56 protein-coding genes and 1 pseudogene (1 of these 57 only partly in view) are annotated in these 56,109 nt (G+C 68.6%); 35 read left to right on the top strand and 22 right to left on the bottom strand.

The window, feature by feature from the left end:
* Positions 1-781, top strand: the 3' end of a protein-coding gene (locus GPX89_RS38535; protein ID WP_157392707.1) for an ATP-binding protein. Its footprint begins 2,168 nt before the window's first position; 781 of the gene's 2,949 nt are visible here — the last part of the coding sequence; its start codon lies beyond the left edge, outside the window; the stop codon is at positions 779-781.
* Positions 782-1,001: 220 nt separating this feature from the next.
* On the opposite strand, the gene GPX89_RS38530 is transcribed toward GPX89_RS38535, so the two are convergent.
* Positions 1,002-1,397 (bottom strand): peptidase inhibitor family I36 protein, encoded by a 396-nt coding sequence (locus tag GPX89_RS38530; RefSeq protein ID WP_157392706.1) that lies wholly within the window; start codon positions 1,395-1,397, stop codon positions 1,002-1,004.
* 193 nt (positions 1,398-1,590) lie between these two features.
* Between GPX89_RS38530 and GPX89_RS38525 the strand changes: the two genes are divergently transcribed.
* Complete coding sequence (locus GPX89_RS38525) at positions 1,591-1,914, top strand: DMT family transporter (RefSeq protein ID WP_157392705.1); 324 nt, start codon at positions 1,591-1,593, stop codon at positions 1,912-1,914.
* Positions 1,915-1,920: 6 nt separating this feature from the next.
* Here GPX89_RS38525 and ilvA read toward each other — a convergent pair whose 3' ends face one another.
* On the bottom strand, positions 1,921-3,135 hold the full coding sequence (gene ilvA, locus GPX89_RS38520) for a threonine ammonia-lyase (protein ID WP_407939550.1): 1,215 nt from the start codon (positions 3,133-3,135) through the stop codon (positions 1,921-1,923).
* Positions 3,136-3,246: 111 nt separating this feature from the next.
* On the opposite strand from ilvA, the gene GPX89_RS38515 reads away from it, so the two are divergent.
* The 7 genes from GPX89_RS38515 to GPX89_RS38485 all read left to right on the top strand — a co-directional run bounded on the left by GPX89_RS38515 (position 3,247) and on the right by GPX89_RS38485 (position 9,945).
* Entirely contained in the window at positions 3,247-3,762 is a 516-nt protein-coding gene (locus tag GPX89_RS38515) for a hypothetical protein (protein ID WP_157392704.1), read from the top strand.
* Between the two features lie 141 nt (positions 3,763-3,903).
* A complete protein-coding gene (locus tag GPX89_RS38510) occupies positions 3,904-5,385 on the top strand; it encodes an NCS1 family nucleobase:cation symporter-1 (protein WP_157392703.1) in 1,482 nt (493 codons plus the stop codon).
* A gap of 167 nt (positions 5,386-5,552) precedes the next feature.
* Entirely contained in the window at positions 5,553-6,014 is a 462-nt protein-coding gene (locus GPX89_RS38505) for an RrF2 family transcriptional regulator (protein WP_157392702.1), read from the top strand.
* 8 nt (positions 6,015-6,022) lie between these two features.
* Positions 6,023-7,270 (top strand): globin domain-containing protein, encoded by a 1,248-nt coding sequence (locus GPX89_RS38500; RefSeq protein WP_157392701.1) that lies wholly within the window; start codon positions 6,023-6,025, stop codon positions 7,268-7,270.
* Between the two features lie 98 nt (positions 7,271-7,368).
* Entirely contained in the window at positions 7,369-7,605 is a 237-nt protein-coding gene (locus GPX89_RS38495) for a hypothetical protein (RefSeq protein WP_157392700.1), read from the top strand.
* Positions 7,606-7,829: 224 nt separating this feature from the next.
* Positions 7,830-9,071 (top strand): PucR family transcriptional regulator, encoded by a 1,242-nt coding sequence (locus GPX89_RS38490; protein WP_157392699.1) that lies wholly within the window; start codon positions 7,830-7,832, stop codon positions 9,069-9,071.
* 76 nt (positions 9,072-9,147) lie between these two features.
* On the top strand, positions 9,148-9,945 hold the full coding sequence (locus GPX89_RS38485) for a PucR family transcriptional regulator (protein WP_157392698.1): 798 nt from the start codon (positions 9,148-9,150) through the stop codon (positions 9,943-9,945).
* Here GPX89_RS38485 and GPX89_RS38480 read toward each other — a convergent pair.
* Positions 9,917-10,927, bottom strand: a complete 1,011-nt coding sequence (locus tag GPX89_RS38480) for an FAS1-like dehydratase domain-containing protein (RefSeq protein ID WP_157392697.1) — start codon at positions 10,925-10,927, stop codon at positions 9,917-9,919. The genes GPX89_RS38485 and GPX89_RS38480 overlap by 29 nt on opposite strands.
* A gap of 341 nt (positions 10,928-11,268) precedes the next feature.
* Here GPX89_RS38480 and GPX89_RS38475 point away from each other — a divergent pair, with 341 nt between their 5' ends.
* A complete protein-coding gene (locus GPX89_RS38475; protein WP_235949078.1) occupies positions 11,269-12,435 on the top strand; it encodes an esterase/lipase family protein in 1,167 nt (388 codons plus the stop codon).
* 63 nt (positions 12,436-12,498) lie between these two features.
* Here the strand turns inward: GPX89_RS38475 and GPX89_RS38470 are convergent, their stop codons facing one another.
* Positions 12,499-13,197, bottom strand: a complete 699-nt coding sequence (locus GPX89_RS38470; protein WP_157392695.1) for a TetR/AcrR family transcriptional regulator — start codon at positions 13,195-13,197, stop codon at positions 12,499-12,501.
* 71 nt (positions 13,198-13,268) lie between these two features.
* On the opposite strand from GPX89_RS38470, the pseudogene GPX89_RS46365 reads away from it, so the two are divergent.
* Positions 13,269-13,460, top strand: a pseudogene (locus GPX89_RS46365) (hypothetical protein); the annotation flags it as partial.
* A 292-nt stretch (positions 13,461-13,752) separates the two neighbouring features.
* On the opposite strand, the gene idi reads toward GPX89_RS46365, so the two are convergent.
* The 3 genes from idi to GPX89_RS45680 all read right to left on the bottom strand — a co-directional run bounded on the left by idi (position 13,753) and on the right by GPX89_RS45680 (position 16,540).
* Positions 13,753-14,322, bottom strand: coding sequence for an isopentenyl-diphosphate Delta-isomerase (gene idi / locus GPX89_RS38465; protein ID WP_328602791.1), 570 nt, complete (start codon positions 14,320-14,322; stop codon positions 13,753-13,755).
* On the bottom strand, positions 14,319-15,191 hold the full coding sequence (locus GPX89_RS38460) for a geranyl diphosphate 2-C-methyltransferase (RefSeq protein ID WP_157392694.1): 873 nt from the start codon (positions 15,189-15,191) through the stop codon (positions 14,319-14,321). The genes idi and GPX89_RS38460 overlap by 4 nt, the downstream gene beginning before the upstream one ends.
* 65 nt (positions 15,192-15,256) lie before the next feature.
* The gene (locus GPX89_RS45680) at positions 15,257-16,540 is read right to left on the bottom strand and encodes a family 2 encapsulin nanocompartment cargo protein terpene cyclase (RefSeq protein ID WP_268893445.1); all 1,284 of its coding nucleotides are present in this window, start codon (positions 16,538-16,540) and stop codon (positions 15,257-15,259) included.
* Between the two features lie 244 nt (positions 16,541-16,784).
* On the opposite strand from GPX89_RS45680, the gene GPX89_RS44065 reads away from it, so the two are divergent.
* A complete protein-coding gene (locus tag GPX89_RS44065; RefSeq protein WP_198347804.1) occupies positions 16,785-16,928 on the top strand; it encodes a hypothetical protein in 144 nt (47 codons plus the stop codon).
* On the opposite strand, the gene GPX89_RS38450 is transcribed toward GPX89_RS44065, so the two are convergent.
* Positions 16,916-18,322, bottom strand: a complete 1,407-nt coding sequence (locus GPX89_RS38450; protein WP_157392693.1) for a family 2B encapsulin nanocompartment shell protein — start codon at positions 18,320-18,322, stop codon at positions 16,916-16,918. The genes GPX89_RS44065 and GPX89_RS38450 overlap by 13 nt on opposite strands.
* Before the next feature lie 385 nt (positions 18,323-18,707).
* Between GPX89_RS38450 and GPX89_RS38445 the strand changes: the two genes are divergently transcribed.
* Positions 18,708-21,653, top strand: a complete 2,946-nt coding sequence (locus GPX89_RS38445; protein ID WP_328602790.1) for an AMP-binding protein — start codon at positions 18,708-18,710, stop codon at positions 21,651-21,653.
* A 142-nt stretch (positions 21,654-21,795) separates the two neighbouring features.
* Here the strand turns inward: GPX89_RS38445 and GPX89_RS38440 are convergent, their stop codons facing one another.
* On the bottom strand, positions 21,796-21,972 hold the full coding sequence (locus GPX89_RS38440) for a hypothetical protein (protein ID WP_157392691.1): 177 nt from the start codon (positions 21,970-21,972) through the stop codon (positions 21,796-21,798).
* Positions 21,969-22,148, bottom strand: coding sequence for a TetR family transcriptional regulator (locus GPX89_RS45120; protein ID WP_198347793.1), 180 nt, complete (start codon positions 22,146-22,148; stop codon positions 21,969-21,971). The genes GPX89_RS38440 and GPX89_RS45120 overlap by 4 nt, the downstream gene beginning before the upstream one ends.
* A gap of 230 nt (positions 22,149-22,378) precedes the next feature.
* Between GPX89_RS45120 and GPX89_RS38430 the strand changes: the two genes are divergently transcribed.
* Entirely contained in the window at positions 22,379-23,569 is a 1,191-nt protein-coding gene (locus GPX89_RS38430) for an alanine--tRNA ligase-related protein (protein WP_157392689.1), read from the top strand.
* On the opposite strand, the gene GPX89_RS38425 is transcribed toward GPX89_RS38430, so the two are convergent.
* Positions 23,543-24,154: a hypothetical protein gene (locus tag GPX89_RS38425; RefSeq protein ID WP_157392688.1), complete on the bottom strand. Its 612-nt coding sequence runs from the start codon at positions 24,152-24,154 to the stop codon at positions 23,543-23,545. The genes GPX89_RS38430 and GPX89_RS38425 overlap by 27 nt on opposite strands.
* Before the next feature lie 92 nt (positions 24,155-24,246).
* On the opposite strand from GPX89_RS38425, the gene GPX89_RS38420 reads away from it, so the two are divergent.
* A complete protein-coding gene (locus tag GPX89_RS38420) occupies positions 24,247-24,996 on the top strand; it encodes a helix-turn-helix domain-containing protein (protein WP_235949076.1) in 750 nt (249 codons plus the stop codon).
* Positions 24,997-25,119: 123 nt separating this feature from the next.
* Complete coding sequence (locus GPX89_RS38415; protein ID WP_157392863.1) at positions 25,120-25,884, top strand: aquaporin; 765 nt, start codon at positions 25,120-25,122, stop codon at positions 25,882-25,884.
* Here GPX89_RS38415 and rffA read toward each other — a convergent pair.
* Together rffA and GPX89_RS38405 are read right to left on the bottom strand one after the other, a co-directional pair.
* Positions 25,874-27,013: a dTDP-4-amino-4,6-dideoxygalactose transaminase gene (gene rffA / locus GPX89_RS38410; protein WP_328602789.1), complete on the bottom strand. Its 1,140-nt coding sequence runs from the start codon at positions 27,011-27,013 to the stop codon at positions 25,874-25,876. The two genes, GPX89_RS38415 and rffA, sit on opposite strands and share 11 nt — an antisense overlap.
* Positions 27,003-28,031, bottom strand: a complete 1,029-nt coding sequence (locus tag GPX89_RS38405; protein WP_328602842.1) for a glycosyltransferase — start codon at positions 28,029-28,031, stop codon at positions 27,003-27,005. Before GPX89_RS38405 ends, rffA begins: the two co-directional genes overlap by 11 nt.
* Before the next feature lie 376 nt (positions 28,032-28,407).
* Between GPX89_RS38405 and GPX89_RS38400 the strand changes: the two genes are divergently transcribed.
* The 4 genes from GPX89_RS38400 (at position 28,408) to GPX89_RS38385 (ending at position 32,729) form a co-directional block, all read left to right on the top strand.
* Complete coding sequence (locus GPX89_RS38400; protein ID WP_328602841.1) at positions 28,408-30,642, top strand: hypothetical protein; 2,235 nt, start codon at positions 28,408-28,410, stop codon at positions 30,640-30,642.
* Positions 30,639-31,142, top strand: a complete 504-nt coding sequence (locus GPX89_RS38395; protein ID WP_198347792.1) for a GtrA family protein — start codon at positions 30,639-30,641, stop codon at positions 31,140-31,142. Before GPX89_RS38400 ends, GPX89_RS38395 begins: the two co-directional genes overlap by 4 nt.
* Before the next feature lie 10 nt (positions 31,143-31,152).
* Positions 31,153-31,374, top strand: coding sequence for a Trm112 family protein (locus GPX89_RS38390; protein WP_157392686.1), 222 nt, complete (start codon positions 31,153-31,155; stop codon positions 31,372-31,374).
* Positions 31,375-31,619: 245 nt separating this feature from the next.
* Positions 31,620-32,729, top strand: a complete 1,110-nt coding sequence (locus GPX89_RS38385) for a hypothetical protein (RefSeq protein ID WP_157392685.1) — start codon at positions 31,620-31,622, stop codon at positions 32,727-32,729.
* A 3-nt stretch (positions 32,730-32,732) separates the two neighbouring features.
* Here the strand turns inward: GPX89_RS38385 and GPX89_RS38380 are convergent, their stop codons facing one another.
* The 3 genes from GPX89_RS38380 to GPX89_RS38370 are packed head-to-tail and all read right to left on the bottom strand — an operon-like array spanning position 32,733 to position 34,875.
* Positions 32,733-33,344 carry a TetR/AcrR family transcriptional regulator gene (locus GPX89_RS38380; RefSeq protein WP_157392684.1) on the bottom strand — a complete coding sequence of 204 codons (612 nt, stop codon included), beginning with the start codon at positions 33,342-33,344 and terminating at the stop codon, positions 32,733-32,735.
* Positions 33,341-34,090, bottom strand: a complete 750-nt coding sequence (locus tag GPX89_RS38375) for an ABC transporter permease (protein WP_157392859.1) — start codon at positions 34,088-34,090, stop codon at positions 33,341-33,343. The genes GPX89_RS38380 and GPX89_RS38375 overlap by 4 nt, the downstream gene beginning before the upstream one ends.
* A 50-nt stretch (positions 34,091-34,140) precedes the next feature.
* A complete protein-coding gene (locus GPX89_RS38370; RefSeq protein ID WP_328602788.1) occupies positions 34,141-34,875 on the bottom strand; it encodes an ABC transporter ATP-binding protein in 735 nt (244 codons plus the stop codon).
* Positions 34,876-35,060: 185 nt separating this feature from the next.
* Between GPX89_RS38370 and GPX89_RS38365 the strand changes: the two genes are divergently transcribed.
* Positions 35,061-36,116 (top strand): NAD-dependent epimerase/dehydratase family protein, encoded by a 1,056-nt coding sequence (locus tag GPX89_RS38365; RefSeq protein ID WP_157392682.1) that lies wholly within the window; start codon positions 35,061-35,063, stop codon positions 36,114-36,116.
* A gap of 3 nt (positions 36,117-36,119) precedes the next feature.
* Here the strand turns inward: GPX89_RS38365 and GPX89_RS38360 are convergent, their stop codons facing one another.
* On the bottom strand, positions 36,120-36,731 hold the full coding sequence (locus GPX89_RS38360; RefSeq protein WP_157392681.1) for a TetR/AcrR family transcriptional regulator: 612 nt from the start codon (positions 36,729-36,731) through the stop codon (positions 36,120-36,122).
* Positions 36,732-36,791: 60 nt separating this feature from the next.
* Here GPX89_RS38360 and GPX89_RS38355 point away from each other — a divergent pair, with 60 nt between their 5' ends.
* Positions 36,792-38,300: an amidase gene (locus GPX89_RS38355; RefSeq protein ID WP_157392680.1), complete on the top strand. Its 1,509-nt coding sequence runs from the start codon at positions 36,792-36,794 to the stop codon at positions 38,298-38,300.
* Here GPX89_RS38355 and GPX89_RS38350 read toward each other — a convergent pair.
* Positions 38,276-39,661, bottom strand: coding sequence for a hypothetical protein (locus tag GPX89_RS38350; protein ID WP_235949073.1), 1,386 nt, complete (start codon positions 39,659-39,661; stop codon positions 38,276-38,278). The genes GPX89_RS38355 and GPX89_RS38350 overlap by 25 nt on opposite strands.
* Before the next feature lie 125 nt (positions 39,662-39,786).
* Between GPX89_RS38350 and GPX89_RS38345 the strand changes: the two genes are divergently transcribed.
* The 4 genes from GPX89_RS38345 to GPX89_RS38330 all read left to right on the top strand — a co-directional run bounded on the left by GPX89_RS38345 (position 39,787) and on the right by GPX89_RS38330 (position 43,203).
* Positions 39,787-40,452, top strand: a complete 666-nt coding sequence (locus GPX89_RS38345; protein WP_157392679.1) for a glycosyltransferase family 2 protein — start codon at positions 39,787-39,789, stop codon at positions 40,450-40,452.
* 23 nt (positions 40,453-40,475) lie between these two features.
* Positions 40,476-41,198: a TIGR04282 family arsenosugar biosynthesis glycosyltransferase gene (locus GPX89_RS38340; RefSeq protein ID WP_157392857.1), complete on the top strand. Its 723-nt coding sequence runs from the start codon at positions 40,476-40,478 to the stop codon at positions 41,196-41,198.
* A gap of 431 nt (positions 41,199-41,629) precedes the next feature.
* Positions 41,630-42,748: a molybdopterin-dependent oxidoreductase gene (locus GPX89_RS38335; protein WP_328602839.1), complete on the top strand. Its 1,119-nt coding sequence runs from the start codon at positions 41,630-41,632 to the stop codon at positions 42,746-42,748.
* Complete coding sequence (locus GPX89_RS38330; protein ID WP_157392677.1) at positions 42,745-43,203, top strand: hypothetical protein; 459 nt, start codon at positions 42,745-42,747, stop codon at positions 43,201-43,203. The genes GPX89_RS38335 and GPX89_RS38330 overlap by 4 nt, the downstream gene beginning before the upstream one ends.
* On the opposite strand, the gene GPX89_RS38325 is transcribed toward GPX89_RS38330, so the two are convergent.
* Positions 43,127-44,161, bottom strand: a complete 1,035-nt coding sequence (locus GPX89_RS38325; RefSeq protein ID WP_328602787.1) for a sensor histidine kinase — start codon at positions 44,159-44,161, stop codon at positions 43,127-43,129. The two genes, GPX89_RS38330 and GPX89_RS38325, sit on opposite strands and share 77 nt — an antisense overlap.
* Positions 44,151-44,849, bottom strand: a complete 699-nt coding sequence (locus GPX89_RS38320; RefSeq protein ID WP_157392676.1) for a response regulator transcription factor — start codon at positions 44,847-44,849, stop codon at positions 44,151-44,153. Before GPX89_RS38320 ends, GPX89_RS38325 begins: the two co-directional genes overlap by 11 nt.
* Before the next feature lie 271 nt (positions 44,850-45,120).
* Here GPX89_RS38320 and GPX89_RS38315 point away from each other — a divergent pair, with 271 nt between their 5' ends.
* Positions 45,121-46,335, top strand: a complete 1,215-nt coding sequence (locus tag GPX89_RS38315) for a low temperature requirement protein A (RefSeq protein ID WP_328602786.1) — start codon at positions 45,121-45,123, stop codon at positions 46,333-46,335.
* A 16-nt stretch (positions 46,336-46,351) separates the two neighbouring features.
* Here GPX89_RS38315 and GPX89_RS38310 read toward each other — a convergent pair whose 3' ends face one another.
* Positions 46,352-47,071: a DsbA family oxidoreductase gene (locus GPX89_RS38310; RefSeq protein ID WP_157392675.1), complete on the bottom strand. Its 720-nt coding sequence runs from the start codon at positions 47,069-47,071 to the stop codon at positions 46,352-46,354.
* Positions 47,072-47,246: 175 nt separating this feature from the next.
* Between GPX89_RS38310 and GPX89_RS38305 the strand changes: the two genes are divergently transcribed.
* The 5 genes from GPX89_RS38305 to GPX89_RS38285 all read left to right on the top strand — a co-directional run bounded on the left by GPX89_RS38305 (position 47,247) and on the right by GPX89_RS38285 (position 51,104).
* Positions 47,247-48,431, top strand: a complete 1,185-nt coding sequence (locus GPX89_RS38305) for an NAD(P)/FAD-dependent oxidoreductase (protein WP_157392674.1) — start codon at positions 47,247-47,249, stop codon at positions 48,429-48,431.
* Positions 48,432-48,471: 40 nt separating this feature from the next.
* Positions 48,472-49,392: an RNA polymerase sigma-70 factor gene (locus GPX89_RS38300; RefSeq protein WP_157392673.1), complete on the top strand. Its 921-nt coding sequence runs from the start codon at positions 48,472-48,474 to the stop codon at positions 49,390-49,392.
* A gap of 124 nt (positions 49,393-49,516) precedes the next feature.
* Complete coding sequence (locus GPX89_RS38295) at positions 49,517-49,786, top strand: DUF3761 domain-containing protein (RefSeq protein WP_328602785.1); 270 nt, start codon at positions 49,517-49,519, stop codon at positions 49,784-49,786.
* A gap of 56 nt (positions 49,787-49,842) precedes the next feature.
* Positions 49,843-50,466, top strand: coding sequence for a DNA-3-methyladenine glycosylase (locus GPX89_RS38290; RefSeq protein ID WP_328602784.1), 624 nt, complete (start codon positions 49,843-49,845; stop codon positions 50,464-50,466).
* A gap of 68 nt (positions 50,467-50,534) precedes the next feature.
* The gene (locus tag GPX89_RS38285) at positions 50,535-51,104 is read left to right on the top strand and encodes a Clp protease N-terminal domain-containing protein (protein ID WP_157392671.1); all 570 of its coding nucleotides are present in this window, start codon (positions 50,535-50,537) and stop codon (positions 51,102-51,104) included.
* A gap of 25 nt (positions 51,105-51,129) precedes the next feature.
* Here the strand turns inward: GPX89_RS38285 and GPX89_RS38280 are convergent, their stop codons facing one another.
* Complete coding sequence (locus tag GPX89_RS38280; protein WP_157392853.1) at positions 51,130-52,743, bottom strand: 2-isopropylmalate synthase; 1,614 nt, start codon at positions 52,741-52,743, stop codon at positions 51,130-51,132.
* A 219-nt stretch (positions 52,744-52,962) separates the two neighbouring features.
* Between GPX89_RS38280 and GPX89_RS38275 the strand changes: the two genes are divergently transcribed.
* From GPX89_RS38275 to tyrS, 3 genes are all read left to right on the top strand, one after another.
* A complete protein-coding gene (locus tag GPX89_RS38275; protein ID WP_328602783.1) occupies positions 52,963-53,634 on the top strand; it encodes a FadR/GntR family transcriptional regulator in 672 nt (223 codons plus the stop codon).
* Between the two features lie 105 nt (positions 53,635-53,739).
* Positions 53,740-54,168 carry a DoxX family protein gene (locus tag GPX89_RS38270; RefSeq protein ID WP_157392670.1) on the top strand — a complete coding sequence of 143 codons (429 nt, stop codon included), beginning with the start codon at positions 53,740-53,742 and terminating at the stop codon, positions 54,166-54,168.
* Between the two features lie 175 nt (positions 54,169-54,343).
* Positions 54,344-55,627, top strand: coding sequence for a tyrosine--tRNA ligase (tyrS, locus tag GPX89_RS38265; protein ID WP_328602782.1), 1,284 nt, complete (start codon positions 54,344-54,346; stop codon positions 55,625-55,627).
* The last annotated feature ends 482 nt before the right edge of the window (positions 55,628-56,109 follow it).

The raw sequence follows: 56,109 nt of genomic DNA, 5'->3' as shown, positions 1-56,109 counted from the left end.
CGACGCCCTCGGCCAGGCCACCGAATTCGGGCTCGGCACCGGCGATCTGCCCGGCGCGCGACGCTGGGGACGGCAGCTCGCCGAACATCCGATGCTGGCCGAGGTCGGCCACACCGCGACCAGTCGATTGCTGGTGGCGGATGCCTTGGCCGGCAATGTCGAGGAGGTCCTCGCCCACGGCGCGCGCTTCCTGGAAGCCTGGCAGCGCGAAGACCGCCCGGCCCGCGCCGAGCTGGGCGCGGCGGTGGCCGGGGTCCGCCTGATCCACGGTCTGCGCGACGATTTCGACGCCGAACGCGAATGGACCGGTGTCCTCCAGCAACTCGGCACCCCGGCCTCCGACACCGATGGCTACCAAGCGGTCTTCGACGCGCTGCTCATGCTGCACCACGGCCAGCCGATCGACGCCCTCGAACGCATCGAGCTGACCCCCGCCGACGCCCGCACCAAAGTCACCGCCGCATGGTTCCCCTGGTACGTGGCCCTACGCGCCGAGGCCGCCGCGCTCACCGGAACCTCGAACGCGGCAACCGATCTCGCCGACGCCCGCACGGCCGCCACCGGAAACCCCCTGGCCCTGGCCATCATCGACCGAGCGGATGCGCTCCTGGCCAAGGACCGCGACCGACTCCTCTCCACCGCAACCACATTCGACGCCGCTGGCTGCCGCTACCAATCGGCCCGAACCGGAATCCTGGCCGGAGGCGACGCCGCAGCCCAGGCCGCGACCACCCTCACCACCCTGGGCCTGGCCCCGATGACCGCGATGGTGCACCTCTAGCTTTCGGCAGCCGGGCTTGCCCGAGACCGTCCGGCCGATCGACGAGATCGAGGATTCGTGGATCTGGGAGCTGCCGCCCGCGGGGAAGGTGCACGACAGCGTGTTCCCGTGACGACCGGGCACCGGTCCGGCCGACCGGCGCGGGCGGTCGGTGGGTTGCCGCGGAAAACGACTGTGCGACGTGGGATTCGGCCACATCGCACAGTCGAGAACAGGTGGGTCAGGCGCAGACCTTCAGGGCGTCGGCCTTGTTCTGGGCGTAGACGGGCAGGGTGGCGCGGTGGGAGTCGGGAACGTGGGCGAGCAGCTCCCAGCGCTTGCCGTTCCAGTTGAGCACGTCGACGGTCTTGCCGGTCCGGTCCCAGTAGGACACCAGACGGTCGCCGAGTCCGGCATTGCTGATGTCGTGCAGCACGCAGTTGTCATCGACCTGCACGAACATGCTCCCGGTGCGGTCCACGCCGTCGTAGCCGCAGAACACGCCACCCGGGCAGTCGTAGCCCGCCGCCGAAGCGGGCCCGGCCGCGGCGAGCGCGCCACCCGCGACGGCACCCACGGTCAGCACGGCCGCCGCGACAGCCCCCCGAATACGTTTGGCGCGGTTGATGTGCTCCATGATGATTCCCCTCGGTTGTGGTAGCCGTCCTCCCGGCTCGCCTCACGGTGTTCGAGCCCACCACTGAGCGACCAATGACCGGCTGATCGACGAGGTGACGGTCCCGATCGAAATCGCGGGCAGCCGGTTGTCGGCGTCGGGTCGAGTCGTGCGGGCTGCCCGAAGCTGGATAGCGCACAGCTATCCTGCGGCTATGACCTTGTTGCTGCTGGGATTGGCCATTGCGTGTGAGGTGACGGCGACGGTGTCGTTGAAGATCTCCGAGGGGTTCAGCAAGTTGGTGCCGTCGGTCATTGTGGTGATCGGGTATGGGGCGGCGTTTTACTTTCTTTCGCAGGCGTTGAAGCGGGGGATGGCCATCGGGGTGGCTTATGGGATCTGGTCGGCGGTGGGGGTGGTGGCGGTGGCGACGATCGGGGCGTTGTTTCTGGATGAGCATGTGACGCCGATGCAGATCGGGGGGATCGTGCTGGTGATCGCGGGGGTGCTGGCGCTGGAGCTCGGGGGAGCGCACTAGCGGGGGTCAATCCTCGACGCGGACAACGTATCCCGCGTCGGCGAGGGCGGTGAGGACCTCGTCGCGGTGGGCGGGTCCGCGGGTTTCGAGGGTGAGCAGGACCTCGACCTCGTAGATGGCGAGCCAGGATTCGGTGCGGGAGTGGACCACGTCGACGACGCTCGCGCCGGTGCGGCCGAGCTCGGCCAACAGGCGCGAGAGGCTGCCGGGACGGTCGGAGATGGTGATGCGGGCGGCGAGGTAGCGGCCGGCGGCGGACAGGCCGTGGCCGATCACGCGGGTCAGCAGCAACGGGTCGATATTGCCGCCGGAGAGGATGGCGCAGACCGGGCCCCGCAGGTCGAGTTCGGCTGCGTCGCAGGCCATCAGCGCCGCGACCGCCGCCGCGCCCGCGGGTTCCACGATGAGCTTGGACCGTTCCATGCACAGCAGCAGCGCCTTGGACAGCGCCTCCTCGTCGACGGTGAGGATGGCCGGCGCGCTCTCGACGATGTGCTCGAACGGCACCTCACCGGGCAGCCCGACCGCGATGCCGTCGGCCATGGTCGCCATCTGCTCCAATGCCACCGGCTTCCCGGCGGCCAGCGAGGCGGGCCAGGCGGCGGCCTCGGCGGCCTGCACCCCGATTACCCGCACCTGCGGCTTCAACCGCTGCAGCGCGGCCGCCACGCCCGCGAGCAACCCGCCGCCGCCCGTCGGAACCAGCACCGTGCCGACATCCGGTAGCTGGTCGAGGATTTCGAGCCCGCAGGTCGCCTGCCCGGCCACGATGTCGATGTGGTCGAAGGGATGCACCAGCGTGGCCCCGGTGCGTTCGGCGAATTCCCGTGCGGCGAAGAGGGATTGCTCGATGGTGTCGCCGACCTGGTGCACGGTCGCCCCGTAGGCCCTGGTGGCCACCAACTTCGGCAGCGCCGCCCCGACCGGCATGAACACCGTGGACTCGATTCCCAACGAGGTCGCCGACCACGCGACGCCCTGCGCGTGATTGCCCGCGCTGGCCGCCACCACGCCGCGCTCCCGCTCGGCCGCCGACAGGTTCGCGATCCGGTTGTAGGCCCCGCGCGGCTTGAACGAGCCGGTGCGCTGCAGGTTCTCGCACTTCAACCACACCTCGTGCCCGACCCGTTCCGACAGCACCCGCGACGCCACCACGGGAGTCCGCCGGATCACCGGTGCCAGCAGGGTCGCCGCCGCTTCGATCCGCGCCATGAGCTCCATGCGCGCCATGTTGCCAGGCATTCACCGGACTGTCGTCGAACAGCGGGAATCAGACACGGCGAGCGACCGGCAATCCGGTGAAGAGACTGGTCGGAGGATTATCTTCACGCTGTGCCCCCACTGGTGAAATCGTTGGCCGCGCTGACCGTTTCCACCGTCGCCGCCTTGATTCCGCTCGCCCCGCCCGCACCCGCCGACACCATCGGCACCTGCAGCGGCGGCGACTTCCGCTGGACCGCCGTCAACGGCGCGATCACCATGACCCCGACCCTGCTCACCTTCACCTCGGTCGGCCGCCTGTGGGGCTGCACCGGCTACCCCGGGATCACCGGCGCGACCTTCACCGGCGAGCACATCGCGTGGTCGGACTGCATGCATCCGGCCGACGGCCCGTTGACCGTGTGGATCACCTGGGACAACGGCGATTCGAGTACGCTCTGGGGCCCCTGGCCCGTCGGCATCGCCCAGCCCACGGTCGGGCCGCTGCAGGTGGTGAGCGGTTTCGGCCTCGGCAGCTGGGTCCGGGTGACCGCCGACTACGAGATGATGACCCCCGCGATGGTGATGGGCTGCCTCGGACCCGGACTGACCACCGGTCCCGGGCACCTGAGCGCCAGCATGATGTGAGCTCGGCACGGCGGCGGAAAGCTGTCGCGTGAAAGATATACGGGTCACGCAATAACGGGGAAACCGAAAAGCAATCCGAGGGCAACGGCTTTTTCCTACCTTGAGCCCACCCCAAGTTCGGCTCTCGGATCGGATGCCCCAATGACCGATATCGTTTCGCCCGCGACGGATACCGTCGCGGCGAATCCCGCTCCAGATTACGACCCCAGGCTGACCAATGACGATCTTGCCCCCCTGAAGAAACAGACCTGGGGCTCGTACCACATCTTCGCCTTCTGGATGTCGGATGTGCACAGCGTCGGCGGATATGTCACGGCGGGCAGCCTTTTCGCGCTCGGCCTGGCCGGGTGGCAGGTGCTGGCCGCACTGCTCATCGGCATCACGATCGTATATTTCCTGTGCAATCTGGTCGCCGCGCCCAGCCAGCGCGCCGGAGTGCCGTATCCGGTCATGTGCCGCACCGCCTTCGGTGTGAAGGGCGCGAACATCCCGGCAATCATTCGCGGACTGATCGCGGTGGCCTGGTACGGGATCCAGACTTATCTGGCCTCGGCGGCGCTGATCGTGGTGGCGGTCAAGCTGTTCCCGAGTCTGGCGCCCTACGCGGTGGCCCACGACTACGGCTTCCTGGGCCTGTCGCTGCTGGGCTGGGCGGCCTACCTGGTGCTGTGGATCGTGCAGGCCGCGGTGTTCTGGCAGGGCATGGAATCGATCCGCAAGTTCATCGACTTCTGCGGCCCCGCGGTGTACGTCGTCATGTTCTTCCTGTGCGGATACCTGATCTACAAGGCCGGCTGGGGTTCGATCAACCTGCAGCTGGGCTCGGTGAAGTACCACGGCTGGGACGCCCTGCCGGTGGTACTGGGCGCGATCGCGCTGGTGGTCTCCTACTTCTCCGGCCCGATGCTGAACTTCGGCGACTTCTCCCGCTACAGCAAGTCCATGGCCGCGGTGAAGCGCGGCAACCTGCTCGGCCTGCCGATCAACTTCCTGGCCTTCTCGCTGCTGGTGGTGATCACCGCGTCGCTGACCATCCCGGTGTACGGCGAGCTCATCACCGACCCGGTCGAGACGGTGGCGCGCATCGACTCCACGTTCGCCATCGTGCTGGGCGCGCTGACCTTCACCATCGCCACCGTCGGCATCAATATCGTCGCCAACTTCATCTCCCCGGCCTTCGACTTCTCGCACGTGAGCCCGCAGAAGATCAGCTGGCGCATGGGCGGCATGATCGCGGCGGTGGGTTCGGTGCTGATCACGCCGTGGAACCTGTACAACAATCCCGACGTCATCCACTACACCCTCGAGGTGCTGGGCGCGTTCATCGGCCCGCTGTTCGGGGTGCTGATCGCCGACTACTACCTGGTGCGCAAGCGGGAGATCGTGGTGGATCAGCTGTTCACCATGTCGGAGACCGGAAAGTACTGGTACAGCAAGGGTTTCAACCCGGTCGCGGTGATCTCCACCGTCGTCGGAGCCGTCGCGGCGGTCTTCCCGGTGCTGGCCACCAGTGTCTACGGCATGCACACCGCGGCCCAGTACAGCTGGTTCATCGGGTGCGGTCTGGCGCTGGTCGTCTATTACGTCCTGGCCACCCGGACCCGGCTCATGGCCGCGGCGTGAGATGTTTTCCCTGGCAGCGGCTTTGGTCGATGCCAGGGAATTGCCGTCAAGTGATAAAGGTCCTTTGTGGACTGTGTTTCGGGTTACATATTCCCCAAGGCGTGAGGTATTAAAGCGCACAGCTGGAAAATATGCTTTTCGGAAACGGAATTAGTACCGTAGGTGTCATGCAGCTCTCCCGGTTCACCGATCTCGGCTTGCGAGCGCTGATGCGCCTGGCGGTCAGCAGCGGAGCCGAGGAACGAGTCACCGTCAAACTCATTGCGCGACAGGTGAATGCTTCCGAAAACTACGTTGCCAAGGCCGTTTCCCGGCTCGCCGAACTCGGCTATGTCGAGTCCCAGCGCGGGCGCACCGGCGGGATCTTCCTGACCGAAGCGGGAAGAACTACCACCATCGGCACTATTGTCCGCCAGCTCGAATGTGATAACGAAGTCATCGACTGCACCGGCGATAATCCGTGCCCGATCGCGAATGCCTGTCGTTTGCGAGGTGTACTCGCCAACGCACAGAAAGCCTTCTACGCGGAGCTCGATCGGTACCTCCTGGCCGATCTGGTGGATCAGCGCACCGTGGATCTGCTGCATGCGCCGGTTTTCTCGCCGGCAGCCGCTCTCATCGATAGGTAGGAGACCTCATGAGGCTCGCCCCGGAGTCCAGTCTGAACGTCGTCCCCGAGCTGGAACCAGAGCACGCCGAGGTGATTCGCGCGACCCTGCCCCTGGTGGCCGCGCACATCGACCAGATCACCCCGCTGTTCTACGACAAGATGTTCACCGCCCACCCGGACCTCCTCCGTGACCGCTTCAATCGTGGCAATCAGAAGCAGGGCGGTCAGCCCAAAGCGCTCGCAGCCTCGATCGCCGTGTTCGCCTCGCACCTGGTCGATCCGGACCTGCCGCATCCGCGGGAACTGCTGGCCCGCATCGGCCACAAGCATGTCTCGCTGGCCGTCACCGAGCCCGAGTATCAGATCGTGCACGAGCATCTGTTCGCCGCCATCGTCGAGGTGCTGGGCGCGGACGTGGTGAGCCCGCAGATCGCGGCCGCCTGGGACCGCGTGTACTGGTTGATGGCCAAGACCCTCATCGACTTCGAGCGCGAGCTCTATGATGCGGCAGGGGTGGAGCCCGGTGACGTCTTCCGCGAAACCCGTGTGGTGGAACGCATCGACGATCCTTCGGGAGTGGCGACCTTCGTCGTGGAGTCCGCCGATCCGACTCGGCCGCTTCCGGAATTCGTGCCCGGTCAGTACGTCTCGGTCGGTGCGAAGCTGCCCGACGGCGCCCGCCAGCTGCGGCAGTACAGTCTGGTCAACCGGACCGGCGACGGCCGCTTGGCCTTCACCGTGCGCGAGGTCGCGGCCACGGCCGACATTCCGGCCGGTGAAGTCTCGACCTGGCTGCACGAGACCGTGCACACCGGTGACTCTCTCGAAATCACCCTGCCCTTCGGTGATCTCACCATCGATACCGACGCGACGACCCCGGTGGTCCTGATCTCCGCGGGCATCGGCGTCACCCCGATGGTCGGCATCCTCGAGTACCTGGCCGCCGAAACGCCCTCGCGCCCAACGGTGATCCTGCACGCCGACCGCTCGGCCGCCACGCACCCACTGCGCGAGACGACCGAGAAACTCGAAACCACTCTGCAGGACGTGTATTCGCGCACCTGGTACGAGGATGACGGCGACGGGCTGCTGGACGTGGCCGCGGTCGCGCTTCCACCGGACGCCGACTACTACCTGTGCGGCGGCACAGGCTTCCTGCAGCATGTCCGTGCCCAGCTGACGCAGGCCGGAATCCCCTCGGATCGGGTGCATTTCGAACTGTTCGCCCCCAATGACTGGCTGCTGGACGCCGAGCAGGATCCCGTCGCCGTCTAGGCTGATTCGCCACAAGGTGTAACCCGGCGTCACTGTGAGTTCTACAGTGCTGCGTCGGGTTCGCCCTGGGCGCCGGGTGGTGGATCTACCGTCGGGTAATGAGTCACAGCCTCGAGTTCACCGCCTCCAGCGTGGTTCGGGATGCCCTGACTCATCGAGTGGTGGTGTGTTTTCCCGGCCCGGGGGAGGACCGGATGGAACTCGAATACGCGGCCACCCGCACGGAGGCATGGGAATTCGCCTCCGCGGCCACGCTGACCGGGTTGAGCGTCCGGGTGGACCTCCGCGTGCGGGCGGGACTGCGGCCGTTGCCCTGTCGCAGGCTCTGGCGCTGACCCGCCGATCCGGATCGCTCCCGCCGAAAAAGATGAGTTGATCTCACCAACACCGCGTGATGTGTGTGGACGCCGGTTCCCGGCAATCGATCGAATCCGCAGGTAATTCCGGTGATCCGCCGCTCAGCCGTCGTTGCTTCGAAACAGAGTAGAAGGTGAGTCCTCGACCACCTTAGAGTTCGAAATCCACCGATGCAGAGCGGTTGATCGGAAGGAAGTCGACGATGACAACCGACGGAACCCCGAGGGTGGGCCTGACCGTCTCCGGTCGGCCGATGTCCGCCCCACTCCAAGACGTGCGCACCGTATCCCGGCAGCTGGTAGGCCATTTCGTCGACCACGTCATCCCGTGCGCGACCTTGCCGGGCGACATCATCGCCGGTGACGTCACGACCGTCACCCGCGTCTGCCTGGAACTGGCCGTCAGCATGCTCGACGGTCGCGACATCCCGGCCAAGACGAGCCGCCTGAGCGAGGCCGCGGCCGGATGGGCCCGCGAGGGCGTGCCCATCGACACCGTCCTGCACTCGATCCACGAGGGCTTCCAGCTCGGGATGGACCGGGTCATGTCCACGGCCGACGCCGGCGACCACGAGAATCTGGTCGCGGGCGCGAAACTCGTGGTCACCATGCTCGACACGATCAGCGCGATCGTCTCGCGCGCCTACATCCGCGAGCACAAGGCCGTGGTCTCCGAACACCACACCGCCGTGCACACCCTCACCTCGGCACTGCTGGGCGGGCACCCGACCTCGACCATGGCCCGCGAATGCGGTATCGAGATCGCGGCCGCGTATTACGTGCTGGCCCTTGCCGTTCCGAAACATCCCGACGAGGCGAACCCGCAGCTGGACGGCAAGGTGGTGGCGCGCCGCAAGTTGCGCCGGCTGCAGGCCGAACTCGCGACTCGCTGCGGCGACAGCGCGCTCGCGCTGCTGAGCGTGGACGGCGGCACCGTCCTGGTGCCCACCTCGACCCGGATCGACAGCCACCTGGACCTTCTCGTCGCCCAGCTCTCGGCGGCGGCGCGAGTGCCGATCACCGCGGCCGTGCTGGTCGCCTCCCCGGAGGAGATACCGGCCGGGACCGACCGCGCGCACGAACTGCTGGACATGGTGCAGCGGCTGCAATGCGTCGCCGGGCTGTACCGCTTCACCGATCTGGCCCTGGAATACCAGCTCACCCGGCCGGGACCGGGCCGCGAAACCCTGGGCGCGCTGCTGGATCCGCTCGACGCCCATCCGGAACTGCTGCACACCTTGAAATGCCACATCAGCAACAACCTCAACCGGCAGCGCACCGCGCGCCTCATGCACATCCACACCAATACGGTGGATTACCGACTCAAACGCATCTGTCAGCTCACCGGTTTCGACCCGACCCTGACCACCGATCTGTGGCAATTGCGTTCCGCGCTCATCGCGCGCTCGTTCTCCGATCACAGCGAGGCGGATCGAAGTATGTGAAGTATCCGAAAAGCCGGTGATGCAGGCGAATACGCCCGGCCGCCTCGTAGCCTGGGGCCGAAATCAGGAGGGCGTGTTGAGCACACCACGAATCGCCGCACAGACTCTGGTGGCGGCGTTGTTGAGCGGCCACCGCCGGTCCACGCCGGCTCTGCGTGCGGGGATCGCGATCGCGTGCGGCTATCAGGTTGTCGCACTGAGCATTCCGATCGAGGAGTCGGCCGGCGAGGCGACGGCCGCGCGCCGATTGTGTCGTGTGCGGGCGGCCCTGGACACCGCGCTCGGATCGCGGGCGCTGTCGCTGCTGACCACCGCGGGCGGGACCGTGCTGGTACCGCAGGGTGACAGTGCGGGGCCCGAACCCGCGGACGCCTTCCCCATGACGCCGCGGGCACTGGCGACGCTGACCGAGGCGGCCGGGGTGGGCCTGACCGCGGTGGCGCTGACCGGTCCGACCGAGCGCATCGCGGATCTCGCGGCCCGCGCGCACGAGTTGGTGGAACTGGTCCACGACCTCGGATATCCCGCCGGTCTCTACGGCATTCGCGATCTCGCGGTCGAATACCAGCTGTCGCGGCCGGGTCCCGCGCGCGAGCACCTGGCCGGACTGCTCGCGCCGATCAGCGGCGATCCGCGGCTGCTCGACACCATGGTCACCTTCCTGGAGACCGGCCTGGACCGCATGGAGACCGCACGCCGACTCGGCATGCACCCCAACAGCATCACCCATCGGCTGCGCCGCATCCACCGGCTGTCCGGGCTGGATCTGGGCTGCCCGGAGGGCATCGCCCGGGCCCGCGCGGCGCTGCTCGTGCGGGGACTCGAGGCGCCCGCCCGCCCGGTGCTCAGCGCGCGACCGGGGCCGCGAAGCTGACCTCCGCGCTGGCATAGCCGAACAGCTTGCGGCCCTGCGATTTCGCCTCGATGGCGACCGTGGCGGTGCGGCGGCGCTGATCCCGCGCCACCACCCGGCCGCTGAACTCGATCTCGGCGTCGTCGAGCCGGGGCACCGTCAGATAGTGCACGTGATTGGCGAATTCGGCCCGGTACTTGGTCACCGCGGCGGGGTCCCGCGTCCACGAGGTGACATATCCGGCGGCCAGCGCCAGCACCAGCATGCCGGGCGCCACCAGCGGCGGCGTGTCGCCGGGTGTCCCCGGGCGAATGAGCCCGTCGGACGGATCGCACACGGTGCGTGCGTAATTCGCCAGATCGCCCGACCGCACGATGGTGGCCGCGGCGGGCAGCCGGGTGTCGACCGTGAGCCGGTCGAAGTCGATGCGGGTGCGCGGCAGGCGGGTGTGGCGTAATCCCGTCGCGATCACCGGATCGGGCTCGGCGAAGCCCGCCCGGGCGACCGGCGCCCGGCCGGAACTGTCGTCCGGCGCGCCGGTGCGGGCCAGCAGTGCGGTGGAACCGGTCTGGACCGCCACACCGTGCTGATCGGTCAGCACCGCCGTGACGGTGAGCACGTCGAAAGACCGGAAGTGCCGGAACGATTCGAAGTACACCTCGCAGGTCAGCAGGTCCCCCGCCAGCAGCGGGCGGCCGATGTCGAGGGTCTGGTCCACGTGCACGATCCGATCCAGGCGGTAGCCGGTGATCAGCTGCTCGAGGATCTCGCGCCGCGCCTGCTGCCACACCACCGCGGCGAAGGTGGGCGGGGCCACGACCGCGTCGAAACCCAGCCGCGCCGCCGCGGCCTCCTGCCAGTGGGCGGGATGGAACGCCTGGACCGCGCGGGCGAATTCGCGAATGCGCGTCCGCTCCACGGGGAAGGGTTCCGGGCATCGGTAGTGGCGGCCGACCAGGGCCAGCGCCTGTTCCGCACCGCCGCTCAGACTGCTGTGATTCACTGTCGGTCCTTTCCGGATCCTGTCAATGATTCGTGCCGTGCGGGCGGGCGCGTGAAATCCGGGAGATATCTGGAGAAATCCCCGAAATCAATGGCGGGTATTTGTGATCCGTCCTCCGGAGACACTTTTGTAGCGTCTCACGGGATTTCGCATTCGATATTGGTGAGCTGCTCCAGGCTTCGGTGACAGCCCTGCTGGGGCCTTCCGTCGCGGCTTAGCGTGATCGCGGTTTCGGTGCCGGGAAAAACGAACGGCGGCAGCGGAACTCGAATACACGCCGGGTTGCAGGAAGGCACGAAATGAGACGAAGTACCCGCCGCGGGACGGTAAGGACGGCGGTCATGGCGGGGGTGTCCCTGCTGGCCGTCGGATTCTCGGGAGCGGGAGCCGACGCCGAACCGTCGGCCCCTCCGAACGAAGGACAGGCGACCGAACAACAGTTGGCCGACTACATCGCCGCGGGCGTGAAACAGGGCGCCCCGATCGCCGATTCCGGGAGTGCGTGCACCTCCGGCAGCGGCGCGGGGTCCGGCAACGGTTCCGGCGACTGCTACGGCGGCTCCGGTTCCAGCTCCGGATCCTCGGGCGGCTACGCCTCCGACACCAAGGGCTACGGCCCGCCCATGACCTCGTGGCTGGCGGCCTTCGGCTATGGCCTGCTGAATCCGGACGCGTCGCCGCCGGGCGCGAACGACTGGAACTGCAAGCCGACCGCCGAGCATCCGCGGCCGGTGGTCATGGTTCACGGCACCTGGATGAACGCCTACAACGGTTTCGCGTTCATGGGCCAGCCCATCAAGGACGCGGGCTTCTGCACCTTCACCCTCAACTACGGCCGATCCAACCTGCTCGAGGGCGGCGGCCTCGGCTCGATACTGCCGGGCACCATGGGCACCGGATACATCCAGGACTCGGCGAAACAGCTGGCCGCCTTCGTGGATCGGGTGCTGGCCGCCACCGGCGCCTCCCAGGTCGATATCGTCGCGCACTCGCAGGGCGGGGCGATGTCGAACTGGTACACCAAGTTCGAGGGCGGGGCCGCCAAGGTGCACAACCTGATCACCTTCGGCGCGACCAATCACGGGACCTCCCTCGACGGCATCGGCGCGCTGGGCCGCGCGGTCAACAACTTCGGCATCGACGTGCTGGGGCTGGTGGAGATCTTCGTGGGCCACTCGGGAATTCAGCAGACCATCGGATCCGACTTCGTGAACAAGCTGAACGCCAACGGGGACACGGTGCCCGGCATCGACTACACCATTGTCGGCACCCGCTACGACGAGATCACCAACCCCTACGGCCTGACCTTCCTCCAGGCCGGACCGGGTGCGCGGGTCGACAACATCACGCTGCAGGACGGTTGCGAACAGGACGTGTCCGACCACCTCACGATGATGTATTCGCCACGCGCCCTGTCCATCGCGCTGCGGGCGCTGGATCCGGCGCGGCATCCGAATCTGGCCTGCACCTTCAATCCGTGGGTCCTGGGCGGCGGCGGATCCCTGTGACCCGGTAGTCGGGTGCCGGAGCGTGGCTGCCCGCCGCACCCGGGCGCCACCGCTCCCTCCACTTCAGCGCGCGGGACTCGATGCGCCGGTGGGCAATTGAAAAGTCTCGGTGAACTGCTGCCGTTTGCGGATCTCGGTGTCGATCCAGGCGCTGATCATGCGGGCGGTCATGGCGATGGCCTCCTGGCGTTCCTGACCGCCGACCTCCAGGGCGGTCGCACGCAGCACGCCCGCGAAGCCGGTGTTGATCAGCACGAAGGTCATCATGTCGTATTCGTGGTCGTCGCCGGGGCCGAGGATCTGGATCAGCAGCACCTTGACCAGCAGGCGCAGGCGGGGTTCGAATTCCGGCAGTCCGCTGCTGTAGAACTGCACGCCCGCCACCAGGGCCCGCACCAGCTTGGCATTGTCGACCAGTTCCTCGGTGAACACGTCCAGCAGTTCGGTCATGATCTGCTCACTCGACACCATCAGTTGCGGCAGCGTCTGCCGCGACAGCCCCGACACCCATTGTGTGAAGCGGCGTTCGGCGTTCTCGAGCAGCCGGCCCAGCAGTTCGTCGACGATGACACCGCGATCGGAGAAGTACCGGTACAGGGTGCCGATGCTCACCCCGGCCTCGGCGGCGATCCGGTTGGTGGAGGTGTCGGCGATGCCGCGCTCGCCGAAGAGCCGGGCCGCGGTGTCCAGAATGTGCTCGCGGGTGGCCTTGGACCGCTCCTGGGTCGGTCGGCGGCGTTGGCGCACGGCCTTCGGCGGCATGTGCAGCCTCCTTGCTGCGGTGAAACTGAGCGATGCTCATCTTAACCGGCGCAGATCGATCCCGGCCCGGTATGTTGTTGCGCTACAACGCCGAGGAGGTTGGCACGGCCGGCGGAATACCGAAGGGCCGACTGGCGCGCGGCGGCCGCCTCGGACGACTCGCCGCCGGGCAGGCCGCCCGCGGCGTAGGGACGCGGCTGTCGATGATCGGGCGACCCGAGCAGGCCCGGCGGATTCTCGCGGAACGCTCCGCCTTGCAATCTCGAAATGTTCAGCGGGCTGCTGAGATCGGTGCTGCCCAGCGCCGGGGACGCCGGGGTCCTGGACGAGATCGCCCGCAATATCGGCGGCGAACTCGACTACGTGAACGAGGCCGGGACACAGCATCGGGTCGCGGAGCGCTACCGGGATCACCCCTGTTCACCTTCGCCGCGCTCGGCCAGCTGCACGCCACGAACAACTGGCATCGGATCGCCCGCGAATGGCTCTACGGCGAAGCGCCGACTACCGAAATCGGCCGTGCCGCACAGCGTTGGCGCTCCGGCCCGTGACGGCCTAGGAGCGCGCGGCGGCCACGGTTTCGAGCACTCCGCTCAGCCACGGGGTGTAGCGCTCGGGTTCGGTCGCGACCTGCTCGGCGAGGGTGTCCGGCCGAACCCAGGAGATGTCGTCCACCTCGTCCGGATTCGGTTGCGGCACCGTCTGTTCCAGCGTCCCGATCAGCACGTGGTCGAACTCGAACTCGACCCGCCCGGTATTCGGATCGGTGGCCTGATAGGTGAAGGTGCCGACCTCGGACAGGTCGGCGGTGATCCCCAGCTCCTCGTGCAAACGCTTGGCGGCCGCCTCCACGACGGCCTGACCCGGCTCCGGATGCCCGCAGCAGGTGTTGGTCCACAGCAGCGGGAACCGCGTCTTCACCCCGGCCCGCTGCTGCAACAACACCCGCCCGTCCGCATCGAACAGCAGCACCGAGAACGCTCGATGCAGCCGCCCCGGCGCGGTGTGCGCCGCCGCCACCGACAGCGACCCCTGGGCCCGGCCCTGCTCGTCCACGAGCTCGACGAGCAGGGTCTCACGGTCGACCACCGGGGTGGTGTCGGAAGTGTCGAGAGCGCCGGTCACCTGACCACCTTATCGGCGGTGATCATCAGGTACTGGAAGCTGCCCTCCTTGTACGAGGTCAGGAAGGGTTTCTCGACCCCGGTGGCCAGATCGGACCTGGTGCGCAGCTCCCAGTAGGGGATGGTCGCCGGGGTCAGGTCGGTGACCGCGACGGGAACCAGGTTGTTCTCGGCCAGCGCCTTGAAGTACTGGCTGCGGGGATGGATATTGCAGCCGTAGTGGGCGTCGATCCAGCTCACCGACGCCGAGCGCGCGCCGAACACGTCATTGGAGCAGCCGGTGATGCAGACGTAGCGCCCGCCGGGCTCCAGCAGCCGGGAGAACTCCGCGAACAGCTCGAAAAGGTCCACGTACATGGTGGTCTCGTTGGTCCAGATGCCGCGCTTGGAGCCGGATTCGAAACCGGTGTCGAGCATGTTCTTGAAATGGAAGCGCACCTTGTCGGAGACGCCGCGCTCGCGGGCCTGCTCATTGGCGAAACCCACCTGGTATTCGGAGATGGTGACGCCGTCCACCTGGCAGCCGAACCGCTGATTGGCCATGAAACTGGTGCCGCCGCGCCCGGATCCGCCGTCCATGAGCCGATCGCCGGGGCGGATGTCGCCGAGCTGGTCGAGCAGGGCGTCGGCCTGCGCGGTCTCGAGGCGGTGCAGTTCCTTGACGATCCGCTCCTGGCGGGTCTCCTCGGGGCCCTCCAGCACCGACAGATCGGGCTCGCCGATGCCGTAGTGGTGATGGTAGAGCCCGTCGACCTCGCCCAGCTTTGTGTTCACGCGATCGTCGTTGGGGTTGTTGTTCCAGTAGGACGCGACCGACTTCTGGTATTCGGTTTTCAGCACGGCGTCCGGCTGCGGGTGGAGCGCGGTCATGACAGGTCATCCTCTCGAATGGGTGATATGACGCTGGAAGTACTGCGCGCGAAAAAGGGTGTGGCTCAAGGGCCTTCTTTGTAGCGGCGGCTGTCCGCGTGCCAGGCCCGGTTGCCGCCCATCCAGGCCCAGAGCCCGGTCAGGAAGCGGCGCAGCTCCGGGGAACCGGTGGCGGCCAGCACGCCCGCCTCGGCCTCGAAGCGGTGCATCAGTTCGTCGTGGACCTCGGCGGTGCGCTGCACGGCCTCACGGCGCGAGCAGTGCTCCTCGGCGGCCAGCACGGTCGGGAGGTTGAATTCCCGTCCGCCGGAGAGATCCTCGCGGGCCATGGAGTAGAGGTCGTTGACCATCTGGGCGGCCAGCGCGGCGGTGGTGGTGACCCGCCGCACCCGCGGATCGGTGTACTCCGCGGCCGGTATCTCGTAGCCGCCGACCGCGTCGATCGGGGCCATGCACGGCAGGAAGCTGTGCGGTTGCCGGTTGAGCAGGTACTCCCACACCGGCGGCATCCGGCCCGCCAGCCGCCAGCCGGCCTCCGCGCCCAGCGCGATGTACCAGCCCGCGATCTCGCTGCGCAGCCGGGCCACCTGGGCCGGGGTGGCGAACCGCGACAGGTGTTCGAAGGAGGTCCGGAAGGCCCGCAGGATCGGATCGTTCTCCATGGCCTTCTCCACCTCCGCCTGATACCGCAGCGGCAGGTGCACCGGATCCATGGCGGCGGCGGCCAGTTCCAGCCGCGGCCCCAGTTCCGCCTCCGCACGGGACTCGGTGCCGTCCGGCGCGATGTCGCTGGCGTCCTCCTCGCAGTAGTAGTCGTCCACCGACCACTCCGACACCGCGCACTTGGCGGCGGCGAGCAGTCGATCCGCGTCGTCGCAGTCCGGATGCGCGAGCATGATCAAGCGCCCGAAGTCGGCCTTGTGCAACTCCTCGAGCCGGCCCTCGTAGAGCCCGATCTCCTTGGCCCAGGCGATGATCCCGGCATTCACCGCCTCGGCCAGCGCCGGGTTGTCCCGCACGGGCGGCGGGCAGTACAGGGCCGGGATGGCAGCGCCCTGGCCGCGCCGAACCGCGCCGGTCCCGATCCCGCTGGGCCCGTGCGATATCCGCGGGGATCCAGCCGCAACCGCATTTTCCGGCCGAGCCGCCGCGGACGTTGGAACCGCCTGCGCCGCATCGGCAATCGCCCCGGTGGCCGGTGGCGCACCGGCCACCCCCGCCCGGCGGAATGCGGATGTCGTCCCGATCCCAGTAGGACCGCTGGCAATCCGCCGGGCGGGCCGACCGCCGGTCGGCGGTGCGGCGGCCGTGCCCGGACCTTGCGATCCAGGCGCGACCGAGGTGGGCATTTGTCCCAAGCTCAGCGAGCGTGGAATGGCCCGGAGTGGTTGGTGCACAGGTGTACTGGGCAGACCGCCCGTCGGCACCGCGCCGCCGGCAGGCGACGGCGGACGCGATGCCTGTCCCGCGAGCTCCGTGATCACCTGGGGGGTGGGTAGGTTCACACGGAGGCTCGGGGCCCCGAGGCCGGAGGGGCCGAGCAGCCTGTGGGGGGACGGGGACTCTGCTGCCGGGGGTTCAACGGGAGTTTCGGTGGTCGCGAGCAGAACCGGTGGCGCGGTGGTGTCGAGGTTGGTCAGCAGGGCGGCGACGGCCGCCGCCACCTCGGAGGTGGCAGGCGGGGCCGCGGCGCGGGAGAGCACCGACATGACGGGACACCTCGCTCAGTCGGACTGACGGGCGACCAGCACATTGTCGAGAATGCCGAGCGCGTCGGGGACCAGGACGGCGGCCGAGTAATAACAGCTGACCAGGTAGGAGATGATCGACTGATCGTCGATGCCCTTGAAGCGGACGTTCAGGCTGGGCTCGTACTCGTCCGGGATTCCGGTCTGGTGCAGGCCGATCACGCCCTGATCCTTCTCGCCGGTGCGCATGGCGAGGATCGAGGTGGTCTGGGTGTCGCTGACCGGGATCTTGCCGCACGGGAAGATCGGCACCCCGCGCCAGGCGGGCACGCGGTGGCCGTCGACCTCGACCGGGTCGGGATAGATTCCGCGCCTGGTGCATTCGCGGCCGAAGGCGGCGATCGCCTTGGGGTGGGCCAGGAACAGCTTGGTGCTGCGCCGCATGGACAGCAGCTCGTCCATATCGTCGGGGGTGGGCGCGCCGGACTCGCTGTAGATCCGCTGCTTGAGATCGCAGTTGTGGAGCAGGCCGAAGTCGGGGTTGTTGACCAGGTCGTATTCGCGCCGCTCGTAGAGGGCCTCGACGGTCAGGCGCAGCTGCTGCTCGATCTGATCCATCGGATCGTTGAACAGGTCCGCGACGCGGGTGTGCACCCGCAGCACGCTCTGCGCCAGACTGAGCTCGTATTCGCGGGGCTGCGAGTCGTAGTCGACGAAGGTGCCGTCGAGCAGGGGTTCCCCGGAATGGCCCGAGGAGATGACGATTTCGGCCTCGCCGTATTTGTTCTGCGGCAGCGCGGGCGCTTCCGCGACCGAGGACAGATGCTGTTGCAGGGCCGGGATCTGGTCGTTCAGCTGCTGCAGCGTGGAGCGGCTGAGAACCAGCATGGTGGTGGGCGTGACGGTCTTGACCGTCACCGGCCAGATGGCGTCGGGGTCGGTGAGGGTGGCGTCGCCGAAGAAGTCGCCGCCGCCGAGCATGCCGACCTTCGTGGTCTCGCCGAACTCGCCGGTGCCGATCTTGGAAAGCTTGCCGTGCACGATGAGCAGCACCTGATCCATGGGGTTGCCGAACTCGGCGACCACGGTGCCGGGCGGCAGGTCGCGCTGCTCGAAGCGTCCCGCCACGGTGGCCAGGATGTCCTCGTCGTCGAAGCCGCGCAGCTGGGGCAGCTCCTGCAGCTCGAGCGGAATGACGCGGGCGCTGGGTCCATTGATGACGAACTCCACCTCGCCGTTGCCGACGGTGTGGGTCAGGCGCCGGTTGACGCGGTAGACACCGCCCTTCACCTGGCTCCACGGCAGCGATCGGGTCAGCCAGCGGGAGCTGATGCCCTGCATCTGCGGTTCGGATTTGGTGGTGTGCGCCAACTGGTGGGCGGCGGCCGTACTGAGGGACTTGCGTTGACCGTTAGTGGTCTCGAGGGGCATTTCAATGGTCATGCTGCGGTCCTCACCTCGAAGGGACACCGCGGAGACAAGCGGGGGAGTCCACGGCGAAACAGCAGACCCGGTGGGGGCCTGCAGGAATTAGTCAAGTGAGTGAATTGACAAGCGCGACAGTGCGTTCCAGCGCTACCGATGGTAGGCCGCCGACTCGCGTGGTGTATCGAAATGCCAAAACCTGATGCCTGGAATGTTGCTGTATCCCGTAAACCCCAAACGGCCGGTTTGCTTTGCGGAGCCCGGTTCCGGAGCGGCACGGCGGATAGCCCGCATGGTGCTGGTCACAGCGCCAGCGCAGTAGGGTGGTGCTATGGCAAGCTCATCGGGACGCGTCGGGGCGGGTGACGCTGGTCAAGGCCAGGAAAAGTCTGGGAGAGAAGCCGTGAAATTCAATACGAGGTCCGTTGTCGGTCCGATCGAGCGACTCGTCGCGACCGCGCAGAACGGACTCGAGGTGATCCGGTTCGGGGGCCTGGTTCACGATATCGAATCGTCGCCGTACGAGGTCGTGGAGCGGAAGCGGATGTACCGCCTGCGGCACTACTTCCCGGACGACACCGTGCCCGATCGCCCGGTGGTGGTGCTGGTGCCGCCCATCATGGTGACCGCCGAGATCTGGGACGTGAACGCCGCCGACGGCGCGGTCGGCATCCTGCACGAGGGCGGAATCGATTGCTGGGTGGTCGATTTCGGATCGCCCGCCACCGAAGAGGGCGGCTGGGACCGGGATCTGGCCGACCACGTGCTCGCGGTCTCGAGCGCCATCGACACCGTCGCCGAAATCACCGGGCGCGGTGTGCATCTCATGGGGTACTCGCAAGGCGGCATGTTCGCCTACCAGACCGCGGCCTACCGTGACGGCAAGGGCGTCGAGTCCATCGTGACCTTCGGCAGCCCGGTCGACGCCGTCGCGGGCATGCCGTTCGGGCTGCCGCACGGGCTGGTCTCCGACGCCGCCGACTTCCTCACCGACCACGTGCTCAACCGGCTGCCGATCACCGATTCCATGGTGCGCCTGGGCTTCCAGGCGCTGGATCCGGTCAAGACCGCGCGGGCCCGCATCGACTTCCTGCGCCAGCTGCACAACCGGGAGGCGTTGCTGCCCAAGGAGCGTCAGCGCCGCTTTCTCGAGGTCGACGGCTTCATCGGCTACCCGGGGCCGGCGCTCACCGACCTGCTCCAGCAGTTCGTCAAGCACAATCGAATGATGCTGGGCGGCTTCGTGATCCGTGATCAGCTCATCTCGCTGGCGGATATCACCTGCCCGATCCTGGCCTTCGTCGGCGAGGTCGACGACATCGGCCAGCCCGCGGCCGTGCGCGGCATCGTGCGCGCCGCCCCGAACGCCGACGTGTACGAGACCAGCATCGTGGCCGGGCATTTCGGTCTGGTGTCGGGTTCCACCGCCACCCGCAACACCTGGCCCGTGGTGCGCGACTGGGTCAACTTCCTCAGCGGGCGCGGCGAACTGCCCGAGCAGGTCGTGCCCATGAGCACCGAGGTCGTCCGCAACGGGCCGCGCACCGGGCTCACCCGGGCCGTGCACGCGCTGGGCAGCCTGGCCGAGGCCGGGACCAGCCTGGGCAAGACCATCGAGGGCGTGGCGGGGCAGACCCTGCGCGGCACCGTCGAACTCACCGGCGAGGCCGCCCGCGCGCTGCCGCGCCTGACCCGGCTGGGCATGATCCAGCCGCACACGCGAATCTCGCTGGGCCGCTTGCTCGCCGAGCAGGCGCGGCGCGGGCCGCAGCGGGAGCTGTTCCTGTTCGACGATCGCGTGCACACCCAGCAGGCGGTCAATCAGCGCATCGACAATGTGGTGCGCGGGCTCATCTCGGTGGGCGTGCGCCCGGCCACCCGGGTCGGCGTGGTGATGGAGACCCGGCCCAGTGCGCTGGCCGCCGTCGCGGCGCTGTCGCGGCTGGGCGCGGTCGCCGTGCTGCTCGCGCCCGGCAGCGAACTGTCCAAGGTCGCCGAGCTGACCGGGACCAAGCTGATCATCGCCGACCCGGAGAACCTGCACAGCGCGGTCGCGACCGGCCATCGGGTGCTGGTGCTCGGCGGCGGTGACTCACGCGGGCTCGACATCCCGGCGGGCGGTGACGTGGTCGACCTGGAGCAGATCGATCCGGCGCGGGTGAGCCTGCCCGCCTGGTATCGCCCGGATCCGGGTCTGGCGCGCGAGCTGGCGTTCATCCTGGTGACCGGCACCGGCGACAAGTTCGACGTCAAGTACGTCACCAACCACCGCTGGGCGCTGTCGGCCTTCGGCACCGCCTCGGCCGCGGACCTGAGCCGCCACGACACCGTGTACTGCCTTGCGCCGCTGTATCATTCGTCCGGTCTGCTGGTGAGCCTGGGCGGCGCGGTGGCCGGTGGCAGCCGGATCGCGCTGGCCCGCTCGCTGGAGCCGGCGCGCTTCGCCGAGGAGGTGCACCGCTACGGCGTCACCGTGGTCACCTACACCTGGACCATGATGCGCGACATCCTCGACGCGGACGGATTCCCCTACGGGCACCCGCATCCCATTCGCCTGTTCATCGGCTCCGGCATGCCCGCCGGGCTGTGGCGGCGCACCCAGGAGCGGTTCGCGCCCGCCAAGGTGCTCGAGTTCTACGCCTCCATCGAGGGAGACGTGGTGCTGGCCAACGTGTCCGGTGTGAAGATCGGCTGCAAGGGGCGGCCGGTGCCCGGTACCGCCAAGGTCGAACTCATCGCCTACGACCCGATCACCGATGAAATCCAGGTGGAGGACACCGGATTCGCGCGGCGCTGCGCCGACAACGAGGTGGGGCTGCTGGTCGGCACGGTCTCCGACACCGTCGACCTCTCCGCGGGCGGCCTGCGCGGCGTCTTCACCCCCGGTGACGCCTGGATGCCCACCGAGAACCTCTTCCGCCGGGACAGCGACGGCGACTACTGGCTGATGGACCGCCGCGACACGGTGATCCCGACGCCGCGCGGGCCGGTCTACACCCAGCCGATCGTGGATCTGCTCAACGACGTCACGGCCATCGACATGGAGGTGGCCTTCGGTCTCCCGGCCGGGGACCGGATCCTCGCGGTGGCCGCCGTCAGCGTCCGCGACGGCTACAGCCTCGCGCCCAAGGACGTCACCGAGGCGGTCCGGGCCCTGGCCCCCGACCAGCGCCCCGACATCGTGTACGTCGTGGACGACATCCCCCGCAGCTCGACCTACCGGCCCTCGACCCGCGCGGTCCAGGCGGCCGGTCGTTCCGAGCCGGATGACCGCACCTGGTGGTACAACCGCACCGCCGAGGCTTACGAGGTCCTGACCCCGGACCTGGCCGCCCGCCTGTTCGGCTGATCGAAAATCGAACGCGCCCCGCCGATTCCAGCGGGGCGCGTTCGCGTCTCGGGCATCCGGTGGCGGGCTGGATATTTCTCAGAGACTCCACAGTGCTCAACGGCCCCGGCCCGGGCCGAAAGCGCCGAGTGGCCGGGAATCGTCATGCCGCCGGTGAATCCGCATACGCCGTCGGGGCCGACCAGCAACGCGCATCACCGACAGCACCGATCCGATGGATGTTGATGGTGCGCACCAGCGGCGGGCCCGCCTGCAGCGCGCCGGCGAAGTGGGCGGCCCGGCGCTGCTCGAGCAGGCCGAGACTCAGGTCCGTGATCATGCGGTCATGATCGCCTCGAGCCGACCGTCCTTGGTCCCGAAGTGATATTGCGCCGCGGAGTTGTTGCGCTGCCCGGCGACCACCCCGACCTGCCGTAATGACAATGCCGCGTAGCCGTGCTGTGCGATGAGCCGCTCCGCGGCATTGATCAACAGCAATCGGGCGTCGGCGGTCACCCCGCCACCGTAGATGCCGAAATCCGGTCGTGCTCGCGGCGGGCTCGTTGCTACGGTGCCGGGTATGGAGGTCACTTCGCGATTCGCTGCCGCGCGAGCTATCGGCTCGCCGGTCGCCCTCGCCTGACTTCTGAACCCTTGTCGGCGACCGGAAACGGTCCGCTGACAGGTGTGAGTGCTGCTCGCATGCGGTCGTTCCCGGTCGAATTCACCTCGATGGAGCCATCGCCATGTTCACCACCGAACAGACCGTTCACACCTTTCTGGAGTTCTTCCGCGAGCGCGGGCATCACGTCACACCCGGCGGATCACTGGTGTCCCCGCCGGGAGATCCGGTGTTGTTCACCACCTCCGGCATGCATCCGCTGACGCCGTACCTGATGGGACGGCCACATCCGTTGGGGTCTCGGCTGACCGGGCTGCAGCGCTGTCTGCGGACCACCGACCTGGACGAGGTGGGCGACGACACGCATCTGACCGTGTTCGAGATGCTCGGGTCGTGGTCGCTCGGCGACTACGGCGGACCGCGAAGCCTGAGTTGGGGTTTCGAGCTGCTGCGGGACGGGTTCGGCATCGATCCGGGGCTGATGCACGTCACCGTGTTCGGCGGTGACGAGCAGGTGGGCCCGGATGCCGACTCGCTGCGGACGTGGGAGGAAGCGGGGGTGCCGGTGGAGTCGACCACTGAGGAGAACTGGTGGTCCAATGGGCCGATCGGGCTCTGCGGGCCCGATTCGGAGATCTTCGTCTGGACCGGGTCCGGAACTCCGTGCGGCACACCGACGACCGACGATCGCTGGTCCGAGGTGTGGAATCACGTCATGATGCGATACGTCCGGCAATCGGACGGCAGCCTGGAACCGTTGCCCCGGCCCACTGTCGACACCGGGCTGGGGCTGGAACGGCTGATGCGGGTCCTGCAAGGGAAGAAGTCCGTGCACGAGATCGATCTCTTCCAGCCCTGGCGCGGCATCCTGCCCGAGCTCTGGGGGACCCTGGACGAGACCTCGATGCGGCTGGTATCGGACCATTTGCGTTCGGGGATAGCGATTCTCGGCGATGGGGTCACGCCGTCGCCGAACGGGCGGGGATACGTGCCGCGCCGACTGATCCGGCGGGCGCTGACCACCCTGTGGGGTGACGAGCGGGGACGCTCCTTGTCGGACCTGCCGATCGAACTGATCGAACAGACCCTCGGGCACTTTCGGCAGTCGTGTGATCCGGTCGAGGTCCGCAGCGTCCTGCTCGAGGAAGAACACAGGTTCGGGCAACTACTGGAACGCGGCCGGAAGGTGGTGTCGCACAGCCGGTTCACCGGCCCGCTGACCGAGGAGGACTATCGCTATCTGCACGACACCCACGGTCTGCCCCGGGAACTCGTGGTGTATCTGAGCTCAGAATCCGGTCGGCTGTCGCCGTGAACGGCTGCGGCGCACGATCACGACCACAATGATGACCAGGCCCAGCACGAAACCGATCGCGCCGATCGCCAGGGCGATCAGGATCGTGCTCACGATCGAGGAGCCGAGGCCGTCGCCGACGGCCGCGGTGATATCCGAGCTGCCGTCGGTTTCCAGGCGGTAGGTCCCGGCCTGGGTGGATCGGAACGAGAACTCCGCCCGGCCGTGGTGATCGCCGAAACTGTAGTTCTCGTCGGCGGTGTAGTTCTCCAGGTGCACGATCTGGCCGGAGGGATCGGTGAGGCGGGCCCGGGCCGCTTGACCGGGCCGGCTCGAGCCAGCGCCGGGGTATTCGAGATACACGGTGTAGTCGTGGGCCGCCTCGAGCCGCAGCTCGCCGGTGTTGGGGAACGTCACCCGCTGGAAGTTGTCGACCTTGTCCGACATCTGCACGAAACCGGCGACGCCGACCGCCACCGCCCCGGCGATACCCAGCACCATCACCACGACCCCGGCCACGATCCACCAGCCCGAGGGCCGCACCCGCTGCGGCTGCGGCGGGACCGCGCCCGGATAGGGCGGCGGGTAGTAGCCGGGCTGGGACATGACCGGTTCCTCCGCTCTGGTGGCCTTCGAGCACAACTTAACCGGTCACCGGCGGAGTTTCAGGGCGGCGCGAGGGATGCGAGCATGGATCGATGATCGACGCACCGCGGGCCTGGGGTCTCCAGCGGAACGGCAGTCGCTGTCTTGCCGGGGTCTGCGGCGAATTCACCTGGTACGGGGAGGAGTCCGGGCCCGCGTCGGGGTATTCGCGGAGTCCGGCGTGGGAGCTGATGCTGTCCTGGGACGGGCCGCTGACGGTGACGGATGCCGCCGGGCGGACCTGCGCCGGTGCGGGAGTGTTGTTGCCGCCGGGGATGAGTCACATGGTCGACCACCACCGGGTGGGATTCACCTGCCTCTGGATCGACCCGTACTACTGGGCGATTCCGCAGCGGCCGAGCATGCGCGGGCTCGGCAGGCGCACGGTCGACCGCCTGCTGGCCGCCGTCGACGTCGCCGACCCCGATCGGCTGCGCGGCCTGCTGCGCGGGGAGTTCGATCCGCCCGCGCCGGTGGATCCCCGGCTGCGCCTGGCACTCGAATCACTGGAGACCACCACCGATCTCGACGAGCTCGCCGATCTGACCGGTGTCTCGCCGCGCCGTCTGCGCCAGCTGTCGGCCGCCGCGCTGGGCGGACCGCTCACCCGGCTGCGCGGCTGGTATCGATTGCGCGAGGCTGGGCTGCTGCTGCCGTTCGAGCCCGCCGCCGAGGTGGCGGTGCGCACCGGATTCGCCGATCAGGCGCACATGATCCGCACCTCCGTCGCACTGTGCGGGCGGACCCCCGGTTCCTCGCCCGCCCGCCGCGCACCCGGGCGAACCCTCGTCGGGAATCGTTGAACCGGAGCGGTTCTCGCACCGTGGTGCTGAGTGTGGGACCGGCGCGGCAGTAGAGCCCGCCGGTCGGAAAACTTTATACAACATCGTATTTCGATGCTGCTTACCTCGAAGGGGTGGGTGGACATGGTGCGTGCGGCTGGCGGAGTGGTTGCGGAAGATGTTGATCGGGGCGAAGTTTCGCTGGGACGCAAGCTCGCCGCCGAAGGGGTCGGAACCTTCCTGCTGGTCTTCGGCGGGGTGGGCGCCGCCGTGCTGGCGGGGTCGCGGGTCGGGGCCCTGGGGGTCTCGCTGGCGTTCGGGTTCGTCCTGTTGTGCCTGGCCTACACCCTCGGCCGGGTGTCGGGGTGTCACGTCAATCCCGCTGTGACACTGGGCCATCTGCTCCTGGGCCGGATCCACGCGCTGACCGCGGCGCTCTACACGGTGGCGCAGGCGGTCGGGGCGCTGGTCGGCGGCATGCTGGTCTACGTCGTAGCGAACGGCTTGCCCGACTATCACCGCGAAACCGACGGACTGGCGGCCAACGGCTGGGGCGAATACGGTCCGCATCAGGCGGGCAAGGACGGTTTCGGGCTCGGCTCGGCCATCGTGGTCGAGGTGGTGCTCACCGCGCTGCTGGTGCTGGTCGTGCTGGCGGTGACCGACAAGGTGGCCGACACCGCGCTCGCGGGCGTGGCCATCGGCCTCACCCTCGCGATGACGAACCTGGTGGCCATTCCGGTGGACAACGCGTCCATCAACCCTGCCCGCAGCCTCGCCTCGGCCCCCTTCCAGGAGGACGCGTGGGGTCAGCTGTGGGCGTTCATCGTGTTCCCGCTGCTGGGCGGTGCGCTCGGTGCGCTCGCCTACGCGGGGCTGTTCGGCTCGAAGCGGCCGGCTACACCGTGAAGCTGGTGACGCCGTCCACGACGCGGTCCAACTGCTGCTCGGTCAGGCCCGGCCACAGCGGCAGGCGGACCAGCGTCGCGGAGAACTCGGCGCTGCGGGCACACCGGAACGGGGTGCGGCCCAGCTTCAGCCCGGCGGGCGAGGAGTCCAGCGGGACATAGTGGAACGGGGCCACGATGCCGAGCCCGGACAGATGCCGGATCAGGTCGTCACGCCGGTGCTCGGTGGGGACGCGCAGATAGTACAGGTGCGCGGTGTGCTCGCGGTCGGCGGGGACGTTCATCAGGCGAACGTCGTTGCGGGCGGCCCACTCCGGGAGCGCGGCCGCGTAGTGGTTCCACACGCGGTGCCGGTTCGCCTGGATGGTGTCGAATTCCGCGAGCTGCGCGTCGAGCACGGCGGCGTTCAATTCGCTGGGCAGATACGAGGATCCGATGTCCTGCCAGGAGTATTTGTCCACCGCGCCGCGCAGGAAGCGCGCCCGGTCGGTGCCCTTCTCGCGGATGATCTCCGCACGGGCCATGAGGATTTCGTCGGTGAGCAGCACCGCGCCGCCCTCACCGCAGTGCACGTTCTTGGTGTCGTGGAACGACAGCGCGCCGACGGTGCCGATGGTGCCCAGCGGACGGCCCCGGTAGAAGCCGCCGAGGCCGTGCGCGTTGTCCTCGATGATGGCGAATCCGTGCGAATCCGCCAGGCACTGCAGCCCTTCCATGTCGGCGCCCACCCCGCCGTAGTGGATGACCATGACGGCCTTGGTGCGCGGCGTGATGACCTCGGCCACCGACGCCGGATCCAGATTGCCGGTCTCGGGGTCGATATCGGCGAACACCACGGTCGAGCCGCGCAGCGCCATGGCCGTCGCGCTGGAGGTGAACGCGAAGCTGGGCACGATCACCTCGTCGTCGGGCCCGAGTTCCAGCAGCAGCCCGGCCATTTCGAGGGCGTGCGTGCACGAGGTGGTCAGCAGCGCGTGCGGCGCACCGGTGATGTCGCGCAGTTTCGCGGTGGCGGCAGCGGTGAACGGGCCGTCGCCGTGGCTGTGGTCCGAGGACAGCACCGCCTCCACGTTCGGCAGTTCGCGCGTGGCGCGGAAGGGGCGACTGAAGATGATGCGGTCACTGCTCACGCGCGGAGATCCCCCTCGCTGCCGGTTCGTATTCGCTTACTTCGTAACGGCCCGAATTCTCGGGCCGCGGGGTCGGTGTGTCGACTGTCAGGTAGAGCGGCTTGCCGACCAGCACATGCAGTGCGACGCCGAGGTATTCGGCGATCAGGCCCAGCGAGAACAGCACCGCGCCCGAGCACAGCAGCAGCACCGTCATGAGCGAGGCCCAGCCCTCGGGGTCGGCGCCGCTGTTGGTCAGCGCGTGGTAGACCACCCAGCCGGCCATACCCAGCCCGCCCAGCGCCAGCGTCAAACCCAGCATGCTGACCAGGCGCAGGCCGCGAGTTCCGCTGCACAGCACCATCTTCCAGAACAGCGAGAACAGGCGGCGGTAGTTGTAGCCGGACTCCTCGCGGCCCTCGGCGCGCAACTGCACCGGCACCTGCGCGACATCGCCGACCACCCAGGTCAGCGCCACGTCCAGGTACACGCCATTGGAGGCGACCTGCGCGAGCTGGCGGGCGATATCGCCGCGGATCAGCCGGTAGCTCTCGAAACGGGTCGAGTCGGGGAAGGCGAACAGGGTCGCCAGCACCAGCTTCGCGCCGCGCGAGGTGATGTTGCGCAGGAAGCCGTGCGGGCGGGTGTTGACCGGCTTGGAGTAGACCAGGTCGGCGCGCTGGGCCAGGGCCGCGTCCAGGAAGTCGGCGATGAAGGCCGGGTCGTGCTGGCCGTCCTCGTCCATGGTGACCGTCCAGTCGCCCTGCGCGGCGGCCATGCCCGCGATGGTGGCGGCGTCCTGGCCGTAATTGCGGCTCATCCACACCACCCGCACCTGCGGGTAGGTCTCGATCAGTTCCTGCAGCACCACATCCGAGCGGTCGGGGCCGTGGTCGTGGACCAGGACGATCTCCTCGACCCGGAAGGTCGCGCCCCGCGGCGTCGTCACCGGTTCACCGAGCTTGTCCAGCTCGCTGACCAGCGAGGCGATGGTCTCCTCGCCCCGGTACACGGGCACCACGACGGAGACGGCGTGCACCCGCGTCGGATGCTCGCTGCCGGAGGTCACGCTGGAGTCACGTACGTCGGTGCGTGCGGACGAAATCGGCATCAGCTGAATGTACTTTCGATGACGGTGTGCGCCGGAACTCCACGCCAGGAGACGTTGTCCGAGCCGCGCTGAACTCTAACACGCTGCTCGGTGCGGCATTCGGTGCGAAGTGTTCACACCCGAACCATCATTCCCTACGCCATCGCTTCGCAACGGAGCCCATGCCCGCCAACGGCTTGGCGTAAGTGCCATCGACACCGTCGCCCTGTAGGGTCTGGAACTCGTGGTGGAGAGCTCAGTTTCCAAGGTGGTCGGGGCCACCGGGTCCGGGACGGACGAGAAGACGCGCACGGCTCGCCGCGAGGTGTACCGCTGGGGCATTGTCACCGCGCTCGGCGTCACATTCGGCTACCTGGCGGTCATCCTGGCCAACCCCCGCCACTTCTTCACCGACGACACCGAATCCCAGTACTCCGGGCTGTGGGTGTTCTTCGGCCGCGCCTTCCGCGACGGCCACTTCCCGCTGCTGATTCCGGAGCAGTGGATGACCGGCAACTACACCAATGAGGAAGCGGGACTGTTCAACCCGCCGCAGCTGCTGATCGATCTGATCGCGCCCTCGGTGCCCGATCTGGTCGTGTACGCCACCATCGTGAAGCTGATCTTCGCGATCATCACCGGGCTCGGCGTCTACCGCGTCTGCCTGGTCTACGGGTCGCGCCCGCAGTGGGCCGCGGTCGCCGGCGTGGCCATGCCGTTCACCGGTTTCTTCCTGTTCTTCGACGAGGCCAGCTGGTTCACCGCCATGTCCGGCACCGCCTGGATGGTCCACGCGTGGGCGTCCTCGGAGCGGTATCTGCGCGGCAAGGGCGGGCCGATCCCGGTCTTCGTCTACCTGTACCTGGCGATCTCGGTGCAGTACGTGTTCCCGTCCGTCGAGGCCGTGCTCATGCTGCTCGCGGTCGCCGTCGGCTACCTGGTGTGCCAGGGCGGCGCCCTGCGGACCCGGACGCGCGAGGCGCTGGCCCCGCTCGGGCGTCTGGTCGCCGCGGCGGTGTGCGCGGGGCTGGCGGGTCTGCTCACGTTCCTGCCCTCGATGCTGTCGGCGCAGGTGACCGCGCGCGGCAATTCGCAGATCAATAACGACCAGTTCCTTACGGTGCCGTGGTCGGAATCGCTGAACGCCAGCCTGCCGACCACCTTGCCCGCCTTCCAATCCTGGTGGGGCTACATCCAGCCGCTGCCCATGACCTACATCGCCTGGTTCCTGATTCCGGCGCTGGCGTTCGTGGATTGGAAAGCGGCACAGAAACACTGGAAGCAGTTCGTCGCGATCGCCCTGTTCGCGTTGATGGCCCTGATGTGGACGGCCGGGCCCGGCGTCGTCGGCCCGCTGCGCTGGCCCGCCCGCGTGCTGCCCATGCTGGCGCTGGGGCTGCTGGTGCTGGTGTGCGTGCTGCTGGGTCGGTTCGGCACCCTGCGCGATCGCAACAATCGGATCATCGCGGCCCTGGTGCTGGTGCTGGCGCTGTGGGTGCGGACCTTCTCCGCCGACCCGCACGATGTGCTCTGGCATCTGGGTTCGGCGGCCGTGGTGATCGCGCTCGGGCTGGGCGCGGTGTGGCTGGGCCGCACCCGCGGCGTCTCCGCCGCCACCGCGCTGGTGATCGCGGCCATGGTGCCCGTCGCCTGGTTCCAGGTGTGGTGGGTGCAGCCCACGCCGATGTCGTGGAACCTGCCCGCCAACCGCACCGAGGCCATGGCCGCGTTCCCGAAGTTCGAGGGCGGCACCACCCTGCAGCTCGCCAACCGCGGACTGCTGCAACCGGCCGAGAAGAACCTCGACGGCGCGTACGGCTCACTGGTGTGGGGCAACTACGCCAAGCACCTGGAACGCGACGGCTACGTCAACGGGTACACGCCCAACGGCTACTTCTACTTCATGCAGATGTTGTGCATGGAATGGGATTCCAGCGTCTGCCCCGACTCGTACCGGCGGCTGTTCGGCCCCGAACCGACCACCGGGCGCACGCTGGCCGACCTGATGCTCATCGACCGTGTCGTGTTGCAGAAGGCCATGTTCCCCGACGCGGGCAACCAACCCGCCCCGGACGGCTGGCATTTCGTGGACGTGCCCGGCCACGACAAGTACATCTGGGTGCTCGAACGCGACGGCGGGCCCATCTCCAGGGTGAACGGCCGCATCGGCGACGCCCACGACGTGACCGCCACCTCGATCGAGGAGACCGACAGCACCAGCAAGGTGCGGGTGTCCTCGGAGACCGGCGGACGGCTGACCTTCGCACGCCTGGCCTGGCCCGGCTACCGCGTCACGCTCAACGGCAAGACCATCCCGTTCCACACGGTGTCGAAAGTCTTCGTGGCCGTGGACATTCCGGCCGGAACGAACAATGCCGAGCTGGAGCTGAGCTGGCGGCCGCCGGGCTGGAAGATCGGAATCGGCAGCGCCGGAGCCGGACTCGTCGGGATCGGCGTGCTGCAGTGGCTGTATGTGCGTTCGCGGCGGCGCGGGGCGGGCGCACCGGCCGTCGAACAGATCGACGATCCGGATCGCGGACTGGTGGGTTCGGCGAAATGAGCGACGCGCACCACTCGCTGACCGAGGACCCGCCGACGCATCCTGAGCACGCCCCGGCCGGCCCGCTGCTGCGGCTGGTGCGTCGCCAGGAGGTCGCGTTCGCGCTGGTCGGCGCGTTCAACACGCTCATGGGGATGGTGCTGACCATCGTCTGGCTGACCGTCCTGGGCGACGCGGTCTCCAAGGACGTGGCCGCCGCGCTGTCGGTGGCCCTGGCGTACGCGGTCGGCATGGTGATCGCCTTCGTCCTGCACCGCACCCTGGTGTTCCGCGTCCGCGGCCACGTGCTGCGCGACTTCGTCGCCTTCGTCGGCGTCAACCTGGTCGGCATGGTCCTGAACATGGTCCTGCTGCAGCTGGCCGTCTCCCTGCTGCACGCCCCCGCCAAGCCCGCCGCGGTCATCGTCATGGGCCTGGTCGCGGTCGCCAGCTTCTTCGGCCATCGCCACATCAGCTTCCGCCGCCCCACCGATTCCCCGCCCTCCACCCCGGCCCGGTAGGTTATCGACCATGTCGGAGGAAACCCTGGACCCCACCCTGCTGACCCTCATCGCCTGCCCGCAGGACAAGGGCCCCCTGCAGCTCGCCCACACCCCCGCGGGCGACACGGTCCTCTACAACCCCCGCCTCCACCGCGCCTACCCCGTCGACAACGGCATCCCGGTCCTCCTCATCGACGAGGCCCGCGACGTCTCCGACGAAGACCACACCTACTTCCTCACCCAGAACTGAATCACCCACTCCCGCCGCTCTTTCCATGAGCGGCCGCTCACCCCGGAATCCTCTATGGTTCCCGGGTGAGCACTTTCGGGGGACCCGGCCCATCGCAGAATCCGTTCGGCCCGGCTGATCATTCGACCGACCCGCGCCCGCCCGCGCCGGGGTGGCCCGCGGCATCTGTGCCCGGTTCGCATGGGCCGGGTGTGCCCTGGGTGGCGGGGACCGGCGGTCCGGAGTGGCCGAATTCGGATGGCGGAGTGCAGGTTCCGGCGAGAGGCCGTGGCCGCGATATGGTCGCCGGTGCCCTGCTGATCCTGCTCGCGGTGCTGTTCATGGTTGGTTCGTTGCTGAAGCTGGCCGAATTCAGTGGCAACATCACCCAGGGAGCAAAGGCTTACCCGACGATCGTCGGCGCCTTTCATCAGACATGGGGTGCGTGGTCGTTCACCAGCCGCGGCAATGACCGTCTCCCCGCGGCCATCCGGGATGCCTTGGACAAAGACACCCAACAGCTTCTCGGCATCGCCATGATCTTGGTTGCGGTGGTGGCCGCTGTAGGCGGTGTGCTGTTGCTGACCGGACTCGCGGCGCGCTATCGGGTTGCGCGGGCGGTCACGGTGTCGGCCGCGAGCATGGCGGCCGGATTGGCCGCCGCGCTGCTGGCGCTCGTCACACCGATGGGTTACGTCGGCACGGCCACGAAGACGTTGGGGGCCGGTTACTGGGTGTTCGTTGTCGCTGCGGTGGTGGCCGTACCGGCGCTGGTGGGTGTGTTGGTCGGCCGTGCCCCCGTGCCCGCGCCACCGATGGACAGCTACGGTCGTCCGCTGCAGCCTCGCGCAGGTGGTCTGGATATCGCGGTGGGCGTGCTGTTGCTTCCGCTCGCCGGATTGATGGTGGGCTCCACGTTCGGCCATCTCCTCGGCAGCAGAACCATGTGGAAGGTATTGAACCATACGCAAATCGAGGGAGTGCCCGTCGTGGCGGGTGCGGTAGTCGCGTTGGTCGCGGCGGTCCTGTCGTTCGTCGGGCACGGTAAGAAGGCGGGAATCGCCGGTGCCGCGGCTCTTTTCGCGATCGGACTGCTGTTGTCGCTCGATATTGTGGATCGGGAACTGTTCGGCAAGGTCGGGTTCGGCGATCTCGGCGTCGCGGCGTGGCTGTTGTTCGTGGCCACCGGGCTCGCGCTGGTCGTGATGGTGGTGGCGATCGCGGCGGCCACCGCCGCGCCGCGCTACCGCACCCCGCGTATCCCGGTCGCGCCGCAGTATGCGCCGGTCGCGCACCACGTGATGGGAATGCCGCCTCAGGGTTGGGTTCAGACGCAACAGCAATGGATACCGCCGCAAGGCCCCAACAGTCGATAGTGGTCAATTCTGAAGCGGGAGATCGCCGGTGAAGTATCGCTGGAGGGTGGGGCCGACCGTGGCCGCGAGTTCTTCGACGGGCATGGAGGCGATGGGTTCCAGGCGCAGGATTTTTCGGGTGACGAGCAGGCCCGCCAGTTGGGAGGCGGCGAGGGCTGCGCGTTTCGCACCGGTGCCCGGGGGTGAATCCACCAGGGGGCGGATCTCTTTGAGGACGATCTCCAGGAGGAAGGTGCGGGCCAGGGTGGGGTCGTCGCTGGCGAGGAGGCTGCGGATGGCGGCGACGGCGGGCATGCCGGCGGGGGAGTCCCAGATGGTGACGACCGTGCGGACGATGTGGGTGCCGAGTTCTGTTCTGGGGACTGCGGCGAAGCCGGACAGGATGGTCTGGGGGTCGACGGGGAGTTGCAGTGCGGCGGCGAACAATTGGTGTTTGGTGCCGAAGTAGTGGTGGACCAGGGCGGGGTCGACGCCGGCCGCCGTCGCTATGGAGCGGATCGAGGCCTTGTCGAAGCCGACTTCGGCGAAACGGACCCGGGCGGCGTCGAGGATCGCCTCCCGGGTGCCGGAATTGCCCGGACGTCGTCCGCTGCGGGTGCCGTTGGAACCGGTCATGCCGTGCGGCGGCGTAGGGTCGCCGCGCCCAAACCCAGTGCGACGGCGGCGAAGACGGCCACGATGAGGATGTCGCGCCACATCTCGCCGGTGACTCCGGTGTGGGTGGAGACCTGCTGCAGGGCGTCGACGGCGTAGCTCAGCGGCAGCACATTGCTGATCGCCTCGAGCCAGCCGGGCAGCTGCCCGCGCGGAACCAGCAGGCCGCACAGGAAGAATTGCGGCAGCACGATCACGGGCATGAACTGCACGGCCTGGAACTCGGTGCGCGCGAACGCGCTCGCCAGCAGGCCGAGGGCGACACCCAGCACGGCATCGATGACGGCGATGAGCACGACCAGCGCGGGACTGCCCGCCGCGTTCAGGCCCAGCAGCCAGAACGCCACCAGGCACGCGACGCCCGCCTGTACGGTCGCGGCGATGGAGAAGGCGGTGCCGTACCCGGCCAGCAGGTCCAGTTTGGCCAGCGGGGTGGTCATGAGCCGCTCGAGCGTGCCCGAAACCCGTTCGCGCTGCATGGCGATGGCGGTGATCAGGAACATGACCACGAACGGCAGGATCCCCAGCATGGTGATGCCGATCCGGTCGAACAGCCGCGGCGCGTGCGGCATGGTCGGATAGTTCTTGTACACGAAGTACAGCAGTGTCATGAGCAGCGCGGGCACCAGCACGATCATGGCGACCGTGCGGCGGTCGGCGCGCAGCTGACGCAGGATGCGGATGGTGGTGGCGGTGTAGCACCCCAGCGGACGCGGGCCCGCCGGGCGCGCGCCGTCCTTGGCCGAAAAGGTCGCGGTCACAGCTCTTCTCCCATTCGGATCAGCTTGAGGAAGGCGTTCTCCAGGCTGGATTCGCCGGTGTCGGACCGCAATTCGGCGGGGGAGAGCTGGGCGAGCAGCCGCCCTTCGCGCATGAGCAGCAGCTTGTCGCAATGTTCGGCCTCGTCCATGACGTGGCTCGAAACCAGCAGGGTGCGGCCCTGTTTCGCGAGGGCGTGGAACTGTTCCCACAGATCCGCGCGCAGCACCGGGTCCAGGCCCACCGTCGGCTCGTCGAGCACCAGCAGCTCCGGATCGGCCACCAGCGCGCAGGCCAGCGAGACGCGGGTGCGCTGGCCTGCGGACAACTCGCTGCCGCGATGGCCGATGTGACTGGTGAGACCCACTGCCGCGAGCGCGGTTTCGACCTGGGCGGCCGAAGCCCCGTACAGCGCACCGAAATACGCGACGTTCTCGGCGACGGTGATGTCGTTGTAGATGCTCGGATCCTGGGTCACGTATCCGACCCGCCGACGTAGTGCGCGTGATCCGGCCTCGTCACCGAGCACGGTCACGGTGCCCGATTCGATGATCTGGGTGCCGACGATGCTGCGCATGAGCGTCGTCTTCCCGCACCCCGACGGCCCCAGCAGTCCGGTGATGCTGCCCTGGGGCACAGTCAGCGTGATGTCCTGCAGAACCTGCTGCCCACCGCGCCGCACTTCCAGGTGCTCGATGGCGATGGCGTCGATTGTTGTCGCTGGTGCCGTCACGGTCACCCTCAATTCATCGAGTGTTGAATTCACTACGTGATGAATTGTGCGCCCGATCGCGGATCTAGGCAAGACCCCGCCGCGTGTCGGGAAGAGACCGCCGCGATCTGACCAAAACGTGACGAACCACGCGGACTCGGCCAGTCCGGGCGCATTCTCGGGGCCGGGCGCACAGAATCGGCGCCATGCGTGTACTTCTGACCGGCGCGGCCGGATTCATCGGCTCGCACATCCATCGCGCCGCCCGCGCCGCCGGGCACGAGGTCGTCGCCGTCGACCTCATGCTCGCCGCCGCCCACGGCACCGCGGCCGTCCCGCCGGCGGGCATCGCCCGCGTCGACGTGCGCGACCCGAACGGACTCGACGACCTGCTGCGCGGCATCGACGTGGTCTGCCATCAGGCCGCCGTGGTCGGCGCGGGGGTCAGCGCCCAGGACGCGCCGGCCTACGCCAGTCACAACGACCTCGGCACCGCGGTGCTGCTCGCGGCGATGGAACGCGCGCACTGCCGGCATCTGGTGCTGGCCTCGTCGATGGTCGTCTACGGCGAGGGGAAGTACGTGGATTCCTCGGGCGCGCAGGTCGATCCGGCCCCGCGTCAGCGCCACGACCTCGACAATGGGCGCTTCGATCACCGCGGGCCCGACGGTCGTCCGCTGTGCTGGGCGCCCATCGACGAGGACGCGCCGCTGCGGCCGCGCAGCCTGTACGCGGCTTCCAAAGTGGCGCAGGAGCATTACGCGCTGGCCTGGGCGGCGGCCACCGGCGGCACGGTCACCGCACTGCGGTACCACAATGTCTATGGTCCGGACATGCCCAGGGACACGCCGTATTCCGGTGTGGCCGCGATCTTCCGCTCCGCCCTGGAAGCCGGTGATGCCCCGCGCGTCTTCGAAGACGGCACCCAGGCCCGCGATTTCATCCACGTCCGCGATATCGCCGCCGCCAATGTGGCGGCGCTCGAGCATCCGCTGGGGGCGTTCACGCCGCTCAATATCGCGTCGGGGAACCCCATCACGATCGGTGAGGTCGCCACCGTGCTGGCCAAGGCGTGCGGCGGCAAGCAGCCGGTGGTGACCGGCGACTACCGCTCCGGCGATGTCCGCCATATCGTCGCCAGTCCCGAACGGGCCCGTCGCACCCTGGGTTTCATGGCCATCACCACCCCGGCGCTCGGCCTGGCCGAATTCGCCACCGCGCCACTGCGTCCCGCGGCCGCCGCGGGCGCGCCCACCTGGTAGCCCTCAGCGATCCGCGTACTCGCGCATCAGGGTCTGCACCGTCATCTCGAAGGCGGCGTCGACCCGGGCCCGATCCCCGGTGGTGAGCAGATCCAATTGCAGCCCGCGCACCTGGGCGAGGATGAACGTGGCTGTGCGGGAGGCGGTTTCGGCGGGCCACCGATACCGGTCCAGCTCGCGCTCGATCACCGTCAGCCAGTCGGTGACCAGGCGTGATCGCGAACGCTCGGGACCGCGGGCGGCGACGGCGACCAGTTCGAACAGCACCAGGAACTGCCGCTGCTCGCGCGGCCGGCACAGGTGCCGCCAGGCCGCGTGCAGCAGTTCCGCCGGGGAGTCGACCGTCCGCAACTCCTCGGTGAGCAGCCGCTGCTCGAAATCGGCTCGAATGTGTTCGAGCACTTCGGAGATCAGCGCGTCCTTGGTGCGGAAATGCCGGATCAGGGTGGCGTGGCTGACGCCGAGCACCTCGGCGGCGCGTCGCAGGGACAGCTCGTGCACGCCGTGGTCGAGCACGTATTCGGTGGCCGCGGCGAGCAGTTCCGGGCGGCGGTGCGCGAAGCGCAGCGCCCGGCCGTCGATCTTCTTTCCCGTCGTGTCCCCGCTGTCGGCCATGGCCGGAATTTTAGCGGTCCAACTGGTTGCGTAACCACTTGGTACGGCTATCTTGGGTGCATGAGATACGACGAATACCGCGACCACGACGCCGTCGGACTGGCCGAACTGGTGGCCCGGGGCGAGGTGCACCCGACCGAGCTGCTGCGTCTCGCGCTGGATCGCTGCGCGCAGGTCGATCCGTCGATCAATGCCGTGAGCCTGCTGATGGAACAGGTCGGCACGCGGCTCGCGGACCGATCCGAGCACACCGGCCCGCTCGCGGGTGTTCCGTTCCTGCTCAAGGACCTCGCCCAGGACTTCGCGGGCTACCCCACCTCGGGCGGCACCGGCCCACTGCGTTCGGTCCCGGCCGAACGCAACAGCCTCACCGTGGAGCGATGGCTCGCGGCCGGGCTGATCGTGTTCGGCAAGACGACCACGCCCGAATTCGGCAGCAAGGGCATCACCGAGACCCGCACCTTCGGCGCGACCCGCAATCCGTGGGATCTCGAGCGCACGCCCGGCGGATCCTCGGGCGGCTCGGCGGCGGCCGTCGCGGCGGGCATCGTGCCGGTCGCGGGCGCCAGCGACGGCGGCGGTTCGATTCGAATTCCGGCCGCCTGCACCGGATTGTTCGGTCTCAAGGCGGGACGCGGCCTGATTCCCGGCGGACCGGCGGTCGGAGATCCGCTCTTCGGTGCGGTCAGCGAGGGCGTGCTGTCGCGCAGTGTGCGCGACAGCGCCGTCATGCTGGACATTCTCAGCGCACCCGATCCGGGCGCGCCCTATCATGTGCCGCGACCCGATCGCCCCTTCCGGGACGCCGTCACCGCACCGCCACGCCGACTACGCATCGGATTCACCAGTGAATCCCCTTTGGGAACAACGGTTCACGTCGAGGCGGTGCGGGCCGTCACCGACGCGGCCGGGCTGCTCGAAGAACTCGGCCACACCGTCGAACCCGCGGCCCCGGCCATCGACGGCCGGCAGCTGGCGCTCGACTTCATGACCGTCTGGACCGCCAATGTCGCCAAGACGATCGCGGAAGCCTGCCGGGTGACCCGGTGCGCCCCCGGCGATTTCGATGTCGACACCCAGGTGCTGGCCGCGGTCGGCCGGGCGGTCGGCGGACCGGAACTGATGGCCGCGCACGCGCGCTGGAACGACTACACCCGCACGCTCGCGGAGTTTCATCAGCGCTACGACCTGCTGCTGACCCCGGCCCTGGGCGAACCGCCGATCCGTATCGGCCAGAATCGCACGCCCGCGCTCGCCGACACCGTCCTGCCGTCGCTACTGCGCCTGGGCGCCGGACATGTGCTGGGGCGCACCGGCTTCTACCGGGATCTCGTGACCGCCAACCTGGCGGCCGTGCCCTTCACCCAGCTGGCCAACATCACCGGCCGCCCGGCCATGAGCGTGCCCACCTACTGGACCGCCGCGGGGCTACCGCTGGGCACCCAGTTCGTGGGAGCGCCGGGCAGCGAGTACCTGCTGCTGCAGCTGGCCGCCGAGCTAGAGACCGCGCGCCCGTGGGCGCACCGCCGACCGGCCGCGGTCGATCACCAGTTGGTCAGTATCAAGTGATTGATCAGTAGCGCCCCCGCCGCCTGCACGACGAGCCAGAACCGGGCACTGTGGCGGGGGAGCAGCGCGGTCGCGGCCAGCGCCCAGACATCGAAGGGCAGCCAGATGCGTTCGGTCTCGGCCTTGCTCAGGCCGCTGAGATCCGCGATCAGAATGGCGGCGGCACCGGCGGCCGCCACCAGCGCCGCCGGATCGACGTGAGATCGCCAGCGGGGCAGCCACTCTCGAATCGGATGCAGCGGCAGCACCTCCAGCTCCACCAGCACCCGGCAGCCCGCGGCGACGGTGGCCAGCCCCAGCGCGCACACCGTCGCGGCGAGATTGCCCCACACCCAATAGGAGTACGGGCGCTCGCTGGCGATGCCCTGGTAGTACCGCTCCACGACCAGGTGATAGCCGGTGAGCCACCAGAATCCGGCCGCCGCGAACGCGGCCACCACCGCGGCCGCGCCCAGCAGCGCGGGCAGCGCCGGACGGAACGAGCGGGCCAGCAGGACCGCGACGGCCGGAACCGCCAGCAGCACAAGGCCGTAACTCAGGAACAGGGTGAAGCCGAACAGCAGGCCGGAGGCGAAGGCGGTCGCAACCCAGCCCCGCTGTCGGCGAGTGGCCAGGGCCAGCAGCGCGACGGCCCACGCGCCCACACCCGCGAACAGCCCGTCGGCCGAGACCGCGATCCAGACGACCGCGGGCATCAGCGCCAGGAAAGGCGTTGCGGCCCGGGCCCGATGCTCGGAGCCCAGCGCCCGAATGGCGAACGGCACCGCCGCGGCGGCGCTGGTCCCGACCGCCACGCACAGCAGCCCCGCCCACGCGCCCCCGCCCAGCCCGATCCGGTCCAGCAGCACGAACACCAGCAGCGCGCCCGGCGGATGCCCGGACACGTGCGTGGTCCAGGAATCGGGCTGGAAATCCAGGATGCGGCCGGAGAATCCGCGCAACATCGCACCGATGTCATGGACGCCGCCGACCTCGTGCAGGTATTCGTCGCGGGTGGTGAGCCGGCCCGCGAAGCCGCGCTGCCAGCCGTCGACCATGGCCAGCGCGAACGCCCACGCGGCGGCGGTCGCCCACGCGGACAGCAGCAGCCGGTTCCAGGGCAGTCGCCGGGCGAGGTCCGGGCCGAAGCGCACCACCGCGATCGCGACGGCCAGGGCGGGCACCGTGCCCCAGCCGACGTGCGGCAGCCAGCCGCCGAAGATCGGTGCGGCCCCGGCGTACAACCGGTCGCTCCACGGTTTGCCTATGATTCGCGGAACCGCGAAGGCGGTCAGCACGAGTAGAAAGCCGACGAGCGCGCAGTAGCCGTCCACCCGGGTCGAGACGTAGCGCGCGACCCTCGTCGCGGAAGCGTTCGCCATGGGGCAAACCCTAGGCCCCGAAACCCGCCGGAACTGTCCGGATCGTCATTCTGCCTGGTCTTGTCATACTTTCGTCATGCGTGTCCCGGGGTCGAAACGCCCCGGTTGGCCGTACGGTCGAGGCCATGACCGAGTTGGACTCCGGACCCGGGGTCACGGTGGTGATCCCGTGCCGGGACGAAGCGGAAGCCTTGCCCGGCGTACTGGCAGCAATTCCCGTGGGCTACCGGGTGATCGTGGTGGACAACGGTTCCACCGACGGCACCGCCGAGGTGGCGCGCGCGGCCGGGGTGACCGTGGTGACCGAGGCGAACCCCGGCTACGGCAGCGCCGTGCACGCGGGCGTCGACGCCGCCCGCACCGAGCTGGTCGCCGTGCTCGACGGTGACGGTTCGCTGGATCCCGGCGAGCTACCGCGCCTGGTGGCCGAATTCGGGCCCGGCGTGGACATGGTGGTCGGCCGCCGGCGCACCGCCGTGCCCGGCGCGATCCCGCTACACGCGCGAATCGGCAACTGGGCCTTCGCCTTCCGGCTACGCCGCCACTACGGGCTGCGCGTGCACGATATCGCCGCCATGCGGGTGGCCCGGCGCGACCGGCTGCAGGCCCTGGGCCACCTGCACGCCCGATCGGGCTATCCGCTGGCCTTGCTCACCGGCGCCGCCCGGGCGGGCTGGCTGGTCCTCGAACGTGACATCACCTACCGGCCGCGGACTCACGGCGAGTCCAAGGTCTCCGGTTCCTGGCTGGGCACCCTGCGTGCCGCCCGCGACTTCTGGAGTGTGCGATGAACACTGGCGAACCCACCGAGATCATGTTTCCGCGTCCCGGCGTCGACGGCCCGCTCGGCGCGGCCGACGCCGTGCCCGCCACCCTGCTGGTCATGGCCAAATCGCCCATTCCGGGCTTCGCCAAAACCCGGCTCAGCCCGCAGTTCTCACCGGTCGACGCCGCCTATCTGGCCGCCTGCGCCCTGCTCGACACCCTGGACGCGGTGCGCGAGAGCGGGATTCGCCATCGCGTCGTCGCCTGGACCGGGGACATCGACCGCGCCGAACGCTCGGTCGAACTGGCCGCGGCCCTGCGCGACGTGACCGTGGTCCCGCAGCGCGGCGACAGCTTCGGCGAACGCCTCGCCAACGCCCACCTCGACGCCGCCGACTTCGGCGTCCCGGTCCTGCAGATCGGCATGGACACCCCGCAGGCCGACGCCGACCTGCTCACCCGCTCGGCCGCCCGCCTGGTCGCCACCGGCGACACCGTGCTCGGCCCCGCCGCCGACGGCGGCTGGTGGGCCCTGGGCCTGAGCGACCCCCGCCCCGCCCACCTGCTCACCGACATCCCCATGTCCACCGACCGCACCGGCGAACTCACCGAAACCGCCCTGCGCCACGCCGGCTTCCGCGTCCACGCCCTACCGACCCTCACCGACGTCGACACCTACGCCGACGCGATCTCGGTCGCCGCCACCTCCCGCGGCCGCTTCGCCCGCACGGTAACGGAGCTGGTGACCGTGAAAACACCTGTACCACTTTGAGATTCGAAGACCGAGAGGAGCCCGCGGTGCACACCGACGACACCGAAACCGCGGACGCCGCGTCCGAACAACCCTCCCACGACGCCGGGGGAGCCGCCCGAGATTCAGGGGGAGCCGCCAAAGGCCCTGCGGGAGCGGCGACATTCCCGGTGGATGCCGCCGCCTCGAACGGAGCCGCCGACGACTCGCTGGGAATCGCCGAGCCCCTCGCGGGGCGGAGCGCCTCTCGTCACTTCCGCCCGAGCTCGGCCGGGTTCCAGACTGCCTCAGTGGATTCCGGCCAAGATCACCCAGGAATGACGGGCGATACGTCAGTCGGCGCGTCGCGGAAGCCGGCGGCCGGAGTGGTGGGCGGGACCGTGGCCGCAGCGGCGGAAGAGCCGTCCGCCGAGCTGCCCGGAGACGTTCGTCCAGTCCTGCTGCTCCCGCCGGTGCTTTCCGGCCGACTGTCGCCGGCGCGCTCGACCGCCGTTGCCGCGCGGACCGGCATCGCGCTCGGGGTCGGGATCACCATCCTGTTCGTGACCGGGCTGATCAGCCATCTGATTCAGCATCCGCCGGACTGGTTCTGGTGGCCCGCGCATCCGGTGTGGCTGTATCGGGTCACGCAGGGTGTCCACGTGACCGTGGGTGTCATGATGATCCCGCTGCTGCTGGTGAAGCTGTGGTCGGTGTATCCGCGGTTCTTCGCGAAACCGTCGGTGCGGCGGGCGCTTCCGGAGGCGTTGGAGCGGGCATCGGTGGCGGTGCTTCTCGGCGCGGTGCTGTTCCAGATCGTGACCGGGTTGTTCAATACGGCGCAGTTCTATCCGTGGAAGTTCTTCTTCACGACCACGCACCACGCCATGGCGTATGTGGCGTTCGGTGCGGTCGTCGTGCACCTCGCGGTGAAGCTTCCGGTTGTGCGGCAGGCGCTTTCGCGGCCAGTCAGCGAGCCGGAGGAAGCCCCTCGGGCCGGGGTCTCGCGTCGTGCGGTGCTCGCGGCGGCCGGGCTCGGCGCGGTCGTCGCGGGGTTGGCGGTGGCGGGGCAGTCCGCTCCCTTCCTGCGCTGGGTCTCCCTGCTCGCTCCGCGCAGTGGGCAAGGGCCGCAAGGTGTTCCGATCAACCGGACGGCGGCGGCCGCGGCGGTCACCGAGACCGCCCGCTCGCCGCACTACGCTCTGTCGGTGAAAGTCGGTGGCCGGGAACGAAGTTTCTCCCGCGCCGACCTGGAAGCACTGCCGCAGTACGACAGTGTCCTGCCCATCGCCTGTGTCGAGGGCTGGAGCGCCACCGGCCACTGGTCCGGCGTCCGCCTGCGCGACCTGCTCGCCCAGGTGGGCGAATACGGCGGCGGGGACGTGCGTTTCGTCTCGCTGGAGACGACCGGCATCTACGGCTCCTCGGTGCTGCCGCACACACACGTGGTGGATGCCTCCACGCTCATCGCGCTGCGCCTGGGCGGCGAGGACCTGGCCCTCGACCACGGCTACCCGTGCCGCCTGATCGCGCCGAACCGCCCGGGCGTGCTGCAGACCAAATGGCTGAAGTCGATCGAGGAACTGTCATGACCGCGATTCGGATCCTGCTGGGCGCGTTGGGAATCGGCCTGGCCGTCTACGGTGTCGAACTGCTGCTGAAGATGAGCACCGCCGATCTGAAGTCGGTGGCCATGTGGTTCATCGGCGTGATCCTGGTCGAGAACCTGGTCTTCGGACCGGTGGCCGCCCTGGTGGGCTTCCTCGGTCACCGGGTGCTTCCGGCACGCTGGTGGCCGGCCTACACGGTCGGCGCGTTCACCAGTCTCGCCCTGATCATCGTCGCGCTGCCGGTCCTCGGCCGTGAAGGGGCCGTGCCCGGCAACGACACCATCCTGAACCGGAATTACACCGTGGGCCTGCTGATCTCGGTGGTCCTGGTCTGGGCCGGGGTGGCCGCCTACCTGCTGCTCACCCCCGGCCGGAAGTCTCCAGCAGCGGCAGCCGAACCTCGAAACGCGCTCCCTCGGAACGGTTCCGGGCGGTGATGTCGCCGTGATGCGCGGCCACCAGACCCGCCGCGATGGCCAGCCCCATGCCGCTGCTGCTGCCGAGTTCGTTCGCCCCGGGGGAGCGGGCGGCGCTGCCGCGGTAGGCGACCTCGAAGATGCGGGGCAGGTCGGCTTCGGAGATGCCGGGCCCGGTGTCGTCGACCCGGGTCCAGGCCTGGCCGTCCGTCGCGCCCGCGGAGATGTCGATGCGCCCGCCCGGCGGGGTGTGGGCGATGGCATTGGCGACCAGATTGGTCAGCACCCGGCCCAGGGCCCGGTCGCTGCCCGCCACCAGGATCTTGTCCTCGGGCAAGGTCGCGCTCAAGGTGATCCGGGCCCGGTCGGCGGTGGGCTGATTGGCGGCCGCCACCTCGTCGACGAGCTCGCGCAGATCCACCGGTTCCAGTTCCAGCCGCAGCGCCCCCGAGTTGATCTTCGACATCTCGAACAGATCGTCCACCATCGAGGAGAGCCGATTCGTCTCGCGCACAATCTGTTCCGCGTACCGCTGCACCTCGTCCGGTTGCGCCACCACGCCGTCGACCAGCGCCTCGCCCATGGCGCGAATGCCCGCCAGCGGGGTGCGCAGATCGTGGCTGACCCACGCCACCAGCTCGCGGCGCGACTGCTCGGCGGCGCGCTCCTGCTCGAGCATCTCGCGCTCCCACACCATGGTTCGCGCCTGGGCGCGGCCGAGCAGGATGGCCGCGGGCACGGTCACGGCGGTCACCACCGCCAGCACGACCGCCGTGCGCCGGAATTCGGCCCCGAACATCAGACCGCTGACCGCTACCACCCCGCACAGGGTGGCCAGCGTCGGAATCAGCACCAGCACGGCCAGACTCGTGGTGATCGCGCGATTGCGGGTGTACCGCAGCAGTAGCGCGCCGACCACCACCACCGGCAGCGTGCTCGCCAGCGCGTACCCGATCAGTCCGGGCGTATCAGTCGGCACCGGCCACCTCCTCCGCAGCGTCCGCGCGGTCCCAGGCGTAACCGCGTCCCCACACCGTCTCGATCCGATGCGCGGCACCCAGCTTGGCGCGCAACCGCTTCACATGCACGGTCACCGTCGACAGATCGCCGAAATTCCAGCCCCACACCTCGGCCAGCAGCTCCTGGCGGCTGAACACGCGGTGCGGATTCGCCAGCAGGAATGCGAGTAGATCGAATTCCCGCGCGGTCAGTTCGACCGGCATTCCGCCGGCCAGCACGGTCCGCGCCGCACGGTTCAACTCCACCCCGTCCCCACGTAGCACTTCCTCGACCACCGGCTGCGGATGTGCCCGCCGCAGCACCGACGCCACCCGCAACGCCAGCTCCCGCGGACTGAACGGCTTGGTCACGTAGTCATCGGCCCCGGCCTGCAATCCGATCACCCGATCGTCCTCCTCGCCGAGCGCCGTCAACAGGATGATCGGCGTCTCCGGATGCGCCCCCGCCCGCACCGCCCGCGTCAACTCGATCCCGTCCGGCGCCGGCATCATCACATCCAGCACCGCCAGATCGATCTCGTTCTTCTCCAGCAGCGCGGCCGTCGAAGGCCCGTCCGCCGCCTCCACCACCTCGAGCCCATCCCGCTCCAGGTACCGCCGCACCACTTCACGAACGACCGCGTCATCATCAGCCACGAGAACCCGCATCAACCCACCCTAGGCCGCGACCGGCCCGAACCACCTGGTCCAAGCCATTTCCGCGCCACCCGTCACAGATTTGTCACCGCGGGCACTCGCACGCGGCCGGGTCGCGGTCGCGTCGCCGACTCGGTAGGGGCCGGATCTCGGCGGTTTCGGAATCGCTCCGCCACAGCGGGTGGTCGGACGGCGGCCCTCGGCCGAAGTCCGAACGGGCACGGGGTGGGAGATCCGCGCGGCGGGTGGTCCGGCCGACAGTCGGTGGCTCTACGCTTTGCGCGTGAGCAGCGATATGTCCGGGTCGGCGGTGGAGCTCGAGGCGGAGGGCGGACAGGTCCGGGCCTCGACCCTGGAACTGTTCTTCGACCTCGTGTTCGTCTTCACCATCACGCAGCTGACCCACGTGTTCACCCATCACCCGGGCTGGCGGGAGGTGGGGGAGGTGGCGTTGATGTTCGCCATCATCTGGTGGATGTACAGCGGGTACGTCTTCCTCACCAACGAGGTCGCGCCGAACAGCTCCTCGCGGCGAACGTTCCTGCTGGTGGGCATGTTCGGGTTCTTCGTGATCGCCATCGCGATTCCGGACGCCTTCCACGGCACCGGACTGGTCTTCGGCATCGGCTACATCGTGGTGAGCGCCGTGCACACCCTCATGTTCGCGAAAGCGGGCGGTGCCGGGGCCAGCTCGGCCATGCTGCGGCTCGGACCGCTGAACACCCTGTCCGCGGGGCTGGTGCTGGCCGGTGGCATCGCCCACGGCTCGGCGCGGTCCATCCTGTGGGGGCTCGCGATCGTGGTGCAGATCATCACCCCCTACCTGCACCGCATCGAGGGATTCACGGTGCGCCCCAGCCATTTCTGTGAACGCCACGGCCTGGTCGTCATCATCGCGCTGGGTGAATCCGTGGTGGCGATCGGCGCGAATCTGGGCGGTCAGGACCTCACCGTCGGCCTGATCGCCAGCGTCGCCCTGGGCCTCACGCTCGGATACGTGCTGTGGTGGGCCTACTTCGGCTTCGACGACGAACGTGGCGAACAGGCGCTGGCCGCCATTCCCGCGGCGCTGCGACCCCGGCCCGCCGTGCTGGCCTACGGGTATTCGCTGTTCGTGGTGCTGCTGGGCATCATTCTGACCGCGGCCGGTATCGCCATGACCATCGCGCACGGCAACCGGCCCGCGAGCACGGCCGCGGCCCTGGCGCTTTCGGGCGGTGTGGCCCTGTTTCTGCTGGGCCAGTGCACGTTCCGGCTGGTGCTGGGCCTGCCCCGCCCGTGGTGGCGGCTCATCGCCGCGGTCTGCGTGTTCGCCACCACCCCCGTCGGAATCGTCTGGGTGGCATGGGGACAGCTGGTGGTGCTGATCGTGGTCGCGTACGGCTTCGTCATCGCCGACGACGTGATCTCCATCCGGACCGGTGAGGACAGCTCGTACGTGATTCCCGAGGCGTCACCGGCCGGGCGTCTACTGGTTCGTCGTCGTCGGAGGTCGTAGCGCCCGGGGCGGTTGGTCAGTTCCGCTGGGGCAGTTCGCATCCGTCCGGCCCGCAGGTGTCGCCGTCCGCGACGATATCCAGCTGCGGCGCATGATCGCTCCACGCCTGCGACAGGGCCTGCGCGAACACCTCCGGCGGTTGCGCGCCCGACACTCCGTACTTGCGGTCGAGCACGAAGAACGGCACGCCGCGCGCGCCGAGCCGCGCGGCCTCGGCCTCGTCGGCGCGCACCGCGTCGGCGTAGGCGTTCGGATCGTCGAGCACCGCGCGCACGGCCGTCTCGTCGAATCCGGCCGACACCGCCACCTGCACCAACCGGTCCGTATCGCCGAAGAGCGCCCGCTCGTCCGCGAAGTTGGCCGCGTACAACGCATCCAGCAACTGCTCCTGGCGGCCCTGCTCGAGTGCGAAGTGCAGCAGCCGGTGCATGTCGAAGCTGTTGCCGAAGTCGCGGCCCTCGGTCAGATAGGTCAGCCCCATCGCCTCGGCCTGCGCCCCGATCCCGCGCTCATTGGCCGCGGCCTGCGCCTCGCTGATCCCGTACTTCTCCGCGATGTGCGGCACCACCGCGTCGCTGTGCCCGTGCGGCAGCGTCGGGTCCAGCTCGAAGGACTTGTGCACCACCGTGACGTCGTCGCGATGCGGGAACTCCGCCAACGCCTCCTCGAATCGCCGCTTGCCCAGATAGCAGAACGGGCAGTTGATATCGGTCCAGATCTCGACCTGTACGGCCATCACACCTCACTCCGACGCTGTTTGCGCAGGCCGGGGGCCCGGCCACGGTGATGCCAACCGCTAGCCGGGCTCGAATGTTCCGCTGTGACCCAGTTCACAATGACGAGTTGTCACGTTCCGCGGGGCTGTCCTGTCTCATGCCCGACCCAGCAGGAACCACCCTTCGGAGCCAAAGATGAACGCCAACACCACCACCCAGCGGATCGTCGTCCTCGGAGCGGGCTACACCGGCATGTTGGCCGCGATCCGGCTCGCCCACCGCACCCGCACAATGGACGTGAAGATCACCTTGGTGAACCCCTCGGAGCGCTTCACCGAGCGGCTGCGCATGCACCAGATCGCCGCCGGACAGGAACTGGCCGACTACCGCATCCCCGCCATCCTCGACGGCTCGGGCATCGTCTTCCACCGGGCCGCCGCCGTCGCCATCGACACCGAGGCCCGCACGGTCACCCTCGACGATGCCACCGAACTGGCCTACGACAACCTGATCTACGCGCTCGGCAGCGCCACCGACACCACCCGCGTCCCCGGGGCCGACCAGCACGCCTGGACCCTCAACGATCCCCGCCAGGCCCGTCGCTTCTCGCGGCGGCTCACCGAGATCGCCACGGCCGCGGGCACTGTCGCCGTGGTCGGCGGCGGCCTGACCGGCATCGAGGCCGCCACCGAGATCGCCGAAGAGCACCCGGACCTGACCGTCACCCTGATCAGCGCCGAGCAGCCCGGACACATGATGGGCGACAAGGCCCGCGCCCACCTCGAGCGCGCCCTCGACCGGCTGCGCATCGTCCGCAAGGTCGGCGTCAAGGTCACCAAGGTGCTGCCCGACGCGGTGCGCCTGGACACCGGCGAAATCGTCGCCTCGGATCTGACCCTGTGGACCACCGGAGTGAAGGTCGCGCCGCTGGCCGCGCAGGCCGGAATCGGCGTGGACGAGCGCGGACTCATCGTCACCGACCCGACCCTGCGCTCGGTCACCCACCCCGAGATCCGCGCCATCGGCGACGCCGCCGCGATCCACATGGCGTGGGGGCAGGTCCACGGCACCTGCCAGACCGGGATGGCCAGCGCCGCGTACGCCGCGGATGCGCTGGCGAAGCAACTGCGCGGAAAGACGGTGAAGCCCTTCCGGATCGGCTATTTCCACCAGCCGGTCAGCCTGGGCCGCCGCGACGCCGTCATCCAGTTCACCAATGCCGACGACACCCCGAACCGCTGGTACCTGAAGGGAAAGGCGGCCTGCGCGTACAAGGCCATGGTGAGCGGCAGCCCGGTCCCCACCTTCAAGCTGAGCAAGCACATGACCATGCAGGCCCAGCTGTCGACCGGTGGCCGCGCGACCCGCGCGACCGCCTGACTATGCGACACTCACCCTCGTATCAGGTAGGTATGACGCCATGCAGGACGCTTCCATAGATCCGTTCGTCGAGCACCGCCGACTCCTGTTCGGCACCGCCTACCAGATGCTCGGCACCGTCACCGACGCGGAAGACGTCCTGCAGGACGCCTGGATCAAATGGCATGAGGTGGACCGGGATTCGGTCACCCACCCCAAGGCCTACCTGGTCCGGACCGTCACCAACCTGGCGCTCAACCGACTCACCTCGGCGCGCGCCACCCGCGAGACCTACGTCGGGCCCTGGCTGCCCGAACCCCTGCTCACCACCCCATCCGACGCCGGAGAGGAGACCGAGATGGCCGATACCGTATCCACCGCCATGCTGGTCGTCCTCGAAACCCTGAGCCCCGTCGAACGCGCGGTCTTCGTGCTACGCGAGGTCTTCGGGTATTCGCACGCCGAAATCGCCGGTTTCCTGGACAAACCCGAGGCGACCGTCCGTCAGATCTCCCACCGCGCGAAGAACCACGTGCATTCGCGGCGGCCGCGTTTCGACACCGATCTCTCGACCCGCTCGGAGATCACCGAGAAGTTCCTGGCCGCCGCCCAGGGCGGAGATGTCAACGCGCTCATGGAATTGCTGGCCCCCGACGTCACCCTGTGGAACGACGGCGGCGGCAAGGTCACCGCGGCCCGCCGCCCGCTGCACGGCCCCGACCACGTGGCCCGCTGGCTGCTGGGCGTGCTGGCCAAGCCCGTCAGCGCCGAGGTGCGGCTCGAATCCGCCTATGTCAACGGCGAACTCAGCCTGCTCGCCGTCATCGGCGACTACCGGATCGGCGCGTTCACCTACGACATTCGCAACGGGTACATCGAAAACATTCGCTTCCAGGTCAATCCGGACAAGGTCGCCGGACTGCAATCGCGGAGCCCGATCGAATCGGTCCCCGCATCAGCCCCCGAATCGGTCATCGACTGAAGAACCCGGCCTCGCGCCGCGAATGGTCCACTACTATTCGGCGCTCGTCGGGGGGCGTCCGCTCTCCGTTTCACCATCGTTTTCTGCAAGGGATTTCGTAGTGATCGGCCATACAACGCGCCGCGTGGCGCGACATATCCTGCCCTGGGCCGCCGCGGCCTTCCTCGGTGCGAGCACCGCGCTCGCCGGACCCGCCGCCGCCGTTCCCGTTCTCCACGCCGCTTGCGCCGCAAGCGAATACGAGAACGTGGACGGTGCGTGCGTACCGCGTCCGGAATCGGCTCCCGCCGCTCCCAACGGGGCGACCGCCCGCTGCAAGGACGGTGAATACAGCTTCAGCAAGCACCGCAGCGGCACCTGCTCACACCACGGTGGCGTCGCCGAATGGCTCTAGCCTGATCGGATGCCCGGCTGCCTGTGCCGCCGGGCGTTCCGGAACAATGACTCGGCGTGGGTGCCGAAGAACTTGCCGTCGAGCCGTTGCGGGCCGCGCGGCGACTGCTGGGTGGGACCCTGCGGTCGGGCTCGGTGGGGATGCGGATCGTCGAGGTCGAGGCGTACGGCGGCGATCCGGGCGGGCCGTGGCCGGACCCGGCGGCGCACTCGCACCGCGGGCCTACCCCTCGCAACAGCGTGATGTTCGGTCCGCCGGGCGTGCTGTACGTCTATTTCAGTTACGGCATGCACACCTGCGTGAACGTCACCAGCGGACCGGACGGGATCGCCAGCGCGGTGCTGATCCGGGCTGGGGAGATCATCGAGGGGCTCGACACCGTCCGTGCCCGCCGCCCGGCGGCCAAGACCGACGCCGATCTCGCGCGCGGCCCCGGCAATGTCGGCAGCGCCCTCGCAATCGGGCTGGACGACTACGGAACTCGGCTCTTCGATCCGGCTGCGGCCATCCGTCTCGAACTCGGTCCCGAAATCACCGATGTCGCCGCGATTTCCAGCGGTCCCCGGGTCGGCGTCAGCCTGGCCGCCGACCTGCCGTGGCGGCTGTGGCTCCCGGATTCGGCCGCCGTCTCCGCGTATCGCCGCAGCCCGCGCGCGCCGAAACTCGATCGTTCCGCCTGACCGGGCACCCAGTCCGACCCGGGGGACTACGGTGGACGAATCGACAGCTCGCCTCGAGGTGGAAGCCCATGTTCGAACGGTTCACCGATACCGCCCGCCGCGCCATCGTTCTGGCGCAGGAGGAAGCCCGCCTGCTCGGCCACGATTGGATCGGCACCGAACACCTGCTGCTCGGCGTCTTCGTCGGCGACGACGCGGTGGCCGCCCGCGCCCTCGGCGACCTGGGCCTCGATGCCTCCAGCGTGCGCGAACGCATCCGGCAGGCGGTCGGTGAACACGAGAAACGACCACCCACCGGCCACATCCCCTTCACGCCGCGCTCCAAGAAGGTCCTGGAGATGTCGTTACGCGAGGCAATGCGCCTGCGGCACAACTACATCGCACCCGAACACATCCTGCTGGCGCTGGTCGCGGAGGGCGAGGGCATCGCACCGCAGATCCTCATCAGCCTCGGCGCCGAACCCTCGGCCATCCGCAAACGCGTCATCGAACTCGGCAACGCCCCGGGCGAGGACGCCGCACCACCCTCGGAATCCGACCTCTACCACCGCATCTCGGCCCTGGAAGCCCGAGTCGCCGAACTCGAACGCCGCCTCGGCCCCGAAACCGGCAGTGCGGCAGGCGGCGTCGTCTCGTAGCCATCGCACGGAAGCGCCGGCTGACCTACACGGATACCGCGGCCCGCTCTCGCGTCGCCGCGACCAGGATGGCGGCAATCGTTGCGCGGGAAGCGGTGTCGCCCTCGCCGAAGGCCCAGGTCACCCCGTCGGCGCCGCGGTACTCCACATAGGCCGCGGCCCCGGCCGTCCGGTCCACGTTCTGGGTGGTGACCGCCAGCACCTCCACCCGGCATCCGCGGTCGGCCAGCGCATCGATCACCTCGTCGACCGTTGTCGCGGCGGCGATTCGCGGATCACGGGGCGGGCTCACGGTCGCCGGATCGGCGGCATAGGCGGCGGTGAACAACTCCCACAACGTCTGCGCCGAGACCTCGGTCCCCGTGTCGTCGGTGTGCCGCTGCACCTGCCGGGCGAAATCGATCTGCAGGCGGCGGGGCAGGTCCAGCCCGTACTCCGTCTGCAGCAGATAGGCGATGCCGCCCTTGCCGGACTGGGAGTTCACCCGGATGACGGCATCGTAGGAGCGGCCGACATCGGCCGGGTCGATGGGCAGATACGGCACCTCCCAAGGGATTTCACGCTCCGGCTGGCCCAGGCGCGCCGCGCGCTCCCGATGCTCGGCGAAGCCCTTCTTGATCGCGTCCTGATGCGTGCCGGAGTAGGCGGTGTAGACCAGATCGCCCGCGTAGGGGTGCCGGTCGTGGATCGGCAGCCGCGTGCAGTACTCGACCGTGCGCCGCACCTCGTCGATATCGGAGAAGTCGATCATCGGATCCACGCCCTGCGCATGCAGATTCAAGGCCAGCGTCGCCAGATCCACATTGCCGGTGCGCTCGCCGTTGCCGAACACGCAGCCCTCGACCCGCTGCGCCCCGGCCAGCACCGCCAACTCCGCGCACGCGACGCCGGTGCCACGGTCATTGTGCGGATGCACCGACAGGATCACGCTGTCGCGCCGCGCCAGATTCCGGTGCATGTACTCGATCTGGTCGGCGTACACGTTCGGCGTCGCCACCTCGACGGTCGCGGGCAGGTTCAGGACGACGGGCCGGTCGGGGGTGGCGTTCCACAGCGTGGTCATGCGATCGCAGATGTCCAGCACATAGTCCGGCTCGGTCAGCATGAAGACCTCGGGCGAGAACTGGAACCGCACGTTCGGCATGTCCCCGGCCAGTTCCAGCACGTCGCGCCCGCCGGCGGTGATCAGCTCGGCCAATTCGTCACGTGTCCGGCCCAGCACCACGTTCCGCCAGGCCGGTGCGGTGGCGGTGTACATGTGGATGACCACGTCATTGGGAATGCCGCGAATCGATTCCACGGTCCGCGCGATCAGATCCCGGCGCGCGGGGGTGAAGACGACGATGGTGACATCGGCGGGAGCCAGCCAGGCCGTCCCGATCAGCCGCACGAAGTCGAAGTCGGTCTGCGAGGCGCTGGGATAGCCGACCTCGATCTCCTTGTAGCCCATGGCCACCAGCATTTCGAAGAACCGCCGCTTGCGTTCGGGATCCATCGGCTCGGCCAGGGCCTGATTGCCGTCGCGCAGATCCACCGGCACCCACAGCGGTGCGGAGGTGATCCGGTTGGACGGCCATTCACGTTCGGTCAGCGGCACCGAAACACGCTGGTACACATCGCGATACCGATGCGACGGCATGACGGAGGGCTGCTGACGATTCCAGGTCGGGGAAGTGCTCACGGCGTAATCGCTTTCGCGTCGGAAGAAGGTGACCGGCGCAGCACAGCGAGCCCGCTAGCGGGGTGCCGGTCTGGTCAGACCCCGCCGCGGCGGCGAAGGAGAAGCAGGGCACCCGTAAGCATGTGGACTAGACTAGAGGGAGTTCACTCCTCAGACAAGTAGAGAGGTCGAGAAAAAGTGGCGCAGGTACAGAGGCATCCGCTCGCCGCCCAGGCCGCCGAGGTCCTGCTGTCCCGGATCCGCGCGGGGGAATGGGAACTGGGCCACCGCCTACCGGGTGAAACCACCCTCGCCGCCCAGCTCGGCGTCGGCCGCTCCACCCTGCGCGAGGCCATCCGCGAACTCGCCGGCAAGCGCGTCCTCGAAAGCCGCCAGGGCGCGGGCGTTTTCGTCACCGCCCTGGACGTCGCCGAAGACTGGGACGCCGTCCTGCGCCGCAGCGACATCGTCACCGTCCTGGAGGCCCGCATCGCCATCGAAGCCGAGGCCGCGGCCCTCGCCGCCCACCGCCGCACCCCCGCCGACCTGCGAAACATGCTGCGCGCCCTGGCCGCCCGCGCCGAGGCGGGGGATTCCGTCGAGCACTTGGTCGACGCCGACACCGCCTTCCACCGCACCATCGTCGCCGCCGCCCACAACGACATCCTCCTCGAACTCTTCAACGCCTTCGTCCCCCGCTCCCGCCACGCCATGATCGACATGCTCCGCATCCGCCCCATGCAGAACCCCACCACCGACCACGACGCCCACGAACACCTCTACACCGCCATCCGCGCTCGCAACCCCGAAGCCGCCACCACCGCCAGCCGCGTCCACCTGACCTCGCTGAAAGCCGCCTTCGAGGGCTAGCCGAAAATTTCTTCCGGCCCGGCGATGAGTTTCCGCGACGGCCCCCGTCCATACGGGCAAGCGCGGTTCGAAACCGAACCGACAAGCCCCGGAAGGACATTGGACATGACCACCATCGCCGCCACCCAGACCGTCGCCACCACCACCGCCACCCCGGGCAAGGCCCGCAATCGCGTGCTGTGGACCCTGCAGATCGTGCTCGGCCTCTTCTTCGTCTTCGCCTCGGGCCTGCCCAAGTTCATGGGGCAAGCCGATGCGGTGCGGATCTTCCACCAGATCGGCTGGGGCGAGTGGTTCATGTACTTCACCGGCCTGGTCGAGGTCTCCGGTGGCATCGGCCTGATGGTTCGTCGCCTGACCGGTCCGGCCGCCGCGGGTCTGTCCATCACCATGGTCTGCGCCGCCGCCACCCAGGTCTTCGTCATCGGCGGTGCCGGCCTGGCGGTCTTCCCCCTCATCCTGGTCGGAGTCTTCGCCTGGATCGCCTACGAGCGCCGCGAGTCCTTCTCCACCTTCACCAACCTGGTGAAGTGAGCTCCGATAATCGCTCGACCCCCAGCCCGTCGCCGATCAGAATCGGCGGCGGGCTCGGGGGCGTTTGCGGCGGTTCGTGTCGCTGACGAGCGGATCGGCCAGGGCTTGTGCCGATCCGCTCGGACGCTTCCACCCTCTGCAACCTCGATATACGCGTGCGGAAAGATGTATAGGCGTGACTGGCGACATCATCGATGAACTGACCTGGCGCGGACTGATCGCGCAGTCCACCGACCTGGACGCGCTGCGCGCGGCCGCGGCGAAGGGCCCGATCACTCTGTATGCCGGGTTCGATCCGACCGCGGCCAGCCTGCACGCCGGACACCTGGTTCCCCTGCTCGCGCTCAAGCGCTTCCAGCGTGCGGGCCACCGTCCGATCGTGCTGGCCGGTGGCGCAACGGGTCTCATCGGCGACCCTCGCGATGTGGGTGAGCGGACCATGAACTCCACCGACACGGTCGCCGAATGGGCCGGGCGCATCCGCTCCCAGCTGGAGCGCTTCGTCGACCTCGACGGCGGCCCGAACGCGGCGATCATCGCCAACAACATGGACTGGACCGGACCGCTCAGCACGGTCTCGTTCCTGCGCGACATCGGCAAGCACTTCTCGGTCAACGTCATGCTGGCCCGCGACACCGTCAAGCGCCGGCTGGAATCGGACGGCATGTCCTACACCGAGTTCAGCTACATGCTGCTGCAGGCCAACGACTACCTGCAGCTGCGCCGCGAATACGGCTGCACGCTGCAGGTCGGCGGCTCGGACCAGTGGGGCAACATCATCGCGGGCGTCGAACTCAACCGCCGCGTCGACGGCGAGCACGTGCACGCCCTCACCGTTCCCCTGGTGACCTCGGCCGACGGCAAGAAGTTCGGCAAGTCCACCGGCGGCGGCAGCCTCTGGCTCGACCCCGAGATGACCAGCCCCTACGCCTGGTACCAGTACTTCGTGAACACGGCCGACGCCGACGTGGTCCGCTACCTGCGCTGGTTCACCTTCCTGTCCCGCGAGGAACTCGACGAGCTGGAGGAGGCCACGGCCGAGCGCCCGTTCGCTCGCGAAGCCCAGAAGCGCCTGGCCGCCGAGATGACGACCCTCGTGCACGGTGAGGAGCACACCCGCTCGGTGCAGCTGGCCAGCCAGGCCCTGTTCGGCCGCGGTGAACTCCGTGAGTTGAACGAGTCCACCCTGGCGTCGGCGCTGACCGAGGCCGCGGTCGACGGCAAGGTCGCCGAGGCGACCACCGCCTCGACCATCGTCGACCTGCTGGTCGAGTCCGGACTCTGCGAGAGCAAGGGCGCCGCGCGCCGCGCGGTCAATGAGGGTGGCGCATCGGTGAACAACGTGAAGGTGTCCGATCTGGAGTGGACTCCCGCGGAGTCCGACTTCCTGCACGGCAGCTGGCTGGTCCTGCGTCGCGGCAAGAAGAACTTCGCCGGTGTCCGCCGCGCAGCCAACTGACCTGCAGCGCAACTGATTCCGAAACAAGATCGAAATGACCTGGGTCACAAAGGGGTGGCCCGGGTCGTCCAACCGCCCAGTTCGTAACGCGCTGACCAGCGCAAACGTATTGGTGACCAGCGGATTTGACCTTGCGTTATCCGCCGCGTAACTTATTCCAGGTCAGAGCGACACGGACACCGACCGGGACCGAAACGCCCAGATCAGAGGCTGGATTCGGAAGCGGAAACGAGGTTGGACGAAGGCGCCGGACATGAACACTCCAACACTAGGTTTGGGCCTTGACTCTTCTGGGTAGGGCCGCTAGGCTGGAAAAGTTGCCTCGCTGGACATCCGATCAACTCGGATCGATGGCTTGTGCGTGTGTTCTTTGAGAACTCAATAGTGTGTCGATGAATGTCAGTGCCAAATATTTTATTTGGTTCCAATCATTCTCACCCCCGTGAGGGTGGTTGGACATTAAGTCAGCTTAATTTCCGAGC

Source organism: Nocardia terrae, assembly GCF_009760405.1.
In the GTDB taxonomy this organism is placed as follows: Bacteria; Actinomycetota; Actinomycetes; order Mycobacteriales; family Mycobacteriaceae; genus Nocardia; species Nocardia terrae.
This window is presented reverse-complemented; position numbering and strand designations above follow the sequence as displayed.

Excerpts from the sequence above, each read along its gene's own strand:
- GPX89_RS38330 (WP_157392677.1), top strand. The coding sequence starts at position 42,745 with ATGACCGCGATTCGGATCCTGCTGGGCGCGTTGGGAATCGGCCTGGCC.
- GPX89_RS38420 (WP_235949076.1), top strand. The coding sequence starts at position 24,247 with ATGATCGACGCACCGCGGGCCTGGGGTCTCCAGCGGAACGGCAGTCGC.
- GPX89_RS38280 (WP_157392853.1), bottom strand. The coding sequence starts at position 52,743 with ATGCCGTCGCATCGGTATCGCGATGTGTACCAGCGTGTTTCGGTGCCG.
- GPX89_RS38460 (WP_157392694.1), bottom strand. The coding sequence starts at position 15,191 with ATGACCGCGCTCCACCCGCAGCCGGACGCCGTGCTGAAAACCGAATAC.
- GPX89_RS38360 (WP_157392681.1), bottom strand. The coding sequence starts at position 36,731 with ATGGCCGACAGCGGGGACACGACGGGAAAGAAGATCGACGGCCGGGCG.
- GPX89_RS38345 (WP_157392679.1), top strand. The coding sequence starts at position 39,787 with ATGACCGAGTTGGACTCCGGACCCGGGGTCACGGTGGTGATCCCGTGC.
- GPX89_RS38340 (WP_157392857.1), top strand. The coding sequence starts at position 40,476 with ATGTTTCCGCGTCCCGGCGTCGACGGCCCGCTCGGCGCGGCCGACGCC.
- GPX89_RS38350 (WP_235949073.1), bottom strand. The coding sequence starts at position 39,661 with ATGGCGAACGCTTCCGCGACGAGGGTCGCGCGCTACGTCTCGACCCGG.
- GPX89_RS38300 (WP_157392673.1), top strand. The coding sequence starts at position 48,472 with ATGCAGGACGCTTCCATAGATCCGTTCGTCGAGCACCGCCGACTCCTG.
- GPX89_RS38355 (WP_157392680.1), top strand. The coding sequence starts at position 36,792 with ATGAGATACGACGAATACCGCGACCACGACGCCGTCGGACTGGCCGAA.
- GPX89_RS38430 (WP_157392689.1), top strand. The coding sequence starts at position 22,379 with ATGTTCACCACCGAACAGACCGTTCACACCTTTCTGGAGTTCTTCCGC.
- GPX89_RS38495 (WP_157392700.1), top strand. The coding sequence starts at position 7,369 with ATGAGTCACAGCCTCGAGTTCACCGCCTCCAGCGTGGTTCGGGATGCC.
- GPX89_RS38305 (WP_157392674.1), top strand. The coding sequence starts at position 47,247 with ATGAACGCCAACACCACCACCCAGCGGATCGTCGTCCTCGGAGCGGGC.
- GPX89_RS38310 (WP_157392675.1), bottom strand. The coding sequence starts at position 47,071 with ATGGCCGTACAGGTCGAGATCTGGACCGATATCAACTGCCCGTTCTGC.
- GPX89_RS38285 (WP_157392671.1), top strand. The coding sequence starts at position 50,535 with ATGTTCGAACGGTTCACCGATACCGCCCGCCGCGCCATCGTTCTGGCG.
- GPX89_RS38320 (WP_157392676.1), bottom strand. The coding sequence starts at position 44,849 with ATGCGGGTTCTCGTGGCTGATGATGACGCGGTCGTTCGTGAAGTGGTG.
- GPX89_RS38270 (WP_157392670.1), top strand. The coding sequence starts at position 53,740 with ATGACCACCATCGCCGCCACCCAGACCGTCGCCACCACCACCGCCACC.
- GPX89_RS38505 (WP_157392702.1), top strand. The coding sequence starts at position 5,553 with ATGCAGCTCTCCCGGTTCACCGATCTCGGCTTGCGAGCGCTGATGCGC.
- GPX89_RS38450 (WP_157392693.1), bottom strand. The coding sequence starts at position 18,322 with ATGACCATTGAAATGCCCCTCGAGACCACTAACGGTCAACGCAAGTCC.
- GPX89_RS38510 (WP_157392703.1), top strand. The coding sequence starts at position 3,904 with ATGACCGATATCGTTTCGCCCGCGACGGATACCGTCGCGGCGAATCCC.
- GPX89_RS38525 (WP_157392705.1), top strand. The coding sequence starts at position 1,591 with ATGACCTTGTTGCTGCTGGGATTGGCCATTGCGTGTGAGGTGACGGCG.
- GPX89_RS45680 (WP_268893445.1), bottom strand. The coding sequence starts at position 16,540 with ATGCCCACCTCGGTCGCGCCTGGATCGCAAGGTCCGGGCACGGCCGCC.
- GPX89_RS38530 (WP_157392706.1), bottom strand. The coding sequence starts at position 1,397 with ATGGAGCACATCAACCGCGCCAAACGTATTCGGGGGGCTGTCGCGGCG.
- GPX89_RS38390 (WP_157392686.1), top strand. The coding sequence starts at position 31,153 with ATGTCGGAGGAAACCCTGGACCCCACCCTGCTGACCCTCATCGCCTGC.
- GPX89_RS38440 (WP_157392691.1), bottom strand. The coding sequence starts at position 21,972 with ATGATCACGGACCTGAGTCTCGGCCTGCTCGAGCAGCGCCGGGCCGCC.
- GPX89_RS38490 (WP_157392699.1), top strand. The coding sequence starts at position 7,830 with ATGACAACCGACGGAACCCCGAGGGTGGGCCTGACCGTCTCCGGTCGG.
- GPX89_RS38470 (WP_157392695.1), bottom strand. The coding sequence starts at position 13,197 with ATGCCGCCGAAGGCCGTGCGCCAACGCCGCCGACCGACCCAGGAGCGG.
- GPX89_RS38475 (WP_235949078.1), top strand. The coding sequence starts at position 11,269 with ATGGCGGGGGTGTCCCTGCTGGCCGTCGGATTCTCGGGAGCGGGAGCC.
- GPX89_RS38365 (WP_157392682.1), top strand. The coding sequence starts at position 35,061 with ATGCGTGTACTTCTGACCGGCGCGGCCGGATTCATCGGCTCGCACATC.
- GPX89_RS38415 (WP_157392863.1), top strand. The coding sequence starts at position 25,120 with ATGGTGCGTGCGGCTGGCGGAGTGGTTGCGGAAGATGTTGATCGGGGC.
- GPX89_RS38425 (WP_157392688.1), bottom strand. The coding sequence starts at position 24,154 with ATGTCCCAGCCCGGCTACTACCCGCCGCCCTATCCGGGCGCGGTCCCG.
- GPX89_RS38380 (WP_157392684.1), bottom strand. The coding sequence starts at position 33,344 with ATGACCGGTTCCAACGGCACCCGCAGCGGACGACGTCCGGGCAATTCC.
- GPX89_RS38395 (WP_198347792.1), top strand. The coding sequence starts at position 30,639 with ATGAGCGACGCGCACCACTCGCTGACCGAGGACCCGCCGACGCATCCT.
- GPX89_RS38500 (WP_157392701.1), top strand. The coding sequence starts at position 6,023 with ATGAGGCTCGCCCCGGAGTCCAGTCTGAACGTCGTCCCCGAGCTGGAA.
- ilvA (WP_407939550.1), bottom strand. The coding sequence starts at position 3,135 with ATGGAGCTCATGGCGCGGATCGAAGCGGCGGCGACCCTGCTGGCACCG.